This is a genomic window from Actinoplanes sp. NPDC051346, from assembly GCF_040682215.1.
Taxonomy (GTDB): Bacteria; Actinomycetota; Actinomycetes; order Mycobacteriales; family Micromonosporaceae; genus Actinoplanes.
In genome coordinates, this window is sequence record NZ_JBFBAJ010000010.1 from 171093 (window position 1) to 225758 (window position 54666).

Annotated in this window: 55 protein-coding genes, 1 tRNA gene and 2 pseudogenes (1 of these 58 cut by a window edge); 30 read left to right on the forward strand and 28 right to left on the reverse strand. The window is 69.1% G+C overall.

All coding sequences use genetic code 11. The features are described 5' to 3' along the window. Positions 1–6965: the 5' portion of a putative Ig domain-containing protein gene (locus AB0M36_RS24770; RefSeq protein ID WP_364161615.1), read on the reverse strand. It extends 403 nt beyond the left edge of the window; the window shows 6965 of its 7368 coding nt (coding positions 1–6965); it begins with the start codon at positions 6963–6965; its stop codon lies beyond the left edge, outside the window. On the opposite strand from AB0M36_RS24770, the gene AB0M36_RS24775 reads away from it, so the two are divergent. After that, positions 6964–7104 carry a hypothetical protein gene (locus AB0M36_RS24775; RefSeq protein WP_364161647.1) on the forward strand — a complete coding sequence of 47 codons (141 nt, stop codon included), beginning with the start codon at positions 6964–6966 and terminating at the stop codon, positions 7102–7104. The two genes, AB0M36_RS24770 and AB0M36_RS24775, sit on opposite strands and share 2 nt — an antisense overlap. Here the strand turns inward: AB0M36_RS24775 and AB0M36_RS24780 are convergent. The 3 genes and pseudogenes from AB0M36_RS24780 to kstD all read right to left on the reverse strand — a co-directional run. Further along, positions 7095–7679 (reverse strand): annotated as a pseudogene (locus tag AB0M36_RS24780) (putative Ig domain-containing protein); the annotation flags it as partial. The gene AB0M36_RS24775 and the pseudogene AB0M36_RS24780 sit on opposite strands and share 10 nt — an antisense overlap. A gap of 354 nt (positions 7680–8033) precedes the next feature. Further along, positions 8034–9671, reverse strand: a complete 1638-nt coding sequence (locus AB0M36_RS24785; protein WP_364161348.1) for a GMC oxidoreductase — start codon at positions 9669–9671, stop codon at positions 8034–8036. A gap of 79 nt (positions 9672–9750) precedes the next feature. Continuing rightward, the gene (gene kstD / locus AB0M36_RS24790) at positions 9751–11442 is read right to left on the reverse strand and encodes a 3-oxosteroid 1-dehydrogenase (protein ID WP_364161618.1); all 1692 of its coding nucleotides are present in this window, start codon (positions 11440–11442) and stop codon (positions 9751–9753) included. A 489-nt stretch (positions 11443–11931) separates the two neighbouring features. Here kstD and AB0M36_RS24795 point away from each other — a divergent pair, with 489 nt between their 5' ends. Beyond that, positions 11932–13074: an acyltransferase gene (locus AB0M36_RS24795; RefSeq protein ID WP_364161621.1), complete on the forward strand. Its 1143-nt coding sequence runs from the start codon at positions 11932–11934 to the stop codon at positions 13072–13074. A 126-nt stretch (positions 13075–13200) separates the two neighbouring features. Continuing rightward, positions 13201–13285, forward strand: a tRNA-Leu gene (locus AB0M36_RS24800). Positions 13286–13287: 2 nt separating this feature from the next. Here AB0M36_RS24800 and AB0M36_RS24805 read toward each other — a convergent pair. Then, positions 13288–14847, reverse strand: a complete 1560-nt coding sequence (locus AB0M36_RS24805; RefSeq protein WP_364161350.1) for a recombinase family protein — start codon at positions 14845–14847, stop codon at positions 13288–13290. A 41-nt stretch (positions 14848–14888) separates the two neighbouring features. Continuing rightward, entirely contained in the window at positions 14889–15428 is a 540-nt protein-coding gene (locus tag AB0M36_RS24810; protein WP_364161352.1) for a helix-turn-helix domain-containing protein, read from the reverse strand. Positions 15429–15501: 73 nt separating this feature from the next. Between AB0M36_RS24810 and AB0M36_RS24815 the strand changes: the two genes are divergently transcribed. The 5 genes from AB0M36_RS24815 (at position 15502) to AB0M36_RS24835 (ending at position 17776) form a co-directional block, all read left to right on the forward strand. Then, positions 15502–16260 carry a hypothetical protein gene (locus AB0M36_RS24815; protein WP_364161354.1) on the forward strand — a complete coding sequence of 253 codons (759 nt, stop codon included), beginning with the start codon at positions 15502–15504 and terminating at the stop codon, positions 16258–16260. After that, positions 16257–16598 carry a rhodanese-like domain-containing protein gene (locus tag AB0M36_RS24820; protein ID WP_364161356.1) on the forward strand — a complete coding sequence of 114 codons (342 nt, stop codon included), beginning with the start codon at positions 16257–16259 and terminating at the stop codon, positions 16596–16598. The genes AB0M36_RS24815 and AB0M36_RS24820 overlap by 4 nt, the downstream gene beginning before the upstream one ends. Next, complete coding sequence (locus tag AB0M36_RS24825) at positions 16585–17040, forward strand: MerR family transcriptional regulator (RefSeq protein ID WP_364161358.1); 456 nt, start codon at positions 16585–16587, stop codon at positions 17038–17040. Before AB0M36_RS24820 ends, AB0M36_RS24825 begins: the two co-directional genes overlap by 14 nt. Next, the gene (locus AB0M36_RS24830) at positions 17037–17369 is read left to right on the forward strand and encodes a hypothetical protein (RefSeq protein WP_364161360.1); all 333 of its coding nucleotides are present in this window, start codon (positions 17037–17039) and stop codon (positions 17367–17369) included. Before AB0M36_RS24825 ends, AB0M36_RS24830 begins: the two co-directional genes overlap by 4 nt. Positions 17370–17440: 71 nt before the next feature. Continuing rightward, positions 17441–17776 (forward strand): YnfA family protein, encoded by a 336-nt coding sequence (locus AB0M36_RS24835; RefSeq protein WP_364161362.1) that lies wholly within the window; start codon positions 17441–17443, stop codon positions 17774–17776. Between the two features lie 624 nt (positions 17777–18400). Here the strand turns inward: AB0M36_RS24835 and AB0M36_RS24840 are convergent. Continuing rightward, positions 18401–18970 carry a TetR/AcrR family transcriptional regulator gene (locus tag AB0M36_RS24840; protein ID WP_364161364.1) on the reverse strand — a complete coding sequence of 190 codons (570 nt, stop codon included), beginning with the start codon at positions 18968–18970 and terminating at the stop codon, positions 18401–18403. A 91-nt stretch (positions 18971–19061) separates the two neighbouring features. Here AB0M36_RS24840 and AB0M36_RS24845 point away from each other — a divergent pair, with 91 nt between their 5' ends. The 3 genes from AB0M36_RS24845 to AB0M36_RS24855 all read left to right on the forward strand — a co-directional run bounded on the left by AB0M36_RS24845 (position 19062) and on the right by AB0M36_RS24855 (position 20424). Beyond that, complete coding sequence (locus AB0M36_RS24845; protein WP_364161366.1) at positions 19062–19271, forward strand: hypothetical protein; 210 nt, start codon at positions 19062–19064, stop codon at positions 19269–19271. An 11-nt stretch (positions 19272–19282) separates the two neighbouring features. Then, positions 19283–19783 (forward strand): DUF2269 domain-containing protein, encoded by a 501-nt coding sequence (locus tag AB0M36_RS24850; RefSeq protein ID WP_364161368.1) that lies wholly within the window; start codon positions 19283–19285, stop codon positions 19781–19783. Positions 19784–19866: 83 nt separating this feature from the next. Then, positions 19867–20424 (forward strand): DUF4396 domain-containing protein, encoded by a 558-nt coding sequence (locus tag AB0M36_RS24855; RefSeq protein WP_364161370.1) that lies wholly within the window; start codon positions 19867–19869, stop codon positions 20422–20424. Between the two features lie 63 nt (positions 20425–20487). On the opposite strand, the gene AB0M36_RS24860 is transcribed toward AB0M36_RS24855, so the two are convergent. From AB0M36_RS24860 to AB0M36_RS24875, 4 genes are all read right to left on the reverse strand, one after another. After that, complete coding sequence (locus tag AB0M36_RS24860) at positions 20488–21108, reverse strand: DUF305 domain-containing protein (protein WP_364161372.1); 621 nt, start codon at positions 21106–21108, stop codon at positions 20488–20490. Between the two features lie 86 nt (positions 21109–21194). Next, positions 21195–21719, reverse strand: a complete 525-nt coding sequence (locus AB0M36_RS24865) for a hypothetical protein (RefSeq protein WP_364161374.1) — start codon at positions 21717–21719, stop codon at positions 21195–21197. 56 nt (positions 21720–21775) lie between these two features. Then, positions 21776–22414, reverse strand: coding sequence for a vitamin K epoxide reductase family protein (locus tag AB0M36_RS24870; protein WP_364161376.1), 639 nt, complete (start codon positions 22412–22414; stop codon positions 21776–21778). Beyond that, entirely contained in the window at positions 22411–23058 is a 648-nt protein-coding gene (locus tag AB0M36_RS24875; protein WP_364161624.1) for a thioredoxin domain-containing protein, read from the reverse strand. The genes AB0M36_RS24870 and AB0M36_RS24875 overlap by 4 nt, the downstream gene beginning before the upstream one ends. A 314-nt stretch (positions 23059–23372) precedes the next feature. On the opposite strand from AB0M36_RS24875, the gene AB0M36_RS24880 reads away from it, so the two are divergent. The 5 genes from AB0M36_RS24880 to AB0M36_RS24900 all read left to right on the forward strand — a co-directional run bounded on the left by AB0M36_RS24880 (position 23373) and on the right by AB0M36_RS24900 (position 27009). Beyond that, positions 23373–23717 (forward strand): metalloregulator ArsR/SmtB family transcription factor, encoded by a 345-nt coding sequence (locus tag AB0M36_RS24880; protein WP_364161378.1) that lies wholly within the window; start codon positions 23373–23375, stop codon positions 23715–23717. Then, on the forward strand, positions 23717–24430 hold the full coding sequence (locus tag AB0M36_RS24885; protein WP_364161380.1) for a cation transporter: 714 nt from the start codon (positions 23717–23719) through the stop codon (positions 24428–24430). The genes AB0M36_RS24880 and AB0M36_RS24885 overlap by 1 nt, the downstream gene beginning before the upstream one ends. After that, a complete protein-coding gene (locus AB0M36_RS24890; protein WP_364161382.1) occupies positions 24430–25047 on the forward strand; it encodes an isoprenylcysteine carboxylmethyltransferase family protein in 618 nt (205 codons plus the stop codon). The genes AB0M36_RS24885 and AB0M36_RS24890 overlap by 1 nt, the downstream gene beginning before the upstream one ends. Positions 25048–25257: 210 nt before the next feature. After that, positions 25258–25992 carry a DUF1775 domain-containing protein gene (locus tag AB0M36_RS24895; RefSeq protein WP_364161384.1) on the forward strand — a complete coding sequence of 245 codons (735 nt, stop codon included), beginning with the start codon at positions 25258–25260 and terminating at the stop codon, positions 25990–25992. 270 nt (positions 25993–26262) lie between these two features. Beyond that, a complete protein-coding gene (locus tag AB0M36_RS24900; RefSeq protein ID WP_364161386.1) occupies positions 26263–27009 on the forward strand; it encodes a M23 family metallopeptidase in 747 nt (248 codons plus the stop codon). Positions 27010–27306: 297 nt separating this feature from the next. Here AB0M36_RS24900 and AB0M36_RS24905 read toward each other — a convergent pair whose 3' ends face one another. The 9 genes from AB0M36_RS24905 to AB0M36_RS24945 all read right to left on the reverse strand — a co-directional run bounded on the left by AB0M36_RS24905 (position 27307) and on the right by AB0M36_RS24945 (position 32640). Beyond that, a complete protein-coding gene (locus AB0M36_RS24905) occupies positions 27307–27564 on the reverse strand; it encodes a glutaredoxin domain-containing protein (RefSeq protein ID WP_364161388.1) in 258 nt (85 codons plus the stop codon). Then, entirely contained in the window at positions 27561–28217 is a 657-nt protein-coding gene (locus AB0M36_RS24910; protein WP_364161390.1) for a methyltransferase domain-containing protein, read from the reverse strand. The genes AB0M36_RS24905 and AB0M36_RS24910 overlap by 4 nt, the downstream gene beginning before the upstream one ends. 49 nt (positions 28218–28266) lie before the next feature. After that, positions 28267–29007 (reverse strand): helix-turn-helix domain-containing protein, encoded by a 741-nt coding sequence (locus tag AB0M36_RS24915; protein WP_364161392.1) that lies wholly within the window; start codon positions 29005–29007, stop codon positions 28267–28269. Positions 29008–29149: 142 nt separating this feature from the next. After that, complete coding sequence (locus AB0M36_RS24920) at positions 29150–29632, reverse strand: SRPBCC family protein (protein WP_364161394.1); 483 nt, start codon at positions 29630–29632, stop codon at positions 29150–29152. Then, positions 29629–29952, reverse strand: coding sequence for a metalloregulator ArsR/SmtB family transcription factor (locus tag AB0M36_RS24925; protein ID WP_364161396.1), 324 nt, complete (start codon positions 29950–29952; stop codon positions 29629–29631). The genes AB0M36_RS24920 and AB0M36_RS24925 overlap by 4 nt, the downstream gene beginning before the upstream one ends. A 10-nt stretch (positions 29953–29962) precedes the next feature. Then, positions 29963–30376, reverse strand: coding sequence for a hypothetical protein (locus tag AB0M36_RS24930; protein WP_364161398.1), 414 nt, complete (start codon positions 30374–30376; stop codon positions 29963–29965). Then, complete coding sequence (locus tag AB0M36_RS24935) at positions 30373–31575, reverse strand: cysteine desulfurase family protein (protein WP_364161399.1); 1203 nt, start codon at positions 31573–31575, stop codon at positions 30373–30375. Before AB0M36_RS24935 ends, AB0M36_RS24930 begins: the two co-directional genes overlap by 4 nt. Beyond that, complete coding sequence (locus tag AB0M36_RS24940; protein ID WP_364161400.1) at positions 31572–32240, reverse strand: metalloregulator ArsR/SmtB family transcription factor; 669 nt, start codon at positions 32238–32240, stop codon at positions 31572–31574. The genes AB0M36_RS24935 and AB0M36_RS24940 overlap by 4 nt, the downstream gene beginning before the upstream one ends. A gap of 55 nt (positions 32241–32295) precedes the next feature. Then, positions 32296–32640, reverse strand: coding sequence for a DsrE family protein (locus AB0M36_RS24945; protein ID WP_364161402.1), 345 nt, complete (start codon positions 32638–32640; stop codon positions 32296–32298). Between the two features lie 91 nt (positions 32641–32731). Between AB0M36_RS24945 and AB0M36_RS24950 the strand changes: the two genes are divergently transcribed. The 3 genes from AB0M36_RS24950 to AB0M36_RS24960 all read left to right on the forward strand — a co-directional run bounded on the left by AB0M36_RS24950 (position 32732) and on the right by AB0M36_RS24960 (position 36562). Then, positions 32732–34093 carry a rhodanese-like domain-containing protein gene (locus AB0M36_RS24950; RefSeq protein WP_364161404.1) on the forward strand — a complete coding sequence of 454 codons (1362 nt, stop codon included), beginning with the start codon at positions 32732–32734 and terminating at the stop codon, positions 34091–34093. Next, positions 34090–35346, forward strand: a complete 1257-nt coding sequence (locus tag AB0M36_RS24955) for an MFS transporter (protein ID WP_364161406.1) — start codon at positions 34090–34092, stop codon at positions 35344–35346. The genes AB0M36_RS24950 and AB0M36_RS24955 overlap by 4 nt, the downstream gene beginning before the upstream one ends. A 151-nt stretch (positions 35347–35497) precedes the next feature. Further along, positions 35498–36562, forward strand: a complete 1065-nt coding sequence (locus AB0M36_RS24960; RefSeq protein ID WP_364161408.1) for a YaaC family protein — start codon at positions 35498–35500, stop codon at positions 36560–36562. 536 nt (positions 36563–37098) lie between these two features. On the opposite strand, the gene AB0M36_RS24965 is transcribed toward AB0M36_RS24960, so the two are convergent. The 3 genes from AB0M36_RS24965 to AB0M36_RS24975 all read right to left on the reverse strand — a co-directional run bounded on the left by AB0M36_RS24965 (position 37099) and on the right by AB0M36_RS24975 (position 40515). Further along, positions 37099–38736, reverse strand: coding sequence for a recombinase family protein (locus tag AB0M36_RS24965; protein ID WP_364161410.1), 1638 nt, complete (start codon positions 38734–38736; stop codon positions 37099–37101). 116 nt (positions 38737–38852) lie between these two features. After that, a complete protein-coding gene (locus tag AB0M36_RS24970) occupies positions 38853–39137 on the reverse strand; it encodes a hypothetical protein (protein ID WP_364161412.1) in 285 nt (94 codons plus the stop codon). A gap of 334 nt (positions 39138–39471) precedes the next feature. Next, a complete protein-coding gene (locus AB0M36_RS24975; protein WP_364161414.1) occupies positions 39472–40515 on the reverse strand; it encodes an acyl-CoA desaturase in 1044 nt (347 codons plus the stop codon). A 113-nt stretch (positions 40516–40628) separates the two neighbouring features. Here AB0M36_RS24975 and AB0M36_RS24980 point away from each other — a divergent pair, with 113 nt between their 5' ends. After that, positions 40629–41930, forward strand: a complete 1302-nt coding sequence (locus AB0M36_RS24980) for a sensor domain-containing protein (RefSeq protein WP_364161627.1) — start codon at positions 40629–40631, stop codon at positions 41928–41930. Beyond that, positions 41882–42517 (forward strand): response regulator transcription factor, encoded by a 636-nt coding sequence (locus tag AB0M36_RS24985; RefSeq protein WP_364161416.1) that lies wholly within the window; start codon positions 41882–41884, stop codon positions 42515–42517. The genes AB0M36_RS24980 and AB0M36_RS24985 overlap by 49 nt, the downstream gene beginning before the upstream one ends. A gap of 197 nt (positions 42518–42714) precedes the next feature. Here the strand turns inward: AB0M36_RS24985 and AB0M36_RS24990 are convergent. The 3 genes and pseudogenes from AB0M36_RS24990 to AB0M36_RS25000 all read right to left on the reverse strand — a co-directional run. After that, positions 42715–43106 (reverse strand): annotated as a pseudogene (locus tag AB0M36_RS24990) (transposase); the annotation flags it as partial. Between the two features lie 530 nt (positions 43107–43636). Continuing rightward, entirely contained in the window at positions 43637–44062 is a 426-nt protein-coding gene (locus tag AB0M36_RS24995) for a hypothetical protein (RefSeq protein ID WP_364161418.1), read from the reverse strand. Positions 44063–44107: 45 nt separating this feature from the next. Beyond that, a complete protein-coding gene (locus AB0M36_RS25000) occupies positions 44108–44833 on the reverse strand; it encodes a DUF4389 domain-containing protein (protein WP_364161420.1) in 726 nt (241 codons plus the stop codon). Between the two features lie 758 nt (positions 44834–45591). Here AB0M36_RS25000 and AB0M36_RS25005 point away from each other — a divergent pair. The 5 genes from AB0M36_RS25005 to AB0M36_RS25025 all read left to right on the forward strand — a co-directional run bounded on the left by AB0M36_RS25005 (position 45592) and on the right by AB0M36_RS25025 (position 50824). Next, positions 45592–45924 carry a tyrosine-type recombinase/integrase gene (locus AB0M36_RS25005; RefSeq protein WP_364161422.1) on the forward strand — a complete coding sequence of 111 codons (333 nt, stop codon included), beginning with the start codon at positions 45592–45594 and terminating at the stop codon, positions 45922–45924. 398 nt (positions 45925–46322) lie between these two features. Next, positions 46323–47324 (forward strand): glycosyltransferase family 4 protein, encoded by a 1002-nt coding sequence (locus tag AB0M36_RS25010; RefSeq protein ID WP_364161424.1) that lies wholly within the window; start codon positions 46323–46325, stop codon positions 47322–47324. A 158-nt stretch (positions 47325–47482) separates the two neighbouring features. Beyond that, positions 47483–48610 (forward strand): glycosyltransferase, encoded by a 1128-nt coding sequence (locus tag AB0M36_RS25015; RefSeq protein WP_364161426.1) that lies wholly within the window; start codon positions 47483–47485, stop codon positions 48608–48610. Beyond that, the gene (locus tag AB0M36_RS25020; RefSeq protein WP_364161428.1) at positions 48607–49647 is read left to right on the forward strand and encodes a glycosyltransferase; all 1041 of its coding nucleotides are present in this window, start codon (positions 48607–48609) and stop codon (positions 49645–49647) included. Before AB0M36_RS25015 ends, AB0M36_RS25020 begins: the two co-directional genes overlap by 4 nt. A gap of 1042 nt (positions 49648–50689) precedes the next feature. Then, positions 50690–50824 carry a hypothetical protein gene (locus AB0M36_RS25025; protein ID WP_364161430.1) on the forward strand — a complete coding sequence of 45 codons (135 nt, stop codon included), beginning with the start codon at positions 50690–50692 and terminating at the stop codon, positions 50822–50824. 15 nt (positions 50825–50839) lie between these two features. Here the strand turns inward: AB0M36_RS25025 and AB0M36_RS25030 are convergent, their stop codons facing one another. Next, entirely contained in the window at positions 50840–50965 is a 126-nt protein-coding gene (locus AB0M36_RS25030) for a hypothetical protein (protein WP_364161432.1), read from the reverse strand. A gap of 457 nt (positions 50966–51422) precedes the next feature. Between AB0M36_RS25030 and AB0M36_RS25035 the strand changes: the two genes are divergently transcribed. Then, positions 51423–51635, forward strand: a complete 213-nt coding sequence (locus AB0M36_RS25035; RefSeq protein WP_364161434.1) for a hypothetical protein — start codon at positions 51423–51425, stop codon at positions 51633–51635. Positions 51636–51859: 224 nt separating this feature from the next. On the opposite strand, the gene AB0M36_RS25040 is transcribed toward AB0M36_RS25035, so the two are convergent. Then, positions 51860–52312 (reverse strand): DUF5994 family protein, encoded by a 453-nt coding sequence (locus AB0M36_RS25040; protein WP_364161436.1) that lies wholly within the window; start codon positions 52310–52312, stop codon positions 51860–51862. 344 nt (positions 52313–52656) lie between these two features. Here AB0M36_RS25040 and AB0M36_RS25045 point away from each other — a divergent pair, with 344 nt between their 5' ends. From AB0M36_RS25045 to AB0M36_RS25055, 3 genes are read left to right on the forward strand one after another with little or no spacing between them, the layout of a single operon-like run. After that, positions 52657–53052, forward strand: a complete 396-nt coding sequence (locus AB0M36_RS25045) for a DUF5994 family protein (RefSeq protein WP_364161438.1) — start codon at positions 52657–52659, stop codon at positions 53050–53052. Beyond that, the gene (locus AB0M36_RS25050) at positions 53052–54059 is read left to right on the forward strand and encodes a nitroreductase (protein WP_364161440.1); all 1008 of its coding nucleotides are present in this window, start codon (positions 53052–53054) and stop codon (positions 54057–54059) included. The genes AB0M36_RS25045 and AB0M36_RS25050 overlap by 1 nt, the downstream gene beginning before the upstream one ends. Further along, on the forward strand, positions 54060–54530 hold the full coding sequence (locus AB0M36_RS25055; protein ID WP_364161442.1) for a hypothetical protein: 471 nt from the start codon (positions 54060–54062) through the stop codon (positions 54528–54530). It begins immediately after the preceding gene. Positions 54531–54666: the final 136 nt, after the last annotated feature.

The following is a 54666-nucleotide window of genomic DNA, read 5'->3' on the forward strand; positions in this document are numbered from 1 at the left end:
AGTACCTCGCTGAGGGCGGTTGCGGCTGCTGCCCTCCCGACGACGACGGTGCCGTAGCTGTGTCCCATCAACGTGACAGATGCTCGCCCGGACGTGTGGGTGACGCGCAGCCCATCGAGGAACCGGCGGAGGAGCGGCGCGGCGTCCTGGGCGTAACCGGGTAGTGACGCCTTCGGGAGGCTCTGTGGCGCGTCGTAGCCCTGCCACAACAGTGCCGCGGTCGTCTTCAGGGACTTGTTCGCAGCATCGGCGGTCATGCGTCCCGCTCGGAGGATGGCCTCGTCCTGGTCCTCATTCAAACCCGCAAAAGTTCCGGGGACGTAGGTGACGACGTTGTCGGCGACGTCAGGGTTACCGACGGAGACGATCACTCTGCCACTCAGCTGCGTCGAGAAGCCGACCAGGTAGCAGGACGACTCGCTTTCCACGCCCACGCATGGACGGTCAGCCGGCGGCGTGGCCTCGCTTCCGCCGACGCCGAACGCCGCCCGGATGTCGTGGATACCTCCCAGTTTCTGGTTGGTGTCCTGCCAACGTTCGTCCTTGTCTTTGAACTCGACCTCATACTCGAGGACCGGGTTGGCAGCCTCGGGGTACAGCTCCGCGATCCGACCCTGCTCACGCATGTCACGCATGTCGGACAGGCGGTCCGCCAGTTGTTGGAACAGTGGGCGTAGCCGTGCCTCCTCTCTTACGAGGGTGACCCAGTTGGCTCGGTCGCGGTCGATGGTCGGTACGCCGTCGAGCCAGCCGATGCGGGCGGGGTGGTCGTTGATGGCGTTGTCGCGCTGCACCGGGTTGAGTTTCTTCCACCAGTCGGCGGCCTGGCCGGGGTCGGTGCCGGCTGTTGGTATGGCGCCGCGTACCCGGCGTACGCTGCCCACGTGGCTCCAGTCGTAGGACGCGCTCTGGTATAGGTACGAGGCGGCCTCGGTGATGTATAGATCGTTGCCGTCGGTGGTGATGCCTGTGATGTTCTCGAAGCGGGCTGAGCGGCCTTCGCCGTCGCTTTGGCCCACTTTTTCGCCAATGATGTGCCCCCATTCGGGGTCGCCAGGCTTGTGTTGGAAGGTGTGTCCGGCGACTTCGGTGACCGCTCCCGTCGCCTTCGAGATGCGGACGACGACCGTGGAGCCACCGGTCAGGTAGCTGTAGGTGGTGGCGTAGAGGTAGTCGCCAACGGACAGCATGGCGACCGGGGAGTTGCGGATCTTGACCGGACCGACGGACGTTTCGACGCCGGTGTTTACGTCGACGCGATACAGCGCGCCTGACTTGACATTCCAGACTGCTTGGTCGTCTGCGGCGATCCCTCCTCCGAGCCTGGCGGACGATATGATCCGGGATTTGCCGCTGGTGAGGTCGACTTTGACAAGACCGGCGTAGTAGTCGGTGGTGTAGAGGAAGTTGCCGGCGATGGTGGAGCTTTCCCATCCGCCCCCGCCGCCGGGCATGGTGGCGGTGGCGCCGGTGTTCGGATCAACCCGGCGGATTCCACATGCGTCGGAGACATAGACGTATGTCCCGTCGGTGCCGATCACCTTGATGACCATTGGACTCCGGTTATGGTCCCACCTGTCGTCCACGAAGAATCCAGCTATTGATCCTGACGGGCCATCGACGCAGCCCCGCTCAGCCTCGCCGGCAAGGAGGGTAACGGTTCCGGTATTAAGGTCGACCTTCTTGATTGTCTGGCGGTCGGCGATGAACGCGTTGTTGCCGATGATTGCCGCTCCGTTGGGCGCGAAGTCCGACGGGGCGGAGACAATCGTCGTGACCTCGCCCGTGGTGATGTCCGGCGTGGAGGCCGGCGCCGCAAAGGTGTGAGGGGTTGCTGCAGTGACGTTACGCAGCCAGGCTCCGTGCTCGCTACGGTCGACGATCACCAGCGCATCGCCGTCGGTGGTGATGCCGGTGGCATTGTAGAGCCAGTTGGTTCCGTTGCCGCCGAGTGGCCCACTCGCGATAAGGCGGAGGTCGCCGTCGGATTTGCGGATTCGCATGAGATGCGAGGCATCACCCGTTAGCGAGTTGTTGGTCGTGATGTAGAGGTAGTCGCCGACGGAGAGGATATTGGTGGGCGAGGTGTACATCGGTAGTTCGGTAGCAACCGTGGATTCCGTGCCGGTCGCTAGGTCGGTCCGGTAGAGGGTGTAGCCGCGGATGCTCCATTTCGCATCGGCGTCGACCGCGAAATTGATTTCCGCCTGGATTGGAGCGATTTTGGTGACCTCGCCGTTGGTCAGATTCACCCGCGCGAAACCCAGCTTGGTGTTGAGGAAAGCAAAGTGGCCGAGGATGGTTCCTGTGCTGTAATACCTGTCCGGCAGCGCCGAATAATCCGTGATGACCTTGGTGGCCGTTCCAGTGCGGGGATCGACGCGGTGCAGGTTGTAGTCGTCGACCACGTAAAGGTCCGTGCCGTCAGTGCCGATCAGCCTGGCGGTATGTCCCCAGACGATGTTGGTGATCCGGGTTACCGCACCACTTGTTCTGTCGATCCTCATAATGGTGTATCGCCAGCGGTCCTGTTCCTCAGCGAGAGTGAAAGCACCATTGCCGATCACGACGATGTCCCGGGTTTTGAGGGTGTTGTCGGACAGCGCGGTCGAGGAGAATCGTCCGGCGTCCATCACTGGGGTCGTTGGGGCGCTTCGGTAGGTCATCCAAGTGAAGGCGGCGGTAGCTGACCTGCCGAAACCGTCGGTGACGGAAACTGTGACAGTGGAGCGTGTGGGCGTGGTGCTGATACCCGTGATGACGCCGGTGGTCGCGTCGATGGTGACGCCGTCTGGTAGCCCGGTGGCGGTCCAGGTGTAGGGGCCGGTGCCGCCGCTGAGGGCGACGCTCGCGTTCGCGGGCTGCCCGATCTCGTTTTGGACGTTGACGGCGGTCATGACCGGCCGCCCTGTCTCTGGGATGCCGCGCACTTCGAATTCGTCGGTCATGGTCCACGCGCTGCCGCCGGCGATCTTGGCTCTGACGTAGCGGGCGGCGTGGTCGAGTGCGATGGCGCGGTAGGTGTTGATTCGGTTGGAGTCCGAGACGTGGGGCCGGTCGATCGAGGCGACGGTGGTGTAGTCCTGCCCGTTCTCCGAGATCTCATAGGAGACGTTGGCGGGCAGGAATAGGCCGTCGTTCTTTATCTGCATCCAGGTGGTGCTGATCTCGGTGATGGAACGGCTCACGCCGAGGTCGACTGTGAACGAGTAGTCGCCGACTCCGTTGCGGCCTTGCCAGGCGGGTCCGTAGAGGAGCGTGCCGTGCACGCCGTCGGTCAACGAGATACCGCCGGCGTCGGGGTGTGCCTGGTCGGCGGGGACACTTGCGGTGTAGCCGCAGACGGCGCCGATGCCGGTGCAGCGGGCGTAGTTGACGGTGTTCGTCGGCGCGGCGACCGTCGTGGCTGTGACGGTGTCGCCGAGGTCTGATTCCGTGCCTGCGGCGTCGATTGCAAAGACCTGGTACGAGTACGTGGTGGCGTTGTCGAGTTGCCGGTCGGTGAAGGTGGTGGAGCCGCCGGTCTTGGCGACGAGCTCGCCGTTGCGGTAGACGCCGTAGTCGGCGGCGTTCGGTACCTCGGACCAGCTGAGGTCGATGGTTTGGGAATCGACCGCCGTGGCGGTCACGTCGGTGGGCGGACCTTTCAGCAGGGTGGTGTCGATGGTGAACTGGTAATGGCTGGCCTCGCCCCAACCGGTGGCGGTGTGTGCGCGGACGTGCAGATACCAGGTGCCGTCGGTCTTGACGGTGGTGTAACTGGGCGTGGTGGTGTCGACGGTGTCGTCGGGCACGGTGGTGGCACTCTGGTCCACGACGAGGCTGTAGCCGTCAACCAGCCATTCCTCCCACCATCGCGCGGTGAAGGTGGTCTCCAAGTAGGACTGTTCCTTCAGCGGATGCGTGTAGGAGGAGATCCTTGGGGCGAAGGGTAGCCCGCGCTCTTCGACGGACCAGCCGAATGTGTGGCTTCCGTTGCGTCCCTCGGCGTCCGTTGCGATCACCGTGGTTGTGTTGGTGCCCAAGGTGGTCGGTGCGCCCGTGATCACGCCAGTGCTGGCGTCGATGGCAAGGCCGTCAGGCAAGCCGGTCGCGGTCCAGGTGTACGGGGCGGTGCCCCCTTCAGCGCTGAGCTGCGGCAAGTCGGTGACGAGCCGGTACGACGTCCAGCCGTAGAGAGGGGAGACTGTGATCGGCTCTGCACCGCTGTTGGAGGTGACATCCCACGTGAACCAAGCAGCTTCCGGGTCGGCTGCCCCGGGGTCCGCGACGGTCGCCACCACCCAGGCGGTACCGACGGTAGTTGGCCGGCCGGTGATCCTGCCGGTCGTGGCATCGAGCGTCAGGCCGGGCGGGAGTCCGACGGAGGACCAGGTGTAGTCACCCTTGCCGCCGTTGGCGGTGAGCTCGATGGACACCGGCGTGTCCTGCACGGTGGATTGGGCGCCGGGATTGTGGATCGAGAACTGCGGCACGATATGCCAGGTGAACGAGATGTCGTTGGTGAGTCCGGCGGCGTCGGTGGCTTCAACGCTGACCTGGGCTACCTGCGGAGTTTCCGGAGCTCGCCCGGTAATCTCGCCGGTGGCGGTATCGATGGCCAGGCCGAGTGGGAGGCCGGTGGCGGTCCATGTGTACGGCGCGCTGCCACCACGAGCTACAAAAGGTTCATAAACGTAATATTTGGTCTGCGCGTACTTAGTGCCAGGATCGTCGACGACCACCGCAGCGGTCCCAGCGAGAATGATCCAGGCGAAGGACACCTCGGCGGTGTATCCCATCCTGCCGGAGACGGTCGCCGTCGTGGTCGTTGTTCCGGCTGTGGTGGGGGTGCCCGTGATTTCTCCGGTGGCTACGTCGACGGCGAGTCCGTCAGGGAGACCGGTGACGGTCCAGGTGTACGGTGCATAGCCGCCCCGTGCCGACAAGTCCAGCGACACGGCAGCCCCTACGGTGGTGTGCTGCGCGCCCGGATCGGTCGCGATCAGCGGCTCGGCGACGTTCCACGAGACGTGGACCGTGCTGGTACGGCTGTTAGCGTCGGTGACGGTGACGGTGACCGTGGTGGCCGTTACCGAGGTCGGTATCCCGTTGATCACGCCGCTAGTTGGGTTGATAGCCAGTCCGGCCGGCAGACCGGTCGCCATCCACGTGTAGGGGGAGGTACCGCCGCCGGCTACGACGGTCAAGGTCACTGCCTCGCCGGTCGTGCCGCTCTGCGCTCCAGGATCGATGACGGCCAAGGCCTGCGCGACGTGCCAGCCGACGGTCTTGGGGCTGGTGTGGCCGTCGGCGTCGGTGACGGTCAGTGTGGCCGTGAAGTCGCCGGCCGTGGTGGGGACGCCGGTGATCGTGCCGGTGGTTTTGATGACGGTAACGCCGGCAGGCAGGCCCGTGGCTGTCCAGGTGTACGGGGCGGCGCCACCGGACGCCTTCGCGGTGACTTCGATGTCGATTCCGGCGGTGGCGTCCACCGTGTCCGGGGTTTGGACGCTCAGCGCCTCGACGATCTTCCAGGTGAAGGTGGCTGCGTGGGTGCGTCTGCCGCTGTCGGTGGCGGTGACGGTGACCGTGCTGGTGGCCACGGTGGTCGGGGTGCCGGTGACGGTGCCGGTCGCCGGGTCGATGCTCAGGCCGGCGGGCAGACCGCTTGCGGTCCAGGCGTACGGGGCGGTGCCACCGGTGGCAGTGATGGCGACAGACGCCGTGTTGCCGACTGGATCAGTCTGGGTGTCAGGGGCATTGACCTGGACGGGAATGGCCACCGTGAGAGGGAAGTTAACCGTATTGGTGATCTTCAGGGCGTCGGTGACGGTGACCGTCACCGAGGTGGTGGTCGCGCTGGTGACGGTGCCGGTGATGAGGCCGGTGCTGGACTTGATGGACAGTCCGGCGGGCAGGCCGGTGGCGGTCCAGGTGTAGGGGGCTTTGCCGCCGGTGGCGGTCAGCTGCTGGGAGACGGCGACGTTGGTGGTGACGTGCACCGGGCCGGGGTTGGTCAGTTCGGGGGCGGCGGCGATGGTCCAGGTGAATCCGGTCGCGCCGGAGGTGCCGGTGGTGTCGGTGGCGGTGACGATCGCCGAGTAGACGCCGTTGGTGGTGGGGGTGCCGGTGATGACCCCGGTGGCCGGGTCGACGGTCAGGCCCGGCGGTAGGTTGGTGGCGGTCCAGGTGTAGGTGCCGGTGCCGCCGGCGGCTTTGATCGTCATCGGTGCGATCGGCATGCCGGTGCCGCTGCCGCGGCTGCCCGGGAAGGTGACGATGACCCCGGTCGCGAAGCTGAACGTGAGGTTGCCGGTGAGGCCGTGCTTGTCGGTGACGGTCACCTTGACGGTGTGGTTCCCGGCGGTCGTCGGGGTGCCGGCAATGACGCCGGTGGCCGGGTCGAGGGTGAGGCCGGCGGGCAGGCCGGTGGCGGCCCACCGGTACGGGGTGGTGCCACCGTTCGCGGTCAGGGTCTTGGAGTAGGCGACGCCGGTCGGGCCGACCTGGCCATACGGATTGGTCACCACAATCGGCGGGGTGATGGTCCACGTGAACGTGGTCGTGTGGGTGCGCGCGCCGGTGTCGGTCGCGGTCACCGTGACGGTGTTGGCGGCCACGGTGGTGGGGGTGCCGGTGATGACCCCGGTCGTGGTGTTGAGGGACAGGCCGGCGGGCAGGCCGGTGGCCGCCCAGGTGTAGGGGGCGACGCCGCCGTTGGCGGCGAGGGTCAGCGAGGTGGGGGTGCCGGTGGCGTCGGCGCGGGTACCGGGGTCGGTCACCGTCACAGGGGTAGCCACGGTGAACGGGATCGTGATGGTGGTGGCGATGTTCGCGGCGTCGGTGGCGGTAACCAGCACCGGCCCGGTAGCCGCGGCGGTGGGGGTGCCGGAGATGACACCGGTGCTCGACTTGATGGACAGGCCGGTGGGCAGACCGGTGGCCGCCCACCAGTACGGGGCCTTGCCGCCGGTGGCGGTCATGGTTGTCGTCAGGGCGACGCCGGTGGTGGCGTGCACGGTTCCGGGGTCGGTGACGGTGGGGCCGGTGGCGATGGTCCAGGTGAAGCCGGTCGCGCCGGAGGTCTTGACGGTGTCGGTCGCGGTCACCTGCACCGGGTAGGCGCCCGCGGTGCTCGGGGTGCCGGTGATGACACCGGTGGCCGGGTCGATGCTCAAACCCGGCGGCAGGCCGGTCGCGGTCCACGCATACGGGCTCGTGCCGCCGGCGGCCTTGATGGCCAGCGGTGCGATCGGGGTGCCGGTGTTGCTGCCCCGGTTGCTCGGGTAGGTGACGATCACGCCGGTGGCGAAGCCGAACGACACCATGCCGGCGGTGCCGGTGGTGTCGGTGGCGGTCACCTTCGTCGAGTAGTTGCCCGCGGTGGTGGGGGTGCCGGACAGCACGCCGGTGGTGGCGTTGAGCGCCAGGCCGGGCGGCAGTCCCGTCGCCGACCACGTGTACGGGGCGGTGCCACCGGTCGCGGTCAGCGCCTTGGTGTAGGCAATGCCGGTCGGTGCGGCCTGACCGTATGGGTTGGTCACCACGACGGTCCCGGCAGCGGAGGCGGGGGGTACCGCGATGAGCGGGGCCAGCACGGCAAGCACCAACGCCAACGTCAGCGTCACGAACCGGCGTGAGCGCCAGTCCGTGCGTCGACTCGCCAGCACCGCGAACGTGCGAGGTTCCTGCCGCATCTGCAACCCTTCGACAACCGTCAGATCACCAAAAGGTACGGATTTGCGGCATTAGCCCAGAAGATGCAATCAGCGGGATACGGATCCCCCGCACCGGCGTGCAGCCGACGTGCGGGGGTGGAATCCGTTGCCCGATCGGCTGATCACGGCATGGATGCGCCGTACCATGGCGCACCTCGTGTCACAGCAACCCCGCGAGGCGGCGGCCGAGCCTGTCATCAGGCTGTACGTATTCAATGTCTCGCCAGAAATTCTCAAGTTCCGCGAACAAAGGCGTCGCATCATCAGCGGGGCAGGCGCGGCGGCGCTGCCCTTCGTGGCCGCCGCGCCGTTTTGTTCGCTGGCTTCGTACGCTCAGGAAAGGTCTGTGGTGATGATTTTTTCGATATTGCGTTCGGCAAGGGCGGTGATGGTGACGAACGGGTTGACGCCGATGTTGCCCGGGATGAGCGAGCCGTCCATGACGTAGAGCCCGGGGAAGCCGGGCAGCCGGCCGTAGTTGTCGGTCGCCTGGTTGAGGATGCAGCCGCCGAGCGGGTGATAGGTGAAGTCGTCGCCCCAGATTTTGCCGACGCCGAACAGGTCGCGGCGATAGACCGTGAGTTGTCTCGCGTTGATGGCGTCGAAGACGCGTTTCGCGGCGTCGATGGCGGGCTGGTTCTGGGCGGTCTGCCAGGTGAGGTCGACGGCTCCGGTGCCGGTGTTGAAGACGAACTTGGCGCGCTGGGGATTCTTGGTGATGGCGAGGTACAGGCTGACCCACAGCTCGACGCCGGTGGGGAAGGGCGCGATCTCCGCGAAGACCGGTCCGGCGGGGTCGGCCCAGTTGTCGATGCCCATGGCGGGCATGCTGGCCTGCAGGGCGCCGGTGGTGTCCCAGACGTGGTTGGCCCGGCCGACCATGACGTTACCGTTGTTGCCCCAGCCCTGACCGACCGCGTCGGGCAGGCCGGACAGCGCGCCGGCCGCCTTCATCGCGACCAGGAGTTTGCTGGTGCCGATGCTTCCGGCGGCGAAGAAAACGCGGTCGGCGCGGACCGTCTTGGTGGTCACCGGTTCGCCGCCGGTGCCGATCTGCGTCATCGTCACGGCGTAGCCGCCGGCGGGGGCCGGTTTGACGGCGGTGACGACGTGCTGGCTGGTCACGGAGAGCCGCCCGGTCGCCGCCGCGGCCGCCAGGTAGGTCTGGTCCAGCGTACGTTTGCCGTAGTTGTTGCCGTAGATGACCTCGCTGGCCAGGGCCGACCGGGGGACGGTGTTGGCCTGTTCCCGCTCCATGTAGGTGAAGTCGTAGACGTTGGGGAGGAGCGTGGTGCGGTATCCGGACTCGTGGGCCTGGTTTCGGCTGAGCCGCGCGAACCGGTAGCACTCCGCCGCCTCGAACCACGCCGGGTCGATGTAGTTGACGCCGAGGGCGGCGTTTGCGCGTGGGAAGTAGGTGTCATACATCGCCTTGGCGTCGACGGACGGGAGCACCTCCTCGAAGTAGCCGCGCCGGGGCTGCACCGCCATGCCGCCGTTGACGAGCGAGCCGCCGCCGACGCCCCGACCCTGGTAGACGCGGATGCCGGCGAAGCGCTCGGAGTCGAGCACTCCCGTGTACTTGCCGATCGGCTTGTTGGCCGGGATGCCGAGGAAGTAGCCGAGGGGCTGGTCGGTCGAGGTGCGCAGCCAGTACGAACGCTGGTCCGGGCGAAGCATGTTGCAGAAGACTTTGCCGTCCGGGCCGGGGGTGTTCCAGGCCATCCCCATCTCGACGACACTGGTGGCGATGCCGGCCTGGGTCAACCGCAGCGCGGTGACCGCGCCGCCGTAGCCGCTGCCGATGACAAGAGCGGGGACATGGTCGCCGTCGGCGAGAGTGGCGCCGGCCGCCGAGGCCCGGGCAAGGGGCGTCCCCCCGAACGCGCCGAGGACAGCCGCCGCCGCGCCACTCTTGAGCAGACCGCGACGCGAGACCGCCCGGGACCGGGGCGAGGGATGGTGGTACATCGTGTTCCTTCCCACGTCGCCGGGCGGTGTGATCGTGCGGCCGCTCGCCGGAGGCGACCCCGGCGAGCGGCGGGCAGGGTCAGGCGCCGTCGGCGATGTCGTTGGCGGCGATGTACCCGAAGGTCATCGCCGGACCGATGGTGGAGCCCGCACCGGCGTAGCTGTGCCCCATGACCGCGGCGCTGGAATTGCCGGCCGCGTACAGGCCGGGAATGACCGAGCCGCTGGCGTGCAACACCCGGGCACGGGCGTCGGTGCGCAGGCCGCCCTTGGTCCCGAGATCACCCGGGACGATCTTGCAGGCGTAGTACGGCGGCAGCCACAGCGGCGCGAGGCAGGAGTTCGGACGGACCGCGGGATCCGTGTAGTAGTGGTCGTAGGCGCTGTCGCCGCGGTGGAAGTCGGTGTCCCGCCCGGTCCGCGCGAACCCGTTGAACCGGGAGACGGTGGCGGACAGCGCGCTCGCCGGGACGCCGATCTTGTCGGCCAGCCCCCCGAGGGTCGAGGAGCGGTAGACGGCTCCGGCGTCGTACCAGGAATCGGGGAACGGCAGGAGCGGGGCGATATCCCCGAAGAGATACCTGTTGCGGTAATTCTGATCGAAGATCAGCCACGCCGGGATGTCCGGCGTGATGCCGTTCTTGTCGTACATGACATGGACGACGTCGCTGTAGGGCGCCGCCTCGTTGACGAACCGCAGACCGGCGCTGTTGACCATGAGGCTGCCGGGCAGAGTCCGTTCGGCCAGGCAGAAGTACGGCTCGCCGGGCAGCGGGATGGCCGGACCCCACCACGAGTCGTCGAGAAAGTCCGTGGCGGCACCGGCGCGCAGCCCGGCCCGGATGCCGTCGCCGGTGTTCTCCTTGGCGCCGACCGTCCACTCGGTGCCGATCGGCTCCCGCTGGTAGGCGAGCCGCATGGCGAGGTTGTGCTCGAACCCGCCGGCGGCCACGATGACCGCGCGGTTCGCGCCGATCACGGTCGAGGAGCCGTCGCGGGTGACGACGACACCGGTGACCCGGCCGTTCGCGTCGAACCGCAGATCCTCGAACGGAGCGTTCAACCAGACGGGTACGCCCGCGCCGGCAAGGCCCGCGCGCAGCCCGGCCGCCAGTGCCTGCCCCATCGTGAGTGGAGTCTGTCCGTGCAGGACGGCCGCGGCGTACCGCGCGACGCACTCGGCCGCGACGGCGAATCCCCGGGCATTGACCAGGGACAGCACGAGCCACTTGTAATCGGCGCTGAAAACCGAGACACCGGGAGGCGTCGGCATGTACGCCGGGTTGAGATGGCTGAGCTCCGCACCCAGCAGCTTGCCGTCGAACAGATCCGGCTCGATCGAACGACCCTGCGGCATACCGCCGGCGAACTCGGGATAGTAGTCGGGGTAGCCCTCCATGAACCGGAACCGCAGCGGGCTGTTGCCCATCACGAACGAGATCATCGGCGGGCCGTTGTCGAGGAACGCCTGCTGCTTGGCGGTCGGAACGTCGCCGTCCACCACCGCGGCGAGGTAGGTCGCCGCCTTGGCGGGCGTGTCGGGAACCCCGGCGGCGAGAATGATCTCGTTGTTGGGAATCCAGATCCCGGCGCCCGACCGCGCCGCGGACCCGCCGAACGTTGGCGCCTTCTCCACGACGACGACGCTGAGGCCACGCTTGGCCAGGCGCAGCGCCGCGGTCATCCCGGCGGCGCCGCAGCCGACGACCACGACGTCGAACTGTTGAGCGGCCCGCGCGGCGCGGCCGAGGGTGACGGGCCCAACGGCCATGCCGGTGCCGATGGCGGCGGCGCCCGCGAGAATCTGGCGCCGGCTGAGGGTTGAGGACATCGGAGCTCCTTGGAGGACAGGCTTACGCGCATGTCTCGATGTCGCGGTGCGACACCTCCGCGACGGTAGCTCAGCTGCTGTAACGCGTTCTACTATTGGCAGGAAACAGCCTGTTGTCAATTGAAATCTTTAACAGGAACGTGATACAGAATCTCGGTCAATCCGGGCCTTGATCGTCGCAACGAGCTGGTCTTCGGTACGGACCTGCTGATGCTTTGAGCCCTCGGGTATGTGGAGGGTGCGGGTCGGACGCGACCCGGGGCGGGTTGACACGCCCTCGCGACCCTTAATGCATCCTGCAGCAGGAAGACGACGGATCATCCAGATAGCCGGGCCTATCAACCCGTTTGCCCCAGGGCGGGCGGCGCAGACCCCCGCTACTGTGAGTGATCCTGGATCAGGAGCGAGTTCGCGGGAGAAGCGCTGGTGGTGAACGCAACAAGCACTGAAGCGCCCGCCAGAGACCGCTACTTCGACACTCTCCGTGCAATGGCCATCGTGCGGGTCGTGGCGTACCACGGCTTTCACTACGCCATCCTCGCCCTGCTGTTCCCCTCGATGGGCGTCATGTTCGCCCTCGCCGGCTCGCTGATGGCAAGATCCCTCGACCGAACCTCCGGACCGACAGTCATCCGCAGCCGCGTTCGCCGCCTACTGCCGGCCCTGTGGGTCATGGCCGCCGTTCTCGTCCCCCTCATGCTGATCGCCGGCTGGGGCCACCGCCCGGCCTGGCCCGACTTCCTCCTCTGGGTCGTACCCCTGGCCACACCCCCCAGCAGCCACGGCCTCGGAGACGTAGGCGCCGAAGGCGCCGGTGTGCTCTGGTACCTGGCCACCTACCTGTGGCTGGTGATCTTGTCGCCGCTGCTGCTCAAGCTCTACCGCCGCCAGCGCCTGCTCACCATCGCATTCCCGCTGCTCATCCTGGCCGCGCTGCACAGCGAACGGATCGCCGACGGCACCAACGCCGTCCAAACCGCCGGGTACGTGCTCACGTTCCTCCCCTGCTGGCTGCTCGGGTTCGCACACCGAGACGGCGACCTGCGCAAGCTACGCCCCGTCGTCGTGGCCGGCATCGCCGTAGGCTGCGCCGCACTCGGCCTCGGCTGGGTCGTCGAACACCCCAGCCCCACCGGCCTCGACCTGGTGCCATTCCCGCTCGCACACGCCCTGTACTCGATGGGCTTCGTCCTGGCCCTGCTCCGCCTCAACCCGAGCCTCGCCTGGCTGAACCGGGTGCCACTGCTGCACAAGCTGGTGTCCGCCCTGAACAACCGGGCCGTGACGATCTACCTGTGGCACAACGTCGTCATCACGGTAGCGATCATTACTGGGGACCGCCTGGGCCTGTGGAACGTCAAGCAGGGAGCGCTGCTGTATCTCGGGTTCACATGCATCGCCCTGTCACTGCTGACGATCACGGTGTTCACGCTCGGCTGGGTGGAGGATCTAGCGGCCCGCCGCCCGCCACGGCTGCGCCCCTGGCCGGTCCACGCACCCCGACACGCGGCACATCGGCTCGCTACGGGCCACCTCCGAAACGGCCACCGCCAGCCCGCCAAATCCGGATGACGCGACGGGGTGGCCCGGATGCGAGGGGCGCGGAGGGCCGTGTAAAGTTCTCTCCTGTGCGGCCCACCGGGGCACACCGATTGCGGATGCCAACCGCGAATCGGCCCGGTTAGGCTGCGCGGGTAGGTCCGGGTGGCGGAATGGCAGACGCGCTAGCTTGAGGTGCTAGTGTCCTTTATCGGACGTGGGGGTTCAAGTCCCCCCTCGGACACGTTAACCCCCACCAAAGTCATTCACGTTCAGTGGATGGTTTTGGTGGGGGTTTTTCGCTGTTTGCCTCGGCATAGTCATCCCGGCGAGGACGAGTTCGCCTGTCTCGCTTTGGTTGGCTAATGATGTCTCGTCGGGTTCGGCCTCGCGGCCGGTGTCGAGGGTGATGCTGACCGGCGTGCACACGATGGTGATTCCGGCGTCCCGCAGCTGCCGGGCCAAGTCCAGCGGCCCGAGGTCGTCCGGGTCCCCGCCGATGAGATGCGCAAACTGGACCTGGGCCTGCGCCACGATCTGGTCCTGGCGCACATACAGCACCTTCGCTCGCTCGAGTTGGGCGTCGCTAGCGCTGGTGTAGCCGTGCCGGCACCGATACCGGGCCCGGCCATGCGCCCAATGCCCTTCCGCGCGGCGCCCGCACAGCCCGCAGATCACCAGACCGGTCAGCTGGTACCGGTCCGTGCTGGCGTCGTCCGGTGCCGGGAGTGCGCTGACCTGCTGCACCCGCAGGAAGGCCGCGTCACTGACCAGAGCCGGATGCGCGCCAAGGGGCGAGAACTCCCATTGGTCCCGAGGATTCCAGCACCGGGTCGGCCTACTCCCCCGCAGTCGGCTCGACTTGTCTCCCGGCCTGACCTCGTGATGGTCAATGCGCTGACGCCGCCACACCTGCCGGCCGGTGTACCGCGGGTTCGCCAGGATCGCCGCAACTGTGCGCACCGTCCAGGCGGCGCCACTGCGGTGCGGATTACGCGCCCGGTCGTGCGCCGAGGGCGGCGGCACACCCCGCGCGTTGAGCGTGCGGGCGATCCCGGCGACGCTGTACCCGGCGAGACGCTGCGCGAAGATCCACCGGACCTGCGGCGCGGTTTCCGGATCCGGGTCGAGTCGCAACAAGCGTCTGCCCCATCGCGCGTGTTGCGGGTTCGGATGCGGACCCGCATCAGCGAGGCGGTAGCCGTAGGGTGGCCGGCCACCGAGATGCCGCCCCTGGGTGCGGACTTGCGCACACATGGCGGCCGTAGTGCGGCGGCGGGCGCGGAGCACCTCGCGCTCGGCCTGGTGACCGAGCAGCGACAGCAACGCCTGGTGGGTGAGGTCGCCGAGGTTGACCGGGCCACCGAACTCGGCGAGCCACACGCTCACCCCGTAGGCGTGCAGCTCGGCGATGATGCTGCGGGCCTGATCGGCGGCGAAGGCGCGCTCGAACTCGCCGATCACGACCGCGTCGAACCCGCGCTGCGGGTTGGTGACCGCCTGCAGCAACGCCGCGGCTTGCGGCCGGTGGTGCCACGGCAGGCTGCGGGAGTACCCGACGTCGAAGAACTCGGCGACCACACGGCCGCGACCGGCGATCGCCCGCAGGGCGTTCTCGCGTTGCCATTCCCGCGAGGAGGCCAGGTCCTGGAACCGGCCCGTGGACGTACGCCCGTAGAACGCGAACCGCAACCCTGGCTCGGTGGGCGGTCCTTGGTGCCGGCCGCGGATTCGTGGCCGTCCGGGGCTTCGCGTGAGCCAGGCTTCGAACGCACCCACCTGAGCTTCGTCCATGGTGGTGGACATGCCGGTCACCTCGATCCGAGGCGGGAAGGGACACTAGTGCGCTATCTGCATTCTGCGCGGCCAGCGACGCGCCGGGCCGTCGGTGTCACCGTCTCGCTGGACGAATGTACGTCGTCCGGCTGAAGAACTTTCTCACCGAGCGATCGCTCCAGGCAGAGCAGTCCCCGCGTTCCGTGCCGACAACTGTCGCCGCTCGGCGCCCAGGTCCGGCGTGGGCAGCAGCATGTCAGAGAGCTCTGTAACTCCCCCAACCGGGCGCCGATCGCCAGCGGTTCAGCGCGGTCACGCACGGGTTCGCCGTCGCGGGTGGCCGTGACCAAGCCGCCGCGGCGCAGGACGGTCAGGTGTTCGCTGGTGGTGGATTGCCCGAGCCCGCTGGCGACGGCGACCTCTCCGACGGTGAGCTGCCGACCGCCGGCGAACAGCTGCATGATCTGCGGTACGTAGAAGCGCCCTGCCGTATGCACGACGCAGGCGTCCTGTGATCCAGACCACTGGTCGCTGTCTTGCATTCGGTACCCAGGTACAGCCTTACGGTTGCTGCACGACAGCGAGACGCTGATGACCTGGAGGTTCACCATGGCAGACGCGGCACAAGGCGCGGGGTGCGCGTGCTGCAGCACGGCGGCAGCGACCGTCACTGATCGGTCGGCGGTGCGGACACGGTTTGTCGCCGGGGCCGAGCAGTTGGGCATCGGCGGTGACGACCTGAGCGACCTGGTCCGGCCTTTCGACGCCGGGGACTGCGCGGCGGTGCAGCAGCGGATGGCGCACCTCGTTGACGTGCGGCTGGCCGCTGCCGAGGTGCGGGTGGTGGAGAAGATCGAGCGGGCCGCCCGGGTCCAGACCGAGAGTGGCGGGTACCTGCCGGGCCTGTCGCCTGTGGCCGCCGGTTTGCAGGTCGAGGCGACCGAGCTGACCGCGCTGGTGGCGCGGTTGCAGGGTGCCGCGCACCGGCTGGCGCAGCCTTCGGCCAGCGGTGGGGCGTGCGATGCGGAGTGTGCGTGTGTGACCGCCGTAGCGGCGGTCACGGCGGTGCGGATCCCGGCCGCCCGCGCCGCTCTGACCGGCGCCACGGACGCTGCGGTGGGCGGGCCGGAGATCGTGTGCACGATCGACGGCGGGATCGACGCGATGCACGGGCGCATCGGCCAGTGGCAGGCCGTGCTCGGGCGCGCGTCTGGGCGGGAGCCCGCCGCCGGTGGCGTGTCGCTGAGCTTCGCGCACGACCCGGCGGTGGCGGTGGAGCTGGCCTGGTTGGCCGCCGCGGAGTACGCCTGCTGCTCGTTCTTCACCTTCACTCTGAGCGTGGGCCCGGCCGGGATGCGGTTCACCGTGACCGCCCCGCCGCAGGCGCAGGACGTGGTGACCGCCGTATTCGGCACCGCCGCACCGGCCGGGGCACGCTCATGAAGCGGGTCGCCCGTGACGAGCTGCGCGCCCTGCTTGATGGTGGTACGGCGACGCTGGTGGAGGCGCTACCGGCGGCGGCCTACGGCGCCGAACACCTTCCGGGGGCGGTCAACGTGCCCGGCGAGCTGACCGACGACCTGGCCGCCCGGCTCGCTCCCGAGCTGGCGGGCACGGTGGTGGTGTACTGCTCCGAGCCGGCATGCGGCCGGTCGAAGGTGGCCGCCGCCGCGTTCGAGCGGCTCGGCTACACCGACGTGCGGATCTACCCAGGCGGCAAGGCCGACTGGGCCGAGGCCGGGCTGGCATTTGAGGAAAGCCGCGCCGATGCGGCGGCCTGAGCCAATCGAGATCGGTGGGCGAGCGCTACGCACCGGAGAGGTCGCCGAGCGGGCCGGGGTGAACATCCAAACCCTGCGCTACTACGAACGACGCGGCCTGATCGCCGAACCCGACCGCAGCCTGGGCGGGCACCGCACCTATCCACCCGACACCGTCACCCTGCTCGGCGTCATCAAAGCCGCGCAACGGCTCGGCTTCACCCTCGACGAGGTCGCCGAGCTGCTCGACACCGGCCGACGCGGACATCCCACCCCGGATCTGAAAGCCCGCGCCACCGCCAAGATCGAAGAAGTCGAGCGGAAGATCGCCGACCTGACCACCATCCGCGACGCCCTCGCCCAGGTGGTGGCGGCCGGCTGCGACAGCCTCACCCACTGCACCTGCAACGACTGCCCGCTGCCCTTCGCCGAACTCGCCGACCCCGAGGGAGACCCCCGATGACGGTGCAACACGACCGGCCCACCACCGTCCCGCTGTCCACCGGCCATGTCCACGTCGCCCCGCAAGTGGACGCCACACCACCCCGGCGCAGCAAGGTCACCGCCGGGCTCGCCGCCGCGGCGTGCGCGGCGTGCTGCGCGCTGCCGTTGCTGATCGCCGCCGGGATCCTCACCGGCGCCGGCGCAGCAATCCTGGAGAAATCGCTGCTCGCCGTCTCCGGGCTGTTGCTCGCCGCCGCCGCAACCATGTGGTACCTGCACCGGCGCAGCACCGCCCGCAAAGCCGAGGCCGCCGGTGGTGGCTGCGCGAGCGGGAACTGCGGCTGCTGACCCCGGCCACGGTGCCAGACCGGACCCCTCCGGCGGGCACCAGCCAGGGCAGCTCTGCTGCAATCACCGTTATGACGATCATCCGTTCGCTGCTGCTGTTCGCCCTCGCCGCGCTCGCCGAGATCGGCGGCGCCTGGCTCGTCTGGCAGGGCTACCGAGAGAACCGCGGCGTGCTCTGGATCGCCGGCGGCATCCTCGCCCTGGGCGCCTACGGCTTCGTCGCCACGTTCCAACCCGACCCGAGCTTCGGCCGCGTCTTGGCCGCCTACGGCGGCGTCTTCGTCGCCGGCTCCCTCGGATGGGGCATGCTCATCGACAAGTTCCGCCCGGACCGCTACGACATCATCGGCGCGGCCGTATGCCTTGTCGGGGTTGCCGTCATCATGTACGCGCCGCGCACCCACTGATTTCGGGCGGACGATCGCCTAGAACACTCTCCCTACAACGATGCTCGAACCCTTGTGGCAACAGCATTCTCCGTACCCCGACAGCAGGCGATGTGCATGCCCTCACATCGGCCAGGAAGATCGCCCTGGATCGACCAGCAGACATGCGTAACGCTACGACCGATCCGCGCGACGTATGCGTCAGCTGCAGGATAGGGATGCCGAGGCGGGCTGGTGCATGCGCAGCCCGCTGCGAGACTTCCCGGGCTCGGCTCAGCGAATTGCAATGTCAGCAGTGATCGATCGCCGCCGTAATCGGATAAGACGATGTGCTCACTGCGAGCAAACGCGGTCGCCCATCTGGTGGACCGGTGTCTGCGATGCGCCGTGAGCTTGGCGCGTCGGCAGCTGCTGTTCTTCCGCTCGTGATGCGGGGTCGCGCCGCGCGGGCCGGGTCATGCGGGCTGCGGCGGGTTGACCCCGGTGGTGCCGGACCGGCCGCCGGGTGCGCGATGCCCGGTGGCTTCCGTCCGGCGCGGAACTGCCGGTGCACCGGCGGGTGACAGCGGCGTGAGGCCGACGCTTCGGCGTGGCGGTGACTCGACGGCATTCGCCCGGACGGTCCGTCTCAGATGGGCTGAGCGGTCAGACAGCTGCGCGCAGGCCGGTCACGGTGACGGTGACCAGGCGGCAGACCGCTGCCTCGGAGTCGAGGCTGCTGGATGCGGTCAGCGCGTGCAGGCAGTAGCCGGCGAGTTCGGCGGCGGGAACGTCGGCGCGGACGTGTCCAGCGGTTACGGCATCGGTGATCAGGTCTTCGATCAGTGTGGTGAGTTGCTGGTGCGCTGCGGTGACGTGGGCAGCGCGGTGTAGCGCCGTGGTGATGGCTGCGTCGTGGCGGTGCCGTGTCATGCCGGCATAGGCGTTCAGCGCGGCGGTGAGTCGGTCCATCGGGGTGCCGGGCTGGTCGCGGATCGCTGCGAGGTGGGTCAGGTGCTGGGTGACCTGGCGCTCGTGCCAGGCGTGCAGGACCGCTTCGACGTCGGGAAAGTATTTATACAGGGTGGCACGGCCGATACCGGTGGCCTCGGCGAGGCGCGACATGGTGACACCGGTCAGCCCGTGCTCAGTAACCAGCGCGGCGGCGGCGTTGAGGATGGCGTCGCGGACCGTCGCGCGGTGCGCCTCGATGGTGTCGTTCCACAACTTCGGCACCTAGACACCCTACACACCGACGGTCTCGTGACACTATGACGAGCTGTGGACATACTGTCTCGATAAATGACTGGTGCGGTGTGGGGGCGGGATGGCTGATCCGGATGGGCCGAGCTCGGGTGGCGAGCCGGGCGTGCCACGGTGGGTGAAGGTGATCGGGGTCGTGGTGGCGACGTTGATCGCACTGGTGGTGCTGGCGCAGGTGACCGGCCTCGCCGGTGATCACGGTCCGGGTCGGCATCTAGGCGGGCTAGGCGCGGTGGCCCCGGGCGGCTCGGGACCGGGCGGCTTCCTGTGGTGATGCGGCCTGGGGTGCGTAAGGCTGCGCTGGTCGCGCACGTGTGCATGTCGGTGGGCTGGCTCGGCGCGGTCGCTGTGTTCCTGGCTTTGGCGGTGAGCGCACTGGGTAGCCGCGATGAGGTCATCGTGCGCGCCGGGTATGTGGCGATGGACGTGGCGACCCGGTACGTGATCGTGCCCTTGGCGATCGCGGCATTGGCGACCGGGCTGCTGTCGTCGCTGGGCACGACGTGGGGGCTGGTGCGGCACTGGTGGGTGCTGATCAAGCTGGCTTTGATCGTGGTCGCCACGGCGGTTCTGCTGGCGCAGTTGGGCCCGATCGGCGCTCTCGCCGACGCGGTCACGGGTGCCGGCCTGGCCGGTGAGCAGTGGAGGCGGGCACGGGTGTCGCTGGTGGTGCATTCCGGCGGTGGGCTGCTCGTGCTGTTCGCCGCCACGGTCTTGGCCGTCTACAAACCGCGTGGCCTGACCCGCTACGGCCATCGCCGCACGGCAAGGGGGCCGCGCCGCTGAACGCCGAGAGGGCAGCGTCTCCACCCCTTCCCTTAGATACCCCCCGGGGGTATCGTTTCGGGTGTCGTTGAAGGAGGCTTGCCATGAACCGCCCCACCCATCACCGCACCGGCCACGAGCACGGCGGCCACCCGCACGCGGGTCACCGCGAACAGCCCGCCGGTCATTCCCACCACCACGATGGCGACGTGTCGGCGGTTGGGCGGACGTCGTGGCGCACCGCGGCGCAGGCGACTCTGCACTGCTTGACCGGCTGCGCCATCGGTGAGGTGCTCGGCATGGTCATCGGCACTGCGCTGGGCTGGCCGGCTTGGCCGACGGTGGCGCTGGCCGTCGGGTTGGCGTTCGTGTTCGGCTATGCCCTGACCATGCGCGGGGTGCTACGCGCCGGCGTGGACTTCCGGACCGCCCTGAAGGTCGCTCTGGCGGCGGACACCATCTCCATCGCGGTCATGGAAATCCTGGACAACGCCGTCATGCTCCTCGTGCCGGGAGCGATGGAGGCGGGTCTGGCGAGCATGGTGTTCTGGGGCTCGCTGGCGTTCGCGTTCGCGGTGGCGTTCGTGCTTACCGTGCCGATCAACCGGTGGCTGATCTCGCGCGGCAAGGGCCACGCGGTCGTGCACCAGTACCACCACTGACTTCGCCGCAACGACGAGCGGCCGGGCAATGGTGCCCGGCCGCCGTCCTGTGAGCTGCGGTGATTACACCTTGGTGAGCAGGTCCTTCATCGCGAGGATTTCCGCCTGTTGGTCGGCGGCGATCTTGGCGGCGAGTGCCTTGGCCGTCGGGTTGGAGCCCTCGGCGCTTTCTTTCCCTGCCATGGTGATGGCGCCTTCGTGGTGGGCGATCATCATGGTGAGGAACTGCTTGTCGAACGCCGCGCCGGTAGCGTCGGCCAGCTTGGTCATGTCGGCCTTGGACATCATCCCGGGCATGGACTCGTGCTCGTTGCCGTGGGCGTCGGCGCCCGGGACCGGCTTGCCCCAGTCGCTCAGCCAGCCGCTCATCGTGGCGACCTCCGGATCCTGCGCCGCCTTGATCGTCGCGGCCAGCTTCTTCACCTGCGCGTTCGCGGCGCGGCTGTCCGCGAGCGCGGCCATCTCCACTGCCTGACGGTGATGCACGATCATGTGTTGCGCGAAGGCCACATCGGCGTCGTTGAACACCGCGCCCGGTGCCGGACTGCCCGCCGGCGCGGTGGGCGTGGAGCCGTGGCCGGACGACCCGGCCGAGGTGTGATCACCGCCGCCGCAGCCGGTCAGGGCGAACACGGTGGCAACGGCGCCGGCCAGAACGGCACGGCGCAGCATGGAATCAGACATCAACAAAACCTTTCGGTATCAGCGATTCACAAGCAGCAAGAAGCCGCACAGCACCCCTCACCACACCGGGGCCTGCGCGGGCTCTGCTACGTGCGCATCACCGATACCGACACCACCTGCAACCCGAACCGCGGCCACGGCGGCGCCCGAGGCTCACCGAGCCGGGCCTTCATCGAGCGCGGAGCCTCACCGCCGGCAGCCGCCGCCCGGCCCATGAGCATTAACGCCAGCAACAGCGCGATGCTCAACCCGGCGAGTACCGCCAGGCAGACACTCCACCCCGACATGTCCGGCCGGCCCGGTTCAGGCATCCGCCCGGCATGAGCGCAGCCGCCGCCTCCGGTGCACCCGTCCTCCGCGGTGAACCCCGCAACGATGGCGCTGACCGTCGCGAAGCGGGTCGCGGTGGGCGCCGCGGTCGCGTCCGCGCGGTGCGCATCGGGTCGTCCGGCGGGCCCGGTGGCGAACCGGTCGGACACGCCCGCGCCGTGGTGACCGCCGGAGTGGGAGCCGGAGTGGCCCAGGGTGTGCATCGCCGCCAGGCCGGTCACGGTGCAGGCGAGCAGCAGCCACCGCAGAACCCAGTTCGTGGCTGACACTTCACCCTGCACCCCACCACGGTAGCCAGGCCGGTGAGCTCGTCCAAGCGGCGGGACCTGCCGAGGGACTACAGCAGGGTGCGCCAGTAGTTCCAGAACTGCACGCCGATCGCGGCGGCAAGGATCAGCAGCCACAGGGTGGGTATGGCGCTGTGCACCCGCAGCAGGGTGTCGGTGAGTGTGCGGGGTGCGGGTAGGTGTCCGCGGTCGAGGTTGTGCAGGGTGAGGTAGGTGAACAGCACGACCATCACCACCCACACGATCATGCAGTAGGGGCAGAGCGCGCCGATGCGGTAGAGGCTCTGGAAGAACAGCCAGTGCACGAAGGCGATGCCGAACACCGCCCCGGCCTGCAGGGCGAGCCACCACCAGCGAGGGAGTCTGGCATGGGCGAGCAGGGCGGCGCCGGTGGCGGCCACGACGGGGAAGGTGGCGACGCCGATGAGGGGGTTGGCGAAGCCGAACGCCTCGGCCTGGCTGGTGGTCATGATCGACCCGCAGGACAGCACCGGATTGATCGAACACGTCGGCACGTAGGCCGGGTTCTTCAGCAGGGCCATCTTCTCGACGGCGAGGACGAACGCGGCCAGCGCGCCGACGAGCCCGCCCACGGTGAGTACCCAGCCGATGAGGCGGTTCGACAGTAAGCCAGCGGGCTCGGTGTCGGCCGCGCTGCTCGCGGTGTGCCCGGTCAGCGCCGCGCTCATGAGGTCAGGGACTTGTCGATCGCCGCCTTCAGCGTCTCGTAGGTCGGCCGTTCCTCGAATTTGGTGCCGTTGATGAAGAAGGTGGGGGTGCCCTGGACACCGAGTGTTTCGCCGTCGGCGGCGTCGGCTTTGACCCGGGCGGCGACCTCGGCGCTGGCCACGTCGGTCTTGAACCGGGCCAGGTCCAGGCCGAGTTCCTGGGCGTAGGTTTCGAAGACGGCGGCCTGGGACTGCTGCTGGTGGCCCCAGCCGGTCGCGGTGTCGAACAGCTTCTTGTAGAACGGCTCGAACTTGCCTTGGCGGGCGGCGGCTTCGGCGGCGTGCGCGGCGTTGTAGGCGTTGGGGTGACTGGCGATCGGGAAGTACCGGACCACGTAGGTGATGCGGTTGCCGTACTCGGCGCGTAGCTTCTCCACGCTGGGGTAGGCGGCCAGGCAGGACTCGCACTCGAAGTCGAGGAACTCGACCACGGTGACCTTGCCGTCGGCGGCGCTCGACAGGCGGTGACTGTCGGTGCGCACGAGCGTGGAGGCGACGGCCGCGGGCGAGGTGGGGGTGTCGTTGCGGTTGACCACAACGATGGCGATCACCGCGAGCAGGGCGACGGCGACGATGCCGAGCGTCACTTTCAGGTTGGTGCTCATGCCGGTCTTGCGGATCTGCCGCGCCGCCTTACCGGCGTTCGCTTTCGCCTTGGCGCTGCCGGGCGTCCCGGGCTTGCCGCCCGCCGCGCTCGAGCCGCCCGCCGGTGTGCCGGGTTTGGCATTGCGTTGACGCCCCTTGGCGTTGTTCGCCGGCATGAAACACCCTCTCGCTGATCGCACGGGGGCAGGCACGCCGACCCCGCGTCTGTGAACCCCGTGAGGATACAGCGGCTGCTTTACCATCAGGCTGGTCGATGACTGAGGGTTTGCTGTACGTATCGAAGCGCCTCCACCCTTGTTTAGTACAGCGTTGGATGTACTATTGGGGTGTGGAGACGTTGACGCACGGGCAGGTCCTGGCTCGCTTCGGTCATGCCCTGTCGGATCCGACCCGGGCACGGCTGCTGCTGGCCTTGCGCGACGGGCCGGGCTATCCGGCGGAGCTGGCCGAGCTGCTGGGCACGACCCGGCAGAACGTGTCGAACCACCTGTCCTGCCTCCGCGGCTGCGGCCTGGTCGTCACCGTGCCGCAGGGCCGGCGGACCCGCTATGAGCTGGCCGACCCGCGCCTGGCGCACGCCCTCGGCGACCTGCTCGGCCTGGTCCTGGCCGTCGACCCGGCGGCGTGCCCGGACTCCGAGGCGAAGGGCTGCTGCTGATGAACCTGCCCCTGCTCCACCTCACCCCCGGCGGACCATCGCCGGCGCGCCGCCAGGTGCTGGCGCGCCGGGTGCGCCTGCTGGTCGCCGCGACGATCACCTACAACGTGATCGAGGCCGCCGTGGCCCTCACCGCCGGCACCCTCGCGTCGTCGACCGCGCTGATCGGCTTCGGCCTCGACTCGATCATCGAGGTGTCCTCGGCCGCCGCGGTGGCGTGGCAGTTCGCCGGCCGCGACCCCGAGACCCGGGAGAAGACCGCGCTGCGTATCATCGCGGTCTCCTTCTTCGCCCTGGCCGCCTATGTCAGCGTGGAATCGGTCCGCGCGCTGGCCGGCGGTGCCGAGGCCGAGCACTCCAGCATCGGCCTCGTGCTGGCGGCGGTGTCGCTGGCGGTCATGCCCGGCCTGTCCTACGCGCAGCGCCGCGCCGGCCGTGAACTCGGGTCCCGTTCAGCGGTCGCCGACAGCAAGCAGACCCTGCTGTGCACCTACCTGTCGGCGGTACTGCTGGTCGGTCTCGCGGTGAACAGCCTGTTCGGCTGGTCCTGGGCCGACCCGATCGCCGCGCTGGTCATCGCCGCCGTAGCGGTCAAGGAAGGCCGCGAGGCGTGGCGCGGCGATGCCTGCTGTTCCCCGGCGGCGGCGCTCACCGCTGACACCGGTGACACCGGCGGCGGCTGTGCCGACGGCTGCTGCGAGAAGCAGGCGTGATGGCCGGCCTCGCGCTCGCGCTGTACCTGACCGGTCTCGCACTCGCGTTCGGATGGCGCAGCCTGGCGCAGTGGCGTGCCACCGGCGACACCGGGCTACGCCTGCACGCCGGGCCACCCGGATCGCTCGGCTGGTGGGCGAAACTGCTGTTCATCGCCGCGCTCCTGCTCGGCGCGGCCGGCCCGGCAGCGGGACTCGCCGGGCTGGAGCCGGTCGCCGTACTGGACCGCGGCTGGCTGCACGCGGCTGGTCTGGTCGTGGCGTGTGCCGGGGTGGCGGCGACGCTGGCCGCCCAACTGGCCATGGGTTCCTCGTGGCGCATTGGCGTCGACCAGACCGAGCGCACCACGCTGGTCACCGGCGGCGCGTTCGCGCTGGCCCGCAACCCCATCTTCACGGCCATGGTCGTGACCAGCACGGGGTTGGCGCTGATGGTGCCCAACCTCGTCTGCCTGGCCGCGACCCTTGTCCTGGTCGCGTCGGTGCAGCTGCAGGTCCGCGCCATCGAGGAGCCGTACCTGATCCGCACGCACGGCCCGACATACACCCGCTACGCCGCCCGGGTCGGGCGTTTCCTGCCCGGACTCGGCCGGCTCGCCGCGCGCACCGGCCACTAAAGGCACGCTCACGTGGCGGCGTCCGCGGTCGACCGCGGCGCATTCCACCCGGCTGGCACCGGAGGTAGCGTCACCGACCACAGGCTGGCGGAGCCAGGTGCAGGCGTGATCAGTTCGGTACCGTACCGAGGTGCCGGGAACTCCGCGTCCACCGGCAACAACTCCCCGGTGGACGCCTTCTCACCGACCATGATCACGAGGAGTGGCCCTATGGTGCGTCAGACATGGCGCCGGGTGGCCGGTGGCGCCGCCGCGGCGGCTGCCGGGTGCCTGCTTGCCCTGCCCGGCGCCCACCCTGCCTCGGCGCACACGGAGATCACCATCGACCCGGCGCGCGCCGGCGCCAAGAACGCGCTGGCCACGGTCCACGCCGAAGCCGAGTCGGAAACCGCGGGCGTGACCAAGGTTCAGGTGTTCCTTCCGGTCGGGATCACCCCGGAGGACGTCACCCAGGTCAGCCTGCCCAAGAAGTGGAAGCTGACCAAACAGCAGGACAGCTACACCGTCGCCGGGCCCGCGCTGGCCGTCGGCCGTGGCGCCGAACACCAGATCCGCATCCGGCAGCTACCCACCTACGCCTCGGTCACCTTCAAGGTGCTGCAGTCCTACAGCGACGGGCGTACCGACCGGTGGATCGCCCTGCCGGGCGAGGACGGCTCCGCGTCGGACAACCCCGCGCCCACGGTGCAACTCGCCGGCGGCTCGGGCGCCGCCCCGACGGCCACCCCTTCACCGGCGTCCGTCCCACCGTCGGCCGCCTCCGCTCCGTCGTCGTCGCCGGCCACGGCACCCGCCAGTGCCGTCGGCACGCCACGCACCGAACCCGCCGCGAACGAGTCGTCGGGCACTTCGCCGCTGTGGTGGATCGTCGGTGCGGTGCTGGTCGCCGCGGTCATTGCCGCAGCGGTCATCGTCGCGCGGCGCCGCCGCCCGCCGGCGTCCTAAGCCACAAGACGCCGGGCTGGGCTCAGGACTCGCCCCCCCGGGGCGGCATGGCAGGAGACTGCCCGGCGGCGCGCAGGCCAGGAATGGACCGCGCGTGGGCCAGGCTGACCTGCACCGCCAGCTCCCACAGACCCCACCAGGGACCGATCCGCGATCTGCCGGTAGCACCATGGGTGCGAACTGGTGCCCTTGCGGGGCAGCCCTTCGCCGCCCGACGCCTCATGCCGACAGGAAGGAGTCAGCCGTCATCTGAGACTGGAGCTCCTGTCGATGCACCGGACCCGCACGCCCCAGGCCGCCGCTGTCGGCCGTCACCGGCGTACACCCGGACCCGGCCGCCACCGCGCCGAGACACCGACACCCATCCACACCCGGGCCGGCCTCATCGCCACGACAACACTGACCGGCGCCACCGTCGTCACCGCGATCGCCGCCGCCGACATCTTCCCGGCGCACAGCACGGCCCGCGCCGCGTCACCGGTCGCCGCCCGCACCACCACGACCGCGCCCGCGTCCGCGCCCGCGTCCGCCGTAGCCGACACGGTCACCGGTTTCGGCGGCACCCCGGTCGGCGTCGCAGTCCGCCGCCTGCCGACACCAACACCGACAGCCGCATGGGTCGACCCGATGCCCGCGGGCACGGTCACCTCATGCTTCGGACCGCGATGGGGACGCCAGCACGCCGGCGTCGACCTCGCCGCGGCGGCCGGCACCACCGTGGCCGCCGCCGCGACCGGCACCGTGGCATCCGCGGGAACGGACTACGACGGCTACGGCATCTCCGTACTGATCGAACACCCCGACGGCGTCAGCACCCACTACGCACACCTCGCCTCTACCGCAGTGCGGCCCGGCGACACCGTCACCGCCGGGCAACCCATCGGCGCCGAAGGCTCGACCGGCAACTCCACCGGCCCCCACCTGCACTTCGAAGTACGCCAAGGCGGATGGGACAACACCGTCGAGCCGACCGCGTGGATGCGTCAGAAGGGCGTCGACCTCGGCTGCGCCTCATGACCACCGCCGACCTCCAGTAGCTCAGAGCTGTACCAGCGCCTCACCGCTCACATCACCTGCGCCGGGGTGAGGTGCCACCACCGCACCGGCAGCGGAGCCGGCTCGCTCGCCCGCCCCGCCAGGTCCTAGCGATCGCAGACAGCCGCAGCCGTTGACAGCGCCGGTGCTGGCGGAGCACGGCGATGCTCGCCTGGTCCAGGGCGATGTTGCGCCGCCCGGCGGCGGTCTTGGGCACGTCGAGGTAAGGACGGCCGCGCACATGCGCGACGGTCTGGTTGACGGACAGCTCGCCTGGGGCTACCCGCGGGCGAGTTGGTCGACCTTGGCTGCCTTAGGGTTGATCAGCCATTGGTCGGCGACGTGGACGGTGGGCACGGTTTCGTTGCCGTCGGCGACGGCGCGGACTGCCGCTGCGGCTTTGGGGTCGGTCCAGATGTTGATTTCGGTGAAGGTTAGGCCCCGGCGCCGGAGTCCGTGGCGGAGCAGGTAGCAGTAGGGGCAGCCGGGTCGGCTGTACACGGTGATCGGCAGGTGTGATCCGGCGGTGCTGCTCATCTGGCGGGTCCTTCATCGGGGCGGGTGGCGGTGCCGCGGATGTGTGGGGCGGCCGGGCTGCTCGGCCCGGAGGCCGGGAACTTGAAGCGGTGCAGCTCTTGGACGACGAAGCCAGCCTCGGCGATGGCGGTGGGGGTGTCGCGGCCGGTGTGGCAGCCGGCGAACAGCTTCGGCCAGAGGGTGGCGTCGGCGATGCGTTGAACGCGGCGGATGGCGCCGGGCTTCACGGCGGCGACGTGTTCGAAGAAGCGCAGTTGTCCGCCGGGTCGCAGGACCCGGCGGATCTCGGTCAGGGCGGTGGCCTGGTTCGGCACGGTGCACAGGACGAGGGCGACGACGGCGGCGTCGAACTCGCCGTCGGTGCCGGGCAGTGCTTCGGCGAGTCCGTCGACGACCCGGACCGGTACCGGCGCGGTGCGGGCGGCGGCCCGTGCGGCGGCGCGCAGCCGTGGTTCGGGTTCGACGGCGACGACCTCGGTGACGGTGGGCGGGTAGTGGGCGAAGGTGCGGCCGTTGCCGGCGCCGACCTCGATTACCCGCCCGTGTAGGCCGGCGACGAGATGCCGGCGGTGCTCTGCGCCGCCGGCGCGGTCCATGGTGACGCTGAGGCGTTGGTAGACGCGGGCGAAGATCGGGTGGGACACCGTTGCCATGGGTCCTCCTGTGCGGGCGAAGTGCTCTGTCAGGTTTGGGGTGAGACCGTCACGTCGACCGGTGGTGCGGGGTGGTGGCGCGTACGAACAGCTCGGCGAGCATGAGGGCGACGACGGTGTCATCGACCTGGTCCACGTCGGACCGACCTAGGGTGGGGGGCGCGGGGTCGAAATGGCAGTGCACCGCCCAGAGCGCGGCCAGCTCCACGATGGTGCGGGCGACCAACGGGGCTGGGCCGGGCAGCGCGAGGGCGCCGGTGTCCTGCCGGCGGATGAGGTACTGCGTCAACGCGTCGATCTGTGCGCGTCGACCGGTGCCGAACCACACCAGTGCCAGGTCGGGCAGTTCGGGCGCGCATCGGTCGACCAGCTTGATCGCCACCCGGTGCCGCGCGAGTCGCCGGTACAGGTCGGTGACGATGCCGGCGAGCTCGGCGTCCGGGTCGGTGGGCTCCGCGCCGGCCGGATCGGTCAGCGCGCGCACCAGGTGAAGTTCGGCGAGCTCGGCGCCGAGCCGGCCCGCGACGAGCGCGGCGATCTCGCCGTCGGTGGGCGCCGGGACCGGCAGCTCGGCGGGCACGGGTACGGGTTGGTGGCCGTCGGCATAGCGGACCGCGGCGGCGAAGAGGGCGGCCTTGTTCTGCGCGTACCCGTAGAGGGTGCCTTTGGCCAGGCCGAGGGCGTCAGCGACGTCCTGGAGCTGGGTGCGCTGGTAGCCGTGGGTGATGAAGACCCGCGCGGCGGCGGCGACCACGGCGGCGAACCGGTCAGCGGGGATCGAGCGAGCCACGCCTGGGACTATAACTGACCGACCCAGTCAGTCAAGAAATCTCTGTGTTGGTGAGAGGCTGAGGCTGATGGCCCCGCCGGTTCGACGGGGCCATCGGTGTGGGCGGTTCCTTAAGGCGGGACCGCCGGAGTTGGGTTCGTGTTCAGCTGCCTTCGGCGAATAGGGCGGCGTAGCGGGTCAGGTACAGCGGCCATCCCTCGTCGTGGGCGACGCCGTCGCGCACGGATTCCCAGCCGGGGCCGTGCCGGTCGAGGTGACGGTGTTCCAGCTCGACCCGGGTGCGATCCGGGGTTTCGGCGATGAACCGGACCTCGACCTCGCTGGTGTTGTCCGGCTCGGTCTCGATCTGCCACTGCGGGCTGATGTCCCAGCTGAACACGACCCGATGGGGTGGTTCGTAGGCCAGGACACGTGCCCAGCGGCACTCGCTGCCGTCGACGCCGCGGTCGTAGATGTGTCCGCCGACCTTCGGTTCGAACACCGACTCGGCGATCGCCGCGCCGAGCAGGTTGTGTTCCGGCGGCTTGAAGTCGCCGAACCGCTCGGTGAATGCGGTGAACGCGCGTTCGAGCGGCGCGTTCACCGTGATCTGCCGACGTACTACGACGGCCGCTGTCTCGGTCATGAGTTCTCCTCGGTGGATTGTTCGACGACGTCCTGGTAGCCGTCCAGCGCGCGATTCCAGAACGTCTCGAGTTGATCACGCAGCGCCGCCAGGCCGGCCGGGTTGAGCCGGTAGACGCGGCGGGTGCCGGCGGCGTGGTCAGCGACCAGTCCGGCGTCCTTGAGGACCTTTAGGTGCTGCGAGACCGCCGGTCGGCTGATCGGCAGCTCGTCGGCGAGGTCGCCGACGGCGCGGGGCCGCTCGGCCAGGCGGGTGACGATGGCGAGCCGGGTGGGGTCGCCGAGAGCCTCCCAGCCCTCACGGGCTTGGTAAGTAGCCACGAACGGTAAGCTACGACTTACGGATGCATTGCGTCAAGACTGTCGGTTCGTCGATCAGGCGAGGCGGCGCCGGGGCGGCGGCGCCTCTGAGTCGGGAGGGGCGCCAGGGGCGGCCCGGTTCGGTGGCAACGGCATCGTCGGCGACCTCAAGGGCGTAGGCCGGCGAAGTAGTGGTTCCGGTCGGACTGCTCTGGACCGGGCCGAGATAGGTGTGGCCGGTGAGGTGGCACCAGGCGGGCAGGTCGAGCGGTGCGGCCGGGTCGGTGGTGCGGATGTGGATGACGGTGCCAGGGGCGGCCTGAAGGGTGAGCGGGCGTAGTTCGAGGAGGAGTTGTACGCAGCGCCGGTCGCCGCCGTCGAGGACGAGCACCGAACCGGTCGGGCTCGGCCGTGTCGGGTTCGCACCGGCGGGTGTGGTGTTCACCGTGCCCCGTCGTTCGTCTCGACGCCGTTGCGGGTGAGGACGGTGCGGGCGGCCGTGGTGACAAGGTCGGCGGCGCGGTCGATTTCATCGACGGTGCTCCACCGACCGAGGGAGAGCCGCACCGCCGCTAAGGCGCGGGCGGGGTCGTACCCCATGGCGCTCAGGACCGGGGAGGGTTCGGTGGTGCCGGCGTGGCAGGCCGACCCGGTGGAGGCAGCCACCTGTGGTGTCGCGGCGAGGAGGTCGTCGCCGCGCAGTCCGGTGGTGGAGATGTTGAGGGTGTGCGGCAGTCGCTGCTCGGGGTGTCCGTTGACGATGACCGGTGTCGGCAAGCCGTCGGCGAGGTGGCGGTGGAGGCGGTCGCGCAGCGCGCCCAGCCGCTGGGGCTCCCCGGCCGCCAGCTCGTCGGTGCAGCGTTGCGCGGCGGCGCCGAGGCCGACGGCGTAGGCGACGTTCTCGGTACCGGCCCGGTGGCCGTGTTCCTGCCCGCCGCCGTAGATGAGCGGTTCGACGGCCAGGCCGGGGCGTACGTGGAGGGCGGCGATGCCCTTCGGTGCGTACATCTTGTGCCCGACCACGGTGCACAGGTCGACGCCGATCTCGGCGACGTTGAACGGGATCTTGCCGGCGGCCTGGGCGGCGTCGGTGTGCACGGGTATGCCGTGGGCGTGGGCGATGCGGGTCAGCTCGGTGAGCGGTTGCAGGACGCCGGTCTCGTTGTTGGCGGCCATCACCGAGACCAGCACGGTGTCCGGGGTGATCGCGTCGGCCAGCGCGGCGGGGTCGACCAGCCCGTCGCCGTCGGCTGGCAGGTAGGTGACCCGGACGCCGTGCCAGCGCTGCAGGGCTCGGCAGGTGGCCAGCACGGCGGGGTGCTCGGTGACCTGGGTGATGACGTGCGGCCGCTCGATACCGGAGGCGAGGACGGTGCCGCGCAGGGCGAGGTTGTTGGCTTCCGAGCCGCTGCCGCAAAAGACGATGCCGTCGGCGTCCACGCCGAGCAGCGTCGCCACCTGGGCGCGAGCCTGTTCGAGGGCACGGCGGGCCGAGGCGCCGTAGGGGTAGCTGCTGGATGGGTTGCCGAAATGGTGGAGCAGGTAGGGCTGCACCGCCTCGACCACGGCAGGGTCGACCGGGGTAGTGGCGTGGTAGTCGAGGTAGATCGGCCCACCCGCGAGAGCGGGGTGGATGGCGGTCATGCTCCGGTACCTGTTTCCAGCGGGAGTTCGGCGGCCCGCCATTCGAGCATGCCCTCGGCCAGGGGGCGGGCGCGGCGGCCCTGAGCGGTGAGCAGCCGGACCGCGTCGTGCGCGAGCACGCAGTAGGCGCCCCGGCAGTAGGCGACGATCTCCGTCTTGGCGGGCAGGTCACCGATGCGGTCGGCGAGCTGATCCAGCGGGATGGAGACCGCCCCGGGCAGGTGCCCGGCGGCGTACTCCTCGGCGGGGCGCACGTCGAGCACGGTGACCCGGCCGAGCTTGACCCGGTGCAGCAGTTCGTCGCGGTCGACCGGCTCCGTGTCGGCCGGGCCGAGGTAGGCGGTGCGGGCGGCTTCGACGTCGGGCAGGTGGGCGGCGGCGACCGTCTGCAGCCGGGTGTAGAGGTCGGCGACATCGCCGCCGGCGAGGCGGTAGTACACCTTGGTGCCGTCCTTGCGGGTGGCGACCAGGTTGGCCTGCTTGAGGGTCTGCAGATGCGCCGAGCAGGTGGTGACGCCGAGCGCGGCGGCGCGGGCGAGGGCGTCGACGGTGCGTTCGCCCTGGGCAAGCAGGTCGATCAGCTCCAGCCGCTTCGGGCTGGACAGCGCCTTGCCGACCCGGGCGAACTGCTCGAACAACTCGTCCTTGCGTTCCCGGCTACCCATGCCTCGTCCTTCCGCGGAGATCGTGCCGGTCGATTCTCGTGCACCGCGACGCCGGTCAGAAGGTGAGGACCTTGTCCGCCCACGCGGTGTCATCGGCGCAGTCGGTCAGGGTCGCTGGTGCGGTGCCGTCGACCAGGACGGTGTCGGCCAGGCCGCGGGTCTGGAGGCAGGACTTGCACGCGCGGAGCGTCGCGCCCGCGCGCACGGCGGCGGCGACCAGTTCGGTGATGTCCTGACCTTCCGGCCCGCGTTGGCTGGGGGCGGCGCAGGCGACCGCGTCACCGAAGCAGTACAGGCGCACCTGCGTGTCGGGGCGTTCGGCGAGCGCGCCGGCCAGGCGCAGCCCGTTGAAGGTCCGCTCGGTGCCCGGCCCGTCGTTCAAGATCACGGTGTACTTCACGAACCAACCTCTTCCCATATTCCAAAGTTCTTTGGAGGACTGTATGTTCGTGGAGCTGGGAAGTCCAGCGCACCGCTGAAAGGAACCCGCGATGAGCGCACCGCCGATCCACCCCCTGGTGGACGAAGGGCTGGGCAACACCGCCTGGCTGGTCGAGCTCGGCGACGGCCGCGCCCTGGCGGTCGACCCGCCCCGGGATCTGCGGGCGCTCCGCGCGGTCGCCGAGCGGCGAGGGCTCACCGTCGCGTACGCCGCCGACACCCACCTGCACGCCGACTTCCTCACCGGCGCGGTGCAGCTCGCCGCCACCGACCGGGCCACGATCCTCGCGTCCGCCGACGGCGGGCGGGCCTTCGACCACCGCGGATTGCACGACGGTGACGAGGTCGACCTCGGCGGGCTCACCCTGCGCGCCTTGACCACGCCGGGGCACACCGACGAACACCTGTCGTTCCTGCTCCTCGACGGCTCCACCCCGTTGGGCGTGTTCACCGGCGGGTCGCTGATCGTCGGCTCGGCCGCCCGCACCGACCTGCTCGGCGCCGACCGCACCGAGGAACTGGCCCGCGCCCAGTACGCCTCGCTGCACCGCCTCGCCGCTCTAGCCGACGCGACCGCGGTGTGGCCCACCCACGGCGCCGGGTCGTTCTGCTCCGCCCCACCCGGCGCGGCCCGCAACTCCACCATCGGCACCGAGAAGGCCACCAACCCACTCCTTGCCGTCCCCGACGCCGACGCCTTCGTCGCCCAGCTCGTGGGCAGCCTCGGCTCCTACCCCAGCTACTTCGCCCGGCTCGGCGAAATCAACCGACGCGGTCCCGCCGTCATCACCGACACGCCGACCTTGCCGGCTCTCGACGTCACCACGGTGCGTCGGCTGCTCGCTGACGGCGCGGTGGTCGTCGACGTACGCCCAGTCGCCGACATCGCCGCCGGCCACATCCCCGGCGCCATCGCCAACCCGCTCCGTCCCCAGTTCGCCACCTGGCTCGGCTGGCTCGTCGCCCCGGACACCCCCGTCGTGGTCGTCCGCAACCCCGACCAGGACCCCGCCGACATCGCCTGGCCCGCGATCAACATCGGCCTCGACCACATCGTCGGCGAGCTGGCCGGTGGCATGCCCGCCTGGCGCGCCGCCGCAGGCCAGGTGACCACCACCCGACTGGTCACCCCCGACCAGGTACCCGCTCGGGGCGTGCTGGACATCCGGCAACACGCCGAGTACACCGCCGGGCACCTGCCCCGCGCGCGGCATCTTGAACTCGGCCACCTCGCACAGCAGGCGAATGCGGTGCCGGGCAAGGCGCTCACCGTCATGTGTGGACACGGCGAACGCGCGATGACCGCGGCCACGCTGCTCGAACGCGCCGGGCACCGCGACCTGAGCGTGCTCGTGGGCGGCGCCGAGGACTGGGCCGCCGCCACCGGTCAGCATCTGGAGGAAGGCGCATGACCAGCCCCGTGACCGCCCCGAAGCTCCGGTTGGGGCTGCGCGCCAACCTCGCCCAGTTCAGCCTGCTCGTCGCGGTCAACGCCCTCGTCGGCGGCCTGCTCGGTCAGGAACGCACCGTCCTGCCCCTGCTGGCCGAACGCGAGTTCCACCTCACCGCCTACACCGCCGCCCTCACCTACATCCTCGCCTTCGGCGCCACCAAGGCCATCACCAACTTCTTCGCCGGCACGTGGGCCGACTGCTACGGCCGCAAACCCGTCCTGCTCGCCGGCTGGCTCATCGGCATCCCCGTCCCACTGATGATCATCTGGGCGCCGTCGTGGGGCTGGATCGTCGCCGCCAACGTCCTCCTCGGCGTCAACCAAGGGCTGGCCTGGTCCACCACCGTCATCATGAAGATCGACCTCGCCGGACCGTCGCGGCGCGGCCTCGCCATGGGCCTCAACGAAGCCGCCGGCTACCTCGCCGTCGCCGGCACCGCCCTGGCCACCGGCTGGCTCGCCGCCGAACACGGGCTACGCCCTGCACCGTTCCTGCTCGGTCTCGCCTACGCCGGCCTCGGCCTCGGCCTATCCGCATTCTTCGTCCGCGAGACCCGCGAGCACGCCCGCGCCGAGGCCGCCGCCCACCAGCCGGTCGACGGAGCCCACCATGGCGAGCTGCGCACCGGGCAGATCGCCGCCCTCGTCTCCTACAAGGAGCCGGCGCTGGCCTCGGCCAGCCAGGCCGGCATGGTCAACAACCTCAACGATGGCCTCGCCTGGGGCCTGTTCCCGCTGATGTTCGCCACCGCCGGACTGTCGCTGACCCAGATCGGCGTCCTCGCCGCGCTCTACCCCGCCGTCTGGGGCCTGGGACAGGTCGCGTTCGGACCCGCCTCCGACCGATACGGGCGCAAACCGTTCATCGTCGCCGGCATGCTGACCCAAGCCGCCGCACTGGCCGGCTTCGCCGCCGCCGACTCCTTCGCCGCCTGGATCGCCGCCGCGGTGCTGCTCGGCCTCGGCACCGCTGCCGTGTATCCCACCCTGCTCGCCGCGGTCGGCGACGTCGCGCATCCGGCCTGGCGCGCCCGCGCCGTCGGCGTCTACCGGCTCTGGCGCGACGGCGGCTTCGCCATCGGCGCCATCCTCGCCGGCATCGTCGCCGACCTCGCCGGCATCCGCGCCGCCATCTGGGTCGTCGCCGGTCTCACCGCCGCCTCCGGGCTCCTGGCGTGGGTGCGGATGTACGAAACACACCCACGCAGGTAACCGCTCGACCGCGAAGACCACCGGGGACCTGCCGCTCGCCCACGCCTGCCCGGGTCGGTGGAGAACTCGGCCAAGTCGACACTGGCGAGTTAATGCCGGCGCAACCTTCCCCTCTCTCCCTATACGGTGGATCGCCGACGAGGGAGGTCGGATGGAAGACGTCAAAGCCACGCTCCGGGAACTACGGTCGTTGCGTTTCGATCCACCGGGCCATGCCAAGAAGGGAGCCCGGCGCACCACGTTCCAGGCCGCACTCGAGCAGTGTGAGCAGTTCCTGGCGGCGGCCGGCGACGCCGGCTACGCGACCCGGCCGGTGCAACTGTTCTACGCGCTGTCGCAAGCCTGCCGGGCCGTCGTGGCGGCGTCTCCCCGTATCGGCAACCAGCAGTGGAACGTGCACGGACACGGGCTCAGAGCCAGAACCAGCTCCACGTCTGTCGCCGACACCACCGTAGCGGCCTCCGAGTCCGGTCTGTTCCAGTCAGTGGCGACGGCTCTGCAGGTCGAGGCTTTAGCTCCTGATGACGTGGTGAGCCTGCGCGAGCTGTGGCCGCTGCTCCCGGAGATGGCAGGCGTGGCACTGCCAGGGAACTTCTCGACTCCGGCACTACTTTTCATGCCGTCGAACTGGCCCAACCCCGGACCATTTTCGCAAGCCGAACTCCACTGGATCCCGACACAAGTCCGAGAGCGCTACGGCCACGACCGTACGCGCGTAGGCGACTTCTTGAAGCAGTACCCTGCCCTGCACAATTGCGAAATCACACGCCACGGAATTACGGCTGAAAGGGTCAAATGGATTGAGCATCCTCTAGGGCTGTCCCTGGATGTGGAGTGGCGCTCCAACGACTCGCCGGTTCGCGTGTTCGAATCCCAGAGCACGCGCAATCTCGGCCTGGTCCCCTACTGCGGACCAGATGACTGGTACGTCACGCCGCCACTGGGGCAGATGCGGCAAGGATTGCACCCATTCCTCGCCTTGTGGGCAACGCTCCTAGCCCTGTCCTCCCTGGCACGGTATGAGCCCGCCCCATGGTCGCGGATGATTGACATCGATCGTTCGGCTGAGGCGAACGCGCTGGAGCACCTGCTGGACAAGGCTGCCGAATCGATCTCTCGCTCAGTACTGAACGTTCTTACCTTGTCAACCGCCGAAGGCCGACCAAGCGTTGCAGCAGGCGGTTCACCATCCGACGATGAGCACCCGCGCGGATGATCAGGACCTGGTTCGGACGGGACTAACGGCCATCGGTGCTCGCCTAGGCTCGTTTGTCCCGCCTGCTCCACACGCATGCGGCGGCGGGCAGGGGCGCGAGCAGAGCCGGACCGACCTCGAGGCAGCTCAGGCGAAACGGTGGGCCTAGCCGAGGTGACGGCAGGGCACTCCGGTCCGGCACGACCTGCACCGTGCCCGGCCCTCCCACCTCAGGCAAGGAAGCCAGGCACCCGATCGGCGCAGCTGCGTCAACGGGCGTAGGGCATTCGGATCGGGCGCCTGGTTCTGTTTCCTTGCCCGTGGCGCCGTCGGGCCGGGCAGTGTCGCGGTAGTGCCGACACGGCGCCAAGCGCGCCAGGAATAGCCCGCGCTGCTGCCCGTACCCGCGAGCCCATACGGCGAAAGAGCACGGGAGGCACACAGATGCATGGCGATGAAAGGTAGACTGAAGCACATGAACACTCGATGCACATGTTGCATCGGTGCAACGCGTGGGGGTTCAAGTCCCCCCTCGGACACGTTAACCCCCACCAAGGTCATTCACGTTTCGGATGACCTTGGTGGGGGTTAAATGCTTTCTGCCGCTGGTGCGGAATCGCCAGCCCTGGCAGCGGCAACTCGGCAGAGACTAATGGGCGAGAACGCTGCTCCGGGGTCTCATCGGCCGCTTCGATCGGCACCCCCTCCTCCCCCGCCGCACTGGCCATGTCGCTGGAGTCGACAGTTAGGCGCGGCTTCGTCTGAGGCTCGGCCGTGGGATCGGCGCCGACGTCGAGGGTGATGCTGACGGGCGTGCACACGATGGTGATCTTTCGCTGCCGCAGCCGAGCGGCGAGGTCCTCGGGTGTGAGCGCTTCCGGAGCCATGCCGATGAGATGGGCGAACTGGATACAAGCCTGCTCCAGCACGTGTTCCTCGCGCAGGTAGAGAGTCTTGGCGCGATCCAGCTGGACGTCGCTGCCGCTGGTGCGACCGTGTCGGCACCGGTAGCCGGCACGGCCGTGCACCCACTGCCCTTCCAGACGACGTCGGCACAACCCACAGATCACCAGGCCGGTGAGCCGATACCGATGCAGGTTGCCGTCATCGGGGACGTCGAGGGCGCTGATCTGCTGGGTGCGCAGGAAGTCCTGCTCGCTGACCAGCGCCGGGTGCACCACGACCGTGGAGATCACCCACTGGTCGCGCTGGTTCCAGTGATGCGACGGCCTGCGTCCGGGCGGCCGGCTGGTCTTGTCTCCCGGGCGGGTCTCATGGTGGTCGATGCCCTGCCGGTTCCACACTTGCCGACCGGTGTAACGCGGGTTGCTCAGGATCGCCGCGACCGTGCGCACCGTCCAGGCAGCGCCGCTGCGATGAGTGTTGCGGGCCCGGTCGTGCGCCGACGGCGGAAGCACCCCGTTCGCGTTCAACGTCCGGGCTATGCCTGCCACGCTGCATCCGGCCAGTCGCTGCGCGAACATCCACCGGACCGTGGGTGCGGTCTCCGGATCCGGGTCGAGGCGATGCAATCTCCTGCCCCACCGGGCGTGTGCGGCGTTCGGATGCGGACCCGCGTCCACGAGCCGGTACCCGTACGGCGGTCGGCCGCCCAGATGCCGGCCTTGGTCGCGGGCTTGGACCCGCATCGCCGCCGTCGTGCGAAACCGCGAGCGGAGGATCTCCCGCTGCGACTGATGGCCCAGCATCAGCACCAGCGCCTGATGCACCGGGTCAGCCGCGTCGACCGGACCGCCAGCCTCCGGCAACCACACCTGGATGCCGTGCTCGTCGAATAGCGGGAGCAGCTCTTCGAACTGCCCGGCGGAGAACGCCCGCTCGAACTCACCCACGACGAGCGCATCGAACGGCCGACCCGCTTGCGTGATTGCCGCTAGCAGGGCCGCGGCCTGTGGGCGCTGTCCCCACGGCAAGCTCCGCGAGCAACCCACGTCGAAGAAGCTCGCGACGATGACACCGTGCCCGGCGGTCAGCCGCAGCGCGCTGTCGAGTTGCCAGGCTCGCGAGGACAGATCGTCCTGGTACTCCACCGTCGACATCCGCCCGTAGAACGCGAACCGCAGCCCGCCCATATGGGTCGGGAGGCAGCGGCCCCTGACTCGGACCGGGCCGGTCGTTGGTGGGCTAGTCAGCCACGCGGTGAGCGGGTCGCAGGTGTCGGCAGGGAGGGTCATGACGCTCACCTCATCCGGTCCGGATACCGGTGAGAGCCCACCGGCGACAACGGATGACGCGGCAGCGACCGCGATCACCTGGCGGAGTGACCCCTATGTCCGGGACTGGTGCTCGCTCAGCCGTGCCAATAGTCGCGCTCCGGCAGGAGAACCCAGGTGTCGGACGGGCCGGTGACGGGGCGGGCGTCGGGTGGGCGTAGACCTACGTAGGCGCAGGCGTAGGCGGCGGGGCTCGAGCGGTACAGGTAGCTGAGCAGGACCTCGTCGCTGGTGGCGTCCTCGCCCGGGTCGCCGCCAGGGTGCAGGTCCCAGCCGGATATCTGCCCGTCGGTGAAGATGCTGCCTTGGTTGCCGCTCTTGGGGTTGGCGTACAGCCCGTAGGCGATGGTTCCCGCGGACATTGTGCGTCCGACGACCGGGGCCACTGGCTGGTAGCCCACGGTTGGATGACGATGCATCCGCCGGGCACGTTCGTGATCCCGACGAGCCGCAGGTGCGCGGCACCTCGCCGGCCGGCGAGGTCGCGTCCGGATCCGTGGGAACCGGTGCGACGCCGGCGGACGATGCTCGCGTCTGACGGAGCTCGTCGGTAATGACAATCCCTTTGTGGGTGGGCCCGCGCGGGCACCTTCAGGGCTGTCGTCGATTCCGGGATGGCCCCACCGTACTCCGGTTCGGCTCCCCCGGGCTTGCCGGCCCGGCCGGGCCGGCAGATGTCTCAGAAGACGCACCAGCTCAGCGTGCCGCGTGTTCGGCGCGGGCCTGCGCGCCTACCCGGTGCAGGTGCTGCAGCGCTTGCCGGTACGACGTGCGGAGGCTGGTCTGCTCGTAGGCGACGCCGATGTCGGCGCAGTATGTCTGCACGATGGGTTGGGCCTTGCGCAGATTGGGGGTCGGCATGCCGGGGAACAGGTGGTGCTCGATCTGATAGTTCAGGCCGCCCAGCGCAGCATCGGTGAGCCAGCCACCGCGGACGTTGCGAGAGGTCAGTACCTGCTTGCGCAGGTAGTCCTCGTCGCCGGTCGGGTGCGGCATGCCCTTGTGATTGGGTGCGAAGGTCATGCCGAGGTAGACCCCGAACAGCGCCTGGTGCAGCAGGAGGAAGGCAATCGCCTGCAGGGGTAACAGGACGATCAGGAGCGCGGCGAGGTAGCCGATGGCGTGCAGGATCAGCAGTGCGCTTTCTAGGCGGGGGCGCTTCACTGTGCCGTTGCGCAGGGCCTTGATGCTCGAGACCTTCAGGTCGACGCCGAGCAGGGTGAGCAGCGGGAAGAACAGTGCCGCCTGGTGCCGGGTGATGAAGCCTTTGAGTCCGCGCCGGCCGAGGGCGGACTCGGTGGCCCAGATGAGTACCTCCGGTGCGACGTCGGGATCGAGGTCGTCGTGGTTGGGGTTGTTGTGGTGCCGGGTGTGCTTATCCACCCACCACCCGTAGCTCATCCCCACGCCGAGGTTCCCGGCGATTCGCCCGGCGACCTCACTGGGGCGCTTGGTGCGGAACACCTGGCGGTGCGCCAGATCATGGGCGACGAGCGCGACCTGGGCGAACGTGACGGCAAGGAACGCCGCAGTCAAAAGTTGCCACCAGGACGAGCCGACGAGGAAGAACGCGGTCCAGCCGCCGAGGAACATGAGCGCGACGACGCTCAGCCGGGCGAGGTAGTAGGCGGGCCGGCGTTGCATCAGCCCCTCGCTGGTGATCCGGCGCGACAGCACGGCGAAGTCGCTGCCGGACTTTCTCACCCTCGCGGCGGGCGCCGGCATCTTCGTGATCGTCATACCTCTATGAAACCGGTTGGAGCGGCGATCATCAGGAGTGCTACGTCCTACGGGCCCGGGGTGCTAGCACCACCATGGAAGCTGCCTGGGCGGGCACTATGTGAGCTGTGGACATGCGTGTGAGCGGTGCGCGGCTGGCCCGATGGGCCCGGCGCGGTGTGCGGGGCGTGTTGCGCGGCATGGCCGCGATCGGTCTGGCGTTCACCAATATCCCGCTGCTCGTGGTGTCGGTCGTCGCATTGGCCCTGACGCCAGTACCGTTCCTCGGTCTGGCGTTGGTGCCCTGGGCGATGACGCTGGTCCGGATGCGCACCGATCTGGAGCGCCGACGTGCCTCGGCGACCGGTGTGCTGGTGACCCGTCCGTACCTTCCGCCGCCGGACGGGGCGGTGGCCGGTGGCTGGCAGCGTTTCCGGTGGACCGTGACGGACCCGGCCACCTGGCGTGACCTCGCCTGGCTCGCACCCGGCGCGATCGTCGCGCTCAGTCTCGGGACCATCGGCGTCCTGATGCCGCTGTACGGCCTGGCTGGTTTGACTTTGGTGCCGGTGTGGATCTGGCTCGGTACCGGCTGGTACGGCTACGCCGCCATCTGGTCCGTCGACAGCTTGCCCACCGCCTTACTCTGCCTGCCGCAAGGCGCGATCTTCCTTGCCGCCGGGCTCTGGGCGACACCCTGGCTACGCCGCGTGGATGCACTCTTCGCCCGGCTCTTCCTCGCCCCCACCAGGGCGGCGGAACTGCGGCTACGCGTCACGCAACTGACAGTGACACGGGCTGACACGGTAGACGCCCAGGCGGCCGAGTTGCGGCGCATCGAACGAGATCTGCACGACGGCGTCCAGGCCCGCCTGGTCTCCCTGAGCATGACGATCGGCCTCGCAGACGAACTCATCGACCATAACCCGGCCCAGGCCCACAGACTGCTCGCCGAAGCACGTGAGTCCAGCGGCACCGCTCTGGTCGAGCTCCGCCACCTCGTGCGCGGCATTCACCCGCCGGTGCTCGCCGAACGCGGACTCGGCGGCGCGGTTCGCGCACTGGCGCTCAGCCTGCCGCTGCCGATCACCGTCGAGGTCGACCTGCCGGGACGGCCCGACCCGCCGGTGGAGTCCGCGGCGTACTTCGCGGTCGCCGAGGCGCTGACCAACATGATCCGACACAGTCGCGCCCGCACCGGATCGGTGTCCATCCGCCACGCGGACGGCGTACTGACAATGGTGGTCACCGACGACGGCGTCGGGGGTGCCGACCCCGCGGCCGGCACCGGATTGGGTGGCATCCGACGCCGCCTCGCCGCATTCGATGGCAAGATCGCGCTGTCCAGCCCACCCGGGGGACCCACCGTCGTCACCATGGAGGTGCCGTGCGCGTTGTCATCGCCGAGGACCAAGCCCTCCTCCGAGACGGACTGACCCGGCTGCTCCAAGCCTTCGATTTCGACGTCGTCGCAGCCGTGGACGACGGACCCGCGGCGCTGCCCGCCCTGACCACACATAAGCCCGACGTGGCCGTCGTCGACGTTCGCCTCCCGCCGACGTTCACCGACGAAGGGCTACAGGCCGCGCTCGCCGCCCGAACCCAGATCCCCGGCCTGCCGATCCTCATGCTCTCCCAGCACGTCGAGCCGCTCTACGCCCGGGAATTGCTCAGCACCCCGCACGGCGGCGTCGGCTATCTACTCAAGGATCGGGTGTCGCATGTCGGCGAGTTCGTCGATGCCGTCCGGCGGGTCGCCGGCGGCGGCACCGCCATGGACCCAGAAGTCATCACACAACTGCTCGCCCGCCGAGAGCCGCTGGCGGTACTCACCATCCGGGAACGTGAAGTGCTAGGCGAAATGGCTCAAGGCCGCTCCAACGCGGCGATCGCGAGCAACCTCCGCATCACCGAGAAATCCGTGAGCAAACACATCAACAACATTCTCACCAAACTCGACATGCCGCCCTCCGACGACGACAACCGGCGCGTCCTCGCCGTCCTGGCATACCTCAACGCCTGAACGCAACAGACACCAGACAACCATCATGCGATCCGCACCGTGCGGACCCTCTCCCGGGCTCGCGGCAGTGAGGCTTATCCAACGACGGATAAGATGCGGTACCTGAACACGGATGCCCTTGTGGTATCCGTATCACTCGTGGGGGTTCATCCCCCCACGGGGGTCCGTACCAAGATCGGGTGTTTCCGGCTTCTCGGTTAGTAGGTCTCGGCGGCCGGCCAGCGGTCACCGAAGGTGATGGCGAAGGCGTTCAGGACGGGCTTCCAGCGCGTCGTCCATCGGGCGCGGCCGGTCCCGGTCGGGTCCAGGCTGCGGGTCACAAGATACACGCATTTCAGCGCGGCTTGCTCGCTCGGGAAGTGCCCACGGGCACGTACGGCCCGGCGGTAGCGGGCGTTCAAGGATTCGATTGCGCTCGTGGAACAGATCACCCGGCGGATTTCGATGTCATAGTCAAGGAACGGAATGAATCAGTTCCATGCGTTACGCCACAGCCGGATCATCGCCCGGTATTGGCTGCCCCACTCCTCTTCCAGTTCCTCCCTGCGGCCAGCACCGTTTGCGCGTTGACGGCCGGGTAAATCGGTTTGCCGGGTGTAGTGGCTGGTCTGGGCGGTGTCTTGGTGTCTGCGGCGGTAGCTGGACCATTCCCGTCGGCGTCGGCGTCGACGGCTCCGAACCCGGCCTCGCCGTCAGCACACCCGATCTGAGCTTGACTGGCGCGGTCGGAGTGAGCGCACATTCGTACAATCGTCCCGGCGTTGGCGGCGCAAGCTTCCATGAGGCGCAGCGAGCTGTCGGCCTTCGCATTCCCAGCGCTCCTCGGCGCCATCGGAGCTTGGCTCGTCAGTAGTCGCCTCGGACCCCGGCCTGGGTTGGCCGGGCGGCTGCCCAGAGTTGACGAGCAGTACGACCGGCTCGTCGTCGGCGCAGAACGCAGTGACCATCGTCGGCTCGAATCGCACCAGGGGCGGTCCGGACGAAGGTGGCACGTTCAGTGACGTCACGGGAACTCCCCTCCTCGGGACCACGCCGGGCACGGGGTGCACTGTGCCGAGCGGCAGGCTGGGAGCCCGGTGGCGATCCGGCCACGGCGCTCCCAGCGAACAACGGTGTGTGTCAGTGGTGCACTCGGAACTGGATTCGCTGCTCCAGGTAGTCGATGTCGTACAAGACGATGTACTCGGTGCCGTCGGGAACGTTGCGGGCCAGGACGGTACGGTGCCCGCCGCATGCGGTGACCGGTTCGGTGTAGGTGAGGCTGCCGTCTTCGGTCAGCGGATAGAACCCTACGAGGAAGGTCTGACAGCGGTCGGACGGGTTGGCCGGGTCCTTGATGTGGGACACGCTGATGGTGCGACAGCGGGAGTCGGGCACGGTGAGGACCGCGGTGCCGACGCGCCCGCCTTCGTAGAAGCCGGCCTCGGGTTGCACCGACACGCACGTGCGGTGCCCGTGATGGCCGGCAGCTGAGGCAGCCGCGGGTATCAAGGCGGTGGAGAAGACCATGGCCAGAATGGCCAGTAAGTAGGTCGGGCGTCTCATGTGGGACCTCCGTTCAGAATGGGGAGGCGCGGCCGGACGGCCGGGTCAGCTGGTCGGTAGGTCGGACTCCCCCGTCACCGTGCCGGTGGGCGCGATGACCGCGGTCGCCGGATCCTGGCCGCCGGTGTCCAACCGGAACGGCGGGTAGGCGTCGGTCATCAGCGCGGTGTACGCGGCGACCCGCAGCACCCACCGGTTCAGACCCAGGATGAAGTCGAACAGGCCACGCGGGTACCGGCCGGTGACGGCCAGAACGATCGCGGCGACCAGCACCAGCAGCCCGATCAGGCCGCCACCGGTCCAGCTGTAGTTGTCGGTATCGGAGTTGACCGCGAACCAGGCGCCTCCGCCGGCGAGGATGCCGACGATCAGCAGGTGCGGCAGGGCCAGCAGCCACCACTTCACCAGTACCAGCCCACGCGACAAGTGCTTCGGGTAGGAGACCTCCAGGTGCGCCGGATACTCGGCCACCTCGGCAAGGGTGAACGGCGGGTACCGGTCGGTGCCCAGCGCGCTGTAGGCGTAGTAGTTGACCCGCCAGGTCCAGCGCATCACACCGACGTTGAAGTCGAACATCCGCCGGGGGTACCGGCCGGTGAACAGGATCGCGAAGAACGCGACCACGGACACCACGCAGAAGGCGATCCACAGGGCGAGCAGGACGATGAAGTGCGGAACGGCGAGAACCCACTTCACCAGCCACAGCCAACGAGACAGGTGTGAGTCCAGACGCGCATCCACGCGAACCGGATAGGCGGTCGTTACGGTCATGATTGTTGGACCTCCAACGGATCTGTCGGCGCCCTGACCCTCCGGGCACGGAAGCGCCCAGCCGGATCAGACGACTGATGTACCGGCTCCGTCCGGAGTCCGTGGGGCGAGGGCTGAGGCCCCCGGATCCGCCGCACCTCGCCGTCGAGATGACATACGGGTGGGGGTGTTTGCCACCGCTCGGCCCTCAGAGGAGGCAGTTCCGCTTCCGGCTACCGAGGTCTGGGGCAGCGCGCCCGGGCGGCGCCGGTCGTCAAGTCAGCTGACGAATCGATCCATCCTTGACGTTACGCGCTATTCGCCTGCATGGTCCGCCGGCGTGCCAGCGCCTATTCCCAGATCTCGCGTAACCGCGCGATCTGACTGGCCGGCGCAGGGATGCTGCGGTATCCAGTTGGTCGAGGTCTTGATGACTATGCCCGAACCCGCGAACCGTGCTTCTTCGATGACTCTCATTCCGGGCACCGTCGGCTCCGGCCCCTCGGCGGGCGGGCATGGCGCCAACCCGCGCGCCCGAACCCGGCCCTACCGAATCGGCGTTTGCCTGTCGTCGGACCTCACGCTCGCCAACCTCTCCGCTTGCCGTTCGTCGAACGCCAGCGCACCACCGCCGGCTACCCCGTCGTCGAAGGCGAACCCAAGACCGTCGCCGGCCGCCAGGCCGTCACCCTCGGAAACACACCGTCGCGATTCTGCGCGCGCACCGCCGTCACCAGCTCGCCCACCGCGACAGGCGCCACGGCAACGGCCAGGTGTGGATGGACTCGGGCTACGTGTTCACCCGCAAAGACGGCGAACCGATCCACCCGCGCTACGCCACCACCCGATCCCGGATCCTCGCCAACCGCGCTGGCCTACCACCGGTCCGGCTCCACGATCTACGGCACGGCGCCGCGTCCCTCACCTGCGAAGCCGGCGCTGATCTGAAGACGCTGCAGGATCTGCTCGGGCATTCCAGCATCGTGGTCACCGCCGACACCTACACCAGCGTCCTCCCCGACAGCCAGCGCCGCTGCGCCGACGCCACCGCCACCCTCGTCCTGGCCGCGGCCCGACACACCCGCATTGACACCCATGTGGCACCCAGCTGACACCCACCGTCCGATAAGGCTGGACAGCAAGAAGGGCCTGACCTGCGCTTCCGCAGTTCAGACCCGTCTAAATCTTGTGCGCCCGAAGGGACTCGAACCCCTAACCTAATGATCCGTTGGACCTCGGCCGAGCAGCCTGGACAGCGAGGCGGCTCGATGGCAGGTAGTCTGGTGGCTGTCGCTCCAGACCCTGGCGGCTCCACCCGCCGCCGGCGGGTGCCCTCCAGAGAGCAGACAATGAATATCCCAAAGACCGTTATCATCGCCGTGCCTCGCGAGCCGGGCCAGAACGACAGGGCCGATGTCGTCGACCGGGAACTACCCGACTTCATCAAAACTTCTCGGCATGGCGGACTGTTGGCCACGCTCCACGTCGATCCGGCCGCCGCGGAGCCGGCGTGAGGGTCGGCATCCTGGGGCCGGTGGCATGGCGAACTCCGCCCCACGCCTACGGGCCCTGGGAACAGGTCACGGGTCTCCTCGCGGACGGCCTCGTCGCCGCAGGAGCTGACGTGACGCTGTTCGCGACCTTGGACTCGATCACCACGGCCCGGCTCGACGGCGTGTGCCCCCGCGGGTACGCGGACAACCCGTCGGTTGACGGCCGGGTCGCCGAGGCGATGCACGTCTCGCACTCCTTGGCCCGGTCAGGCGAGTTCGATATCGTGCACAGCCACCTCGACTGGTTGCCTCTCGCCTTCGCGCAACACTGTCGCGCGCCCCTGGTCACGACCGTGCACGGGTTTTCCGGCCCCACGATTTTGCCTGCCTACCGGGCGAGCAGATCCGCTTTGGTGTCGATCTCGGATGCCGATCGCAGCCCGGAACTCGACTATGTGGCGACGGTGCATCACGGTGTGGATGTGGACGGGCTCCCGTTTACCCCGTCGGCAGGGGCGGGGCTGGTCAGCTTCGGCAGAATCCACCCGGACAAGGGCACCCACACGGCGATCGAGATCGCCCGCCGGGCCGGGCGCACGCTCACCATCTGCGGAATCGTCCAAGATGCGCGGTATTTCACCGAGATGGTGGCACCGCACATCGACGGCGAGCGCGTGCTCTTCCTGGGCGCGGTGGGGCCCCGACGTCGCAGTGAGATCCTCGGCGGTGCGCTGGCCCTGCTGCATCCGATCGACTTCGATGAGCCGTTCGGCTTGTCGGTGGTGGAATCCATGGTCTGCGGCACGCCGGTCATCGCCTACAAACGTGGCTCCATGCCCGAGATCGTCGACGAAGGTGTCACCGGCTACCTCGTACGCGGCGTCGACCAGGCCGTTGCGGCCGTGGGCGCGGTTCGCATGATCGACCGGGCCGGGTGTCGGGCCCGCGCCTGCCAGCGCTTCGGCGCGAACCGGATGGTCGCCGATTACCTGGCCGTCTACGAGCAACTCATCGGCTGACGCGTCCGCTCACTACTTCATCCACTTTCTCGGCAGGGCCGGCTCCTCAGGGCGCCGGCCCCTCGTCCGCCACACACGCTGGCGGATCGGAGCCGTCACCGCGTGAGGTCACCCACCGTGTCAATCGCGATGGGGCCGACAACCAGAAGGCATTCCCTATGATGATCAGGTACGGATTTCTCAGCACCCATCCGCCCACCCGCTGTGGTTTGGCGACCTTCAACGCGGCGCTGGCCGCCCATCTCGGCGAGGGCGGCGTCGTGCGGATCGCGGCGAACGGCGACGATCCCACGCCCGTACCCGGCGTGGTGCACACTTGGACGACCACGACGCCGGCCGGCTGGCGCGACAGCGCCGAGGTGCTGAGCACCTTCGACGTCGCCGTCGTCCAGCACGAATACGGCATTTACCCTGGCCGCGACGGCAGCGAAGTCCTATCCGTGCTGCGGCGGCTCACCGTGCCCAGCCTGGTCGTCCTGCACACCGTCCTGACCTACCCCACGGAGAGTCAGAAGTCGCTGCTCGAGGAGATCGTCGCTGCCGCCGACGCGGTCGTGACTATCACCAAGGCCGCGCGCGACCGGCTGCTTGTCGGCTATGCCGTCGACGCCGCGAAGGTCTCCGTGATTCCGCACGGCACCTCCGACTATGCTGGCCCGCCGAGCAGCCGGGGCGCTCAGCCACATCTGCTCACCTGGGGTTTACTGGGACCGGGCAAGGGCATCGAGTGGGCGCTGCGCGGCCTGGCTCGGCTGCGGGACCTGGAACCCCCGCCCGTCTACACCGTGGCCGGGCGGACTCATCCCAAGGTCATCGAGCATCATGGCGAGGCTTACCGGGCGAGTCTGCACCAGCTCGGCGCGGCCCTCGGCATCGCGCACAATGTGCGCTACGAGTCGTCCTACCTCGACGATGCGGCTCTCGGGGAACTCGTCCGCTCCGCCGATATCATCGTGCTGCCGTACGACTCGACGGAGCAGGTCACCTCGGGCGTCCTCGTCGAGGCGGTGGCGGCCCGGATCCCGGTCGTCGCGACCGCGTTCCCGCACGCGGTGGAACTGCTCACCGACGGGCCTGGCCTGCTCGTGCCGCACAAGAACCCGACAGCTCTCGCAACCGCCATCAGGAGAATCCTCACCAAGCCGGCGCTGGCCGCCACCCTGCGCCAACGCAACGGTCACGCCGAGCCGGCACTGCGGTGGCCCGCCGTCGCCCAGCAGTACCACGACGTCGCCGCGAGGCTTGTCGCCGCACACCACCGCCCGGTCGCCGTGGCCGGCAAGTGACGGTCAAGACCACCAGCACGGTGCCGGGGCGCGGCAGATCCGTACCCGCCCCCACCTTCACGCACCTGAGGCGGCTCACCGATGACACCGGCCTGTTCGAGCATGCCCGGCACGCCATCGCCCGCCGTGAGCACGGCTACTGCACCGACGATGTCGCCCGGGGCCTCCTGATCACCAGCCGCGAGGCCGACCCGTCCGCCGAGGTGCTCCGGCTTGCGGAACGCTATCTCAGCTTCCTCACGCACGCGCAGGACGCCGAGGGCGCCTTCCACAACCGACTCGCGTTCAACCGGGACTGGACCGACCAGCCCGGCCACGGGGACTGGTGGGGGCGCGCCCTCTGGGGCCTCGGGACCGCTGCGGCCCGCAGCCCGGCGCCGTGGATCCGCCAGGAAGCCCTCCTCGCATTCACCCGAGGAGCCTCCTGCCGGTCCGTCGCCCCGCGAGCAATGGCATTCGCCGCACTCGGTGCCGCGGAACTGCTCCGCGTTGACCCCGGCAACGAGCCGGCCGCTGCCCTCCTAGGCGACGCTGCCGTCACCATCGGTCCTCCGACCCTCGACCGGGACTGGCGGTGGCCGCACGAACGGCTCACCTACGCCAACGCCGCCCTCGCCGAAGCCGTCATCGCCGCCGGCCACCTGCTCGACGACATGCCGGTGCTGGACGCTGGCCTGCGGATGCTGACGTGGCTGCTAGACGTCCAGACCAGCGGCGGCCACCTGTCGGTCGTCCCCGCAGGAGGCTGGGAACGGGGTGGACGCCGACTGCGACACGACCAGCAACCGATCGAGGTGGCCGCTCTGGCCGATGCCTGCGCCACCGCCGCCACCATCACCGGCGACGACAGCTGGCTTGTCGCAGTGCGCCAGTCCATAGGCTGGTTCCTCGGCGACAACGACATTGGCCAGCTCATGTGGGACCCCGCAACCGGCGGCGGCTACGACGGGCTAACCCTGCACGGCCCCAACCTCAACCAGGGCGCCGAGTCCACCCTTGCCCTGATCTCCACCCTCCAGCACCGAACAGCTCTATGAGGCAGGCCTCCGGCGGCGTCGCGGACGAGGTCAGATCCGCATCGTCGCCCTTCCATCTCATTCCATGCCTGGCGAAAAGTGGCGCCCGTCAGACCTCACGACCTTCCCCTGCATCCTTCAACCCGCGCATTCGCACGACATCGATTCGTCGTCGCGATGGCAGATAGGACCTGAGGAGTCGCGATGAGCAGCCATTGTGCTTCTGAACGGCCGGTCCGCTGCCGGATTCGGGCAATCATGACCACAGCTGTGCACGCGGTCGGCGCGCCGCTGCGCGCGCCACGATAGAGGCCATCAGCCCTGGTCGCGCAGCCGACTGTCCAGGAGCGCGGAAAGCTCCCGGGCAAGTGTCCCCAGGCTTTCACCGCGGTACACGCCTGCCAGCTCGTCCAGCAGGCGGGCCACGACCGTGGCCTGAGCCGCCGCCAGCGCCAGCGTTCGTCCCGCGGACCGGTCGCCTTCGACGAGCCGTTCCCGCAGACGTTCGGTCTATTCATCGCGGTCGAGCGGGTTGCCGGAACGATCCCGCACCGCTGCTGTGGGACGCGGTGGTACGTGATCGGCAGCAGGAGCCTTGCTGAACTGGGCGTGTTCGGGGCAGTAGTCAGTCTGTCGGATCGGGTCAGAGGTCCAGCCGACAGCGCGATCACGAGCCCAGGATCGGGCATCCGCGTCATCGCGCCACGCCTCGATGGCCGGCGGCTCCAACTGGATCGGGCATCCCGCCACGTCGCAGCTGAGAACGACCCGCCGCAGCGCGCCTCCCCTGGACAAGTGGATGCTCACTACAGCCCGCTCTCGTGCTCGTCGCACTGCGCGGCCCGACTCATCGGCTGACGGACCGATCACCGCACAATTCGATGCTACTGCCGCTCGCAGCACTTCTCCACCATCGTGGCGCCTGGAAACGGCGTAGGCTCGGTATGCAGTTCGGATTCCCACGACCACGGCGACAATCTCTTTCCTTGCCCCTTGCCCGCATGCCGCCAGCAGGCAAACACGATTCTGCACGTCCACCGGCCCGTTTCAGGGAGGTTCGATCATGTCCAAGGACTCGACGACCAAGGCGAACGTCAAGAAAAAGGGCAAAACCATCAAAGAAAAGCAGACCGCGAAGCGCCTCAAGCGCGCCGAGCTGAGCGGCCAATCCTCGAGGACCCCGACCACGGGGCGCTGAGCACCAGGGGCGGCATCACACCACCGATCCTTGATCGGCCAGTTGAATCAGGACCAGCTCGATGAACTGGTCCTGACCCAGCTGAAGTTGGCCCCTGATCGCGCACGCCAGGTCCACCATGAACATCACCACCACGACCACCGGCGCTACAGCGAAAGCATGAACTGAGCGCCCCACATATCCGTGCGACCCTGTCCGATGCCCGCTGAGCGTTGATCGAAGGACACCTGAACGCCGGCGGGCAGGCGCGCGCACGACCTGCGTGAGGCCTTCAACGCCATCGTGTACGCCACCCGCACCAGCGTCGCGGCGTTACCTGCCGCACGGCTTCCCGCCCTACCAGACGATCTGCGGGCGTGCGGGCGTGCGGGCGCCGCCGCCAGCGCCGCCACCTGGGCGGGGACCCCGGGAAGATCAGTTTCGGCGTCACAGGTTTCAGGGTTGGGGTTGTGTCGCTGAGTTCCGCCGTCACTCCAGGAAGGGCCCTGCCTCGACGCGTTCCGCACTGGTCGGCCGGTGATCAACGTGGACCTGGCCAAGGCCGGACACGGGTGGCCTCGATTCGTACCCCGGGCCGCGGAGGCCGGTCTTCCTGTCCGTGCACGCCTTTCCGCTGCGTTTGCCCGAGCAGGTGATCGGCGCACTGAACGTCTTCGGCACCGCCGAGAGCGGCGAGCTCGCCGACCTCGACGCACCCATCATCCAGGCGCTGGCGGACGTGGCAACGATCGGCTCGTACAGGAGCGTACGATCCGCCGCGCCGAGCACCTCACCGAGCGACCGCGGGGCGCACTCAACAGCCGCATCGTGATCGAACAGGCCAAAGCTGCCATCGTGCAGGCGCGATCCGTCTCCGTGACGACGCCTACGCGATCATCCGCAGGTATGCCCGCGACCACAATCGCCGACCGATGGGCCTGGCACGCGAGATCGTCGAGGATGCCACCAGCCTCCCGGAGCTGTGCCGGCCCTGAACGCACGGGGCCTGGTTCCGGACAGTGTGGCGTTGACCTCGGACTGAGCCGGCCCGTACGGTCAGCCGCTGTGCTCGATCTCGGCGAGCAGTTCAGGCGTACGGCGATTGTCGCTGGCATCCGCGGCGGCCGCCGACACGGCATCGGCTGACGCCTGGCTCGCGTCAGGCGGAACGACCATCAGGTCGAAGCGGTCATGGCCGAACTCGCTGATGATGGTGACCAGCCCGGCGGGCTGAGACGTATACCAGCCCAGCCGCACCACTCGGTGATCGACGGCGGCTCGCCGTGGATGCGGGAGATCCCACTCGGCGGTGTTCAACAGCACGTGCGTGATCTCGCCCCGGCGCCCGGCCAGAGCCTTTACCAGCGAGGGGAGTTCCCCGACGGCGTTCGTCGATCGGGGCCACCAGGCTCCGTCGAGAACGGTGGTGTGGGAAGGATGCGGGTCCAGCCGCAGTCGCACGGCGTCATCCGGCACTCGTACGGCCGGAACGGCGGTGGTCAGGGTCATGACGGTGCCTCTCTGTGGACGACATCCGCGAAATCGAGATCGGGCGCGACACGCGCTCATCGGAGAACGTCGAGAAGCCGGTGTCACTCCACCGTACGCTTCCCGGCGCCGGCCGCGCGTACAGTGGAATGGCGACCGTTGACTCCGTCATCGGTGCCGGCCTCGGTCGGCGCGCGCTCACTCGGTGGATACCGGGAGCGCCCCCTTCACGGCCTCGGTGGACCTCGTCCTCGCCCTTCGTTACCGGGCGGGCCCCGCGCCTGCGTTGGTCCCGGACGACGGGTACGTCCATGGCATCCTTGACCATTCATCCCGAGTCACCGGCTCCGAGCGGACCACCCCGGGTGCGGCTCGAACCGGTCCGGCTCCACCACACACTGCTCGACGGCACCTGGTGGCCGAAGTCGACGGACCTCAACGCGGAACTGCGCGTACTGGTGCCGGCCCTCGAACAGGTCCGCGGGCCGGTGACGCGGCTGCTGCTCGGCGCAGCGAACTGGTCAGCCCGGCCCCATCACATCATCGCGGCCGGCCGCGAGATCACCGTGCGGTACCTGGCCGGTCAGTCCCCGTCCATGATGACCGTGGTCTGCGCCGACGGCGGGATCTTCACCCTGCGGGTGACCCCGCCCGGGACGGCGCCCGACATGCCGGACCGGCCGGAACCCGAACGGAGCGAAGAGATTTGGGAAACCGAGGGAGGCGGGCTCGGCCGGCCGCCGACACGGGCAGTCCGATGATGTCCGCCCCGCCCCGCGCCGTCCGCCCGATCAGCCGCCGCATCACCAACGAGGCCTTCTACCGGGCCGTCGTCGCGGCCGGAAGGGCACCCTCAGCCCACAACATTCAGCCGTGGCGATGGCGGGTGAGCAACGGCATTCTGGACCTGTTCGCAGACGACGCCCGGATGTCCGGACCTTCCGAGTCGGACCGGCGACTCGCCACGATCAGCTGCGGCGCCGCCCTGCATCACGCCCGTCTTGCCCTCGCCGCGCGGGGTTGGCGGGTGACGGTGACCCGCCAGCCCGACGCCGCCGACCCTGGCCACCTCGCGCGCCTGCACATCGACGAAGCCGCCCCGGTAAGCCCGGATACCGCCGAGCTGGCCCGCGCCATCACCCTGCGTCACACGGATCCGCGCCCGGTCACCGGCGACCCGGTCGCACCGGAGGACCTGGACGCCATCACGGCGGCCTTTGAGGCTCAGCACGTCCGACTCGGCGTCCTCCGCCCGGACCAGCTCCTCGAACTCACCGTGGCGACGGCCCACGCCACCAACCTCGCACCGGCGGACGCCCAATGGCATGCGGAACTGGCACTGTGGACCGGCGGTGACCGGATCGCCGGCGCCCGCGACGCCCTGCCCACGCCCCTCGCGCACGGCGAGCACGACCGAGCCTCGACGTTCGCGGTCCTGCACGGCCCCCGGGATCAGGACCTCGACTGGCTGCACGCCGGCGAGGCTCTCTCCGCGGGCGCTCTCGTCGCCACCGGCCTCGGGGTGTCGGTCCTGCCGTTCAGCGCCCCGATCGAGCACGCCGCCGCCCGCGAGACCTTACGACGCGTGGTACCGGAACTCGGCGCTCCGTACCTGATGCTGCGTCTGGGCCGGCACGCAACCGAAACAGCTGCGCCGCACAGTCCACGGCTGACGGCCGCTCAGAGCATCGAGCGTGTACGCCAGGGTGAGCGTGCACGGCCGCTGGTCACCGCGCCTCGGCATGGACGTGTCGGCCGCGACCGGTAGGTGTCTGGCCGAGCCCCGTCGGGGGTCATCGCCGACCTGTACGACTTGGGCGACCCGGACGGGGCGAGCATGCCGTTGTGGTTGGCTACCCGCCGCGCGGCGATCGTGCTGCAGCCACCGGAGCAGCTGGCGTTGTGCCTGCCCACCACGTCGGGCCTGGACCGCCCGCTGCGCCGCGCCGACGCCCAGCGGCAATTGCCGCTGTTCGCGACCACGCCCGAGACCCGGGCCGCGGTCGCCGCCCGACCCCCACTGGCGAAGCAGATGCAGGCCCGGCTACCCGCCCGGCTGGAGTCCGCCCACGTCGCCCGTGACCTGGTCGCCCAGGCCTGCCACACGTGGCACCTGCCGCAGCTGCTGCAACGTTCCCGGCTGGTCATGTCAGAACTCGTTGCCAACGCCGTCGTGCACGCCGGCACGCACCCTCGGCGGCAAAGTCGTCTGGGCCACCGTGCGCCCTCACAAGAATGACTGACCCGGCACAAGGCCAGAACCTGCCCCACCTCGCGCTCAGGTCGGAGCCTGAAGTCGTAGGCTTTCCTGTGTTCGTCCTTACTGACCGGTCCCCCCTTTCGGACCCCGGCGTGGAGGTACCGCCGTGTCACAT

What these genes read in the sequence shown, in the direction of transcription:
- AB0M36_RS24845 (WP_364161366.1), top strand. Translation starts at nt 19,062, where the DNA reads ATGGCTGATCCGGATGGGCCGAGCTCGGGTGGCGAGCCGGGCGTGCCA.
- AB0M36_RS24970 (WP_364161412.1), bottom strand. Translation starts at nt 39,137, where the DNA reads ATGTCCGCGGGAACCATCGCCTACGGGCTGTACGCCAACCCCAAGAGC.
- AB0M36_RS24880 (WP_364161378.1), top strand. Translation starts at nt 23,373, where the DNA reads ATGTACTATTGGGGTGTGGAGACGTTGACGCACGGGCAGGTCCTGGCT.
- AB0M36_RS24905 (WP_364161388.1), bottom strand. Translation starts at nt 27,564, where the DNA reads ATGAGCAGCACCGCCGGATCACACCTGCCGATCACCGTGTACAGCCGA.
- AB0M36_RS25040 (WP_364161436.1), bottom strand. Translation starts at nt 52,312, where the DNA reads ATGACCCTGACCACCGCCGTTCCGGCCGTACGAGTGCCGGATGACGCC.
- AB0M36_RS24885 (WP_364161380.1), top strand. Translation starts at nt 23,717, where the DNA reads ATGAACCTGCCCCTGCTCCACCTCACCCCCGGCGGACCATCGCCGGCG.
- AB0M36_RS24940 (WP_364161400.1), bottom strand. Translation starts at nt 32,240, where the DNA reads ATGGGTAGCCGGGAACGCAAGGACGAGTTGTTCGAGCAGTTCGCCCGG.
- AB0M36_RS25000 (WP_364161420.1), bottom strand. Translation starts at nt 44,833, where the DNA reads ATGACCGTAACGACCGCCTATCCGGTTCGCGTGGATGCGCGTCTGGAC.
- AB0M36_RS24835 (WP_364161362.1), top strand. Translation starts at nt 17,441, where the DNA reads ATGACGATCATCCGTTCGCTGCTGCTGTTCGCCCTCGCCGCGCTCGCC.
- AB0M36_RS25025 (WP_364161430.1), top strand. Translation starts at nt 50,690, where the DNA reads ATGTCCAAGGACTCGACGACCAAGGCGAACGTCAAGAAAAAGGGCAAA.
- AB0M36_RS24785 (WP_364161348.1), bottom strand. Translation starts at nt 9,671, where the DNA reads ATGTACCACCATCCCTCGCCCCGGTCCCGGGCGGTCTCGCGTCGCGGT.
- AB0M36_RS24895 (WP_364161384.1), top strand. Translation starts at nt 25,258, where the DNA reads ATGGTGCGTCAGACATGGCGCCGGGTGGCCGGTGGCGCCGCCGCGGCG.
- AB0M36_RS24855 (WP_364161370.1), top strand. Translation starts at nt 19,867, where the DNA reads ATGAACCGCCCCACCCATCACCGCACCGGCCACGAGCACGGCGGCCAC.
- AB0M36_RS24875 (WP_364161624.1), bottom strand. Translation starts at nt 23,058, where the DNA reads ATGAGCACCAACCTGAAAGTGACGCTCGGCATCGTCGCCGTCGCCCTG.
- AB0M36_RS24805 (WP_364161350.1), bottom strand. Translation starts at nt 14,847, where the DNA reads ATGTCCACCACCATGGACGAAGCTCAGGTGGGTGCGTTCGAAGCCTGG.
- AB0M36_RS25015 (WP_364161426.1), top strand. Translation starts at nt 47,483, where the DNA reads ATGATGATCAGGTACGGATTTCTCAGCACCCATCCGCCCACCCGCTGT.
- AB0M36_RS24870 (WP_364161376.1), bottom strand. Translation starts at nt 22,414, where the DNA reads ATGAGCGCGGCGCTGACCGGGCACACCGCGAGCAGCGCGGCCGACACC.
- AB0M36_RS24980 (WP_364161627.1), top strand. Translation starts at nt 40,629, where the DNA reads ATGCGTGTGAGCGGTGCGCGGCTGGCCCGATGGGCCCGGCGCGGTGTG.
- AB0M36_RS24995 (WP_364161418.1), bottom strand. Translation starts at nt 44,062, where the DNA reads ATGAGACGCCCGACCTACTTACTGGCCATTCTGGCCATGGTCTTCTCC.
- AB0M36_RS25005 (WP_364161422.1), top strand. Translation starts at nt 45,592, where the DNA reads ATGGACTCGGGCTACGTGTTCACCCGCAAAGACGGCGAACCGATCCAC.
- AB0M36_RS24965 (WP_364161410.1), bottom strand. Translation starts at nt 38,736, where the DNA reads ATGACCCTCCCTGCCGACACCTGCGACCCGCTCACCGCGTGGCTGACT.
- AB0M36_RS24900 (WP_364161386.1), top strand. Translation starts at nt 26,263, where the DNA reads ATGCACCGGACCCGCACGCCCCAGGCCGCCGCTGTCGGCCGTCACCGG.
- AB0M36_RS24810 (WP_364161352.1), bottom strand. Translation starts at nt 15,428, where the DNA reads ATGGTGAACCTCCAGGTCATCAGCGTCTCGCTGTCGTGCAGCAACCGT.
- AB0M36_RS24910 (WP_364161390.1), bottom strand. Translation starts at nt 28,217, where the DNA reads ATGGCAACGGTGTCCCACCCGATCTTCGCCCGCGTCTACCAACGCCTC.
- AB0M36_RS25050 (WP_364161440.1), top strand. Translation starts at nt 53,052, where the DNA reads ATGTCCGCCCCGCCCCGCGCCGTCCGCCCGATCAGCCGCCGCATCACC.
- AB0M36_RS24955 (WP_364161406.1), top strand. Translation starts at nt 34,090, where the DNA reads ATGACCAGCCCCGTGACCGCCCCGAAGCTCCGGTTGGGGCTGCGCGCC.
- AB0M36_RS24950 (WP_364161404.1), top strand. Translation starts at nt 32,732, where the DNA reads ATGAGCGCACCGCCGATCCACCCCCTGGTGGACGAAGGGCTGGGCAAC.
- AB0M36_RS24775 (WP_364161647.1), top strand. Translation starts at nt 6,964, where the DNA reads ATGGTTGTCGTCAGGGCGACGCCGGTGGTGGCGTGCACGGTTCCGGGG.
- AB0M36_RS24825 (WP_364161358.1), top strand. Translation starts at nt 16,585, where the DNA reads ATGCGGCGGCCTGAGCCAATCGAGATCGGTGGGCGAGCGCTACGCACC.
- AB0M36_RS24890 (WP_364161382.1), top strand. Translation starts at nt 24,430, where the DNA reads ATGGCCGGCCTCGCGCTCGCGCTGTACCTGACCGGTCTCGCACTCGCG.
- AB0M36_RS24975 (WP_364161414.1), bottom strand. Translation starts at nt 40,515, where the DNA reads ATGACGATCACGAAGATGCCGGCGCCCGCCGCGAGGGTGAGAAAGTCC.
- AB0M36_RS24960 (WP_364161408.1), top strand. Translation starts at nt 35,498, where the DNA reads ATGGAAGACGTCAAAGCCACGCTCCGGGAACTACGGTCGTTGCGTTTC.
- AB0M36_RS24920 (WP_364161394.1), bottom strand. Translation starts at nt 29,632, where the DNA reads ATGACCGAGACAGCGGCCGTCGTAGTACGTCGGCAGATCACGGTGAAC.
- AB0M36_RS24830 (WP_364161360.1), top strand. Translation starts at nt 17,037, where the DNA reads ATGACGGTGCAACACGACCGGCCCACCACCGTCCCGCTGTCCACCGGC.
- AB0M36_RS24820 (WP_364161356.1), top strand. Translation starts at nt 16,257, where the DNA reads ATGAAGCGGGTCGCCCGTGACGAGCTGCGCGCCCTGCTTGATGGTGGT.
- AB0M36_RS24860 (WP_364161372.1), bottom strand. Translation starts at nt 21,108, where the DNA reads ATGTCTGATTCCATGCTGCGCCGTGCCGTTCTGGCCGGCGCCGTTGCC.
- kstD (WP_364161618.1), bottom strand. Translation starts at nt 11,442, where the DNA reads ATGGCCGTTGGGCCCGTCACCCTCGGCCGCGCCGCGCGGGCCGCTCAA.
- AB0M36_RS24935 (WP_364161399.1), bottom strand. Translation starts at nt 31,575, where the DNA reads ATGACCGCCATCCACCCCGCTCTCGCGGGTGGGCCGATCTACCTCGAC.